Source organism: Companilactobacillus zhongbaensis (assembly GCF_003946515.1).
Classification (GTDB): Bacteria; Bacillota; Bacilli; order Lactobacillales; family Lactobacillaceae; genus Companilactobacillus; species Companilactobacillus zhongbaensis.
The window spans coordinates 57,672-115,342 of record NZ_RHOM01000007.1 but is presented as its reverse complement, the minus strand read 5'-3'; the positions used below and the strand labels follow the sequence as shown (position 1 = coordinate 115,342).

Below are 57,671 nucleotides of genomic sequence, written 5' to 3'. Positions count from 1 at the left end.
TGAACATTTCTTTTAACTTGGATCAGCCAGCAATTAAACCAGTCGAAAAAACTAGTTTCTACGCACGACCAGCTGGGACTTATTATCAATTGTTCGAACTAGCAGGGGACAACCACGTCGCCTTTCACAATATCTTTGCCCAAACGCCACGCGTTTCGGAGGATATTGCTAAGCTCGAAAATTATTGGATCGATTCTACCCAAGGCAACAAGATCGAACACCAAACCTTTGAAACACAAAACTCCGTCCAAATTTGGAAGAGCACAAATAAACAGGCAGAGCTTTCTGCAGCTAGTACTTACATCCGCCAGTTGGTGGCTAATCAAGGATATCGCTACAAAGATTTCTTAATTTTAGCTCGTGATTTGAATCAATACAGTTCATTCACAGAGGCCTTCATGGATGAGAACAAGATCCCTTATTTCATTGACCTTCAAAGAAAAATGTCAGATCATCCCTTCAAGAAATTGATTGACTTGCTATTTGATCTTTATAACAAGGGACTTCAAAGTGAAGATGCAATCGCTTTGTTACGAACTGAGTTACTTTTGCCAGCGGAGTATCAAGATGCTGACATCTCCCAATTTAGAGAAGCAGTCGATCTGATCGAGAATTATGTTTTGGCTAATGGATCAACGAAACGTGATTGGGTCGGTGATGATTTTGAAGCGAATGCAACGTTGGATGAAAAAGTCGACCAAAAGTTGATCCGAGATTATCAGTCGATAAATAAAATCAGAGCTTTTATCAAGCAAATTTATTTAGAACTTGATGGATATTTGAAGAAATCTCACACAGCCATACAAGTAGCTGGCTTTTTATATCAATTTTTAGAGGATCACGGAGTTTTTCAACAACTAGTCAACTGGCAAGAGCTAGCCGTTGAACAGGAAGACTTAACTAGTGCTGACCAACCAGAGCAAGTGGTAGACAAGTTCAATACCATCTTGGATGAATATGTCAGTGTCTTTGGTGAGGCTAAATTTGACGGTCAAGAATTCATCGAGATCATCGATGCGGCCTTTGACACGGCCCAATATTCACAGATTCCATCGACACTAGATGCCGTTAACATTTCTGAAATCGGAATGGTCCAACCAAACAACCGAAAAATCACAATCATCTTGGGAGCTACTGTTAACAATATGCCTGGGACCTCCGTTTCCAACGGGATCATCGCCGATGAGGAACGACAATTGATTTCGGAAAACTTAGAGGATGGCAAATATTTGAATGCTTCCGATGAGGTGATGAATAATTCTGAACCTTATTTGCATGACCTAACATTCACGACACCATCGCAACGGCTGATTTTTACGTATCCGAACTATACTGAAGATAATAAAAAGCAAGATCTCTCTAGCTATGTCGTGCGGATAGCTCAACATTTTGACATTGTTGAACAAGATATTTTATTGAACCCCTCACCGAATGAAGCAAAAGAAAATGAGATCTTACGTTATATTGGATCAGCTGAGTCGAGTTTGAACTACTTGATCCGCGTTTCTCGGGCTGCACTCGACAATAAGAGTGAGTTGTCAAGACAGTGGAAGTACGTCCAAAAGAAGTTATTACAAGATGATCAAACTGATTCCCAGTTTGCTTTGAGTTCCTTGAAGTATCAAAATATTCCGACAGACCTTGATCCTACTACGGTTGAAAAACTGTATGGGGATGACATCAAAGTATCGATCTCACGTTTAGAAACTTTTTATCAAAACGAGTACGAATATTTCTTAAAATACGGCCTACGTTTGCAACCGAGAAAGATCTTCGAGATCACACCCGCTCAGACAGGCTCACTTTATCACGCAGTCCTTGATGGTTTCGTTAAGTTGATCAACGATAATAAGGTCAATATTAGAGACCTCAATGAGCAACAACTAACCGATTTCGTCAAAGATATTTTTGACCAACAAGTGAAGCTTCCTGAAAATAAAGTGTTCACCTCATCGGAAAGAATGGGCTATATCTCGCAAAAAGCTCAAGGTACCTTGTTGCAACTAGCAAAAATGATCCAAAAACAACTTTCGAGAAATAGTTTCAATCCCAAAGCAACTGAAGTCGCCTTTGGAAAGATGAACGACACGAAACAGGATCTCCCAGGCTTAGACTATGAGATCTCCGGCGGACACAAGATCAAAGTTCGTGGAAAGATCGATCGGATCGATGAGATGAAATTAAGCGATGCTGATTACTTAGCTGTGATTGATTATAAGTCTAGTGGTCGCAAGTTTGATTTTGATGCTTTTTATAATGGGATAACTATGCAAATGCCAACATATTTGGAAAACTTGGTCAGCAATAAAAATATGTTTTCATCGGATTCTGACGTTAAAATCGCAGGTGCTTTTTACGAACACATTCAAAATCCAAAGATCCAATTGAAAAAAGGTATCGATGTCGAAAAAGAATTACTTAAGAAGTTTAAACTGGACGGTCTGATTGTTGATGACGACGAACTATTAGACAACTTAGATTTATTGATGGGCAACAATTCCTTGATCTTGCCATTGAAGCAATCTAAGGCTAAGGGGATTTATATTGATCCTAAACACGCCATTTCTGAAGACGACTTGTTCAAGATTCTTAATTACAATCGACACTTGATCAAGCAAGCCGGTGAGAAGATCTATTCTGGAAAACTACAGATCAATCCTTATCGTGATAGCAATAATCAAACTGGTCTGCAGTATAGCGACTATCGTCCGATCCTACAGTTTGATGCCATGCTACCGGAAAATGAATACCACGAGATCATCAACCACGGTAAAGAAGCTAAGAAAGAAGTATTAAAACGAATTCAAATGATTTTAGAGGAAAATGAAGCCAATGCCTAAGTGGACAGAAAACCAACAAAAAGCAATATTTCATCATGGACATGATATTTTAGTTTCTGCTGCAGCAGGATCAGGTAAGACTACTATTTTGATCGAGCGGATCATCGAATTGATCAAAAACGGTGAAAACGTCGATAACTTGTTAGTGGCTACTTTTACGGATACCGCCGCTAAAGAAATGAAAGACCGCTTGATCAGCCGGATCAAAGAATTAGTGGCTAGCGGACAACTTGATGATGAGCAGCAGCAACACATGCAATCACAAATTTTTAAAGTACCAGTCGCAAACATCAGCACCTTGCATGCATTTTGCCTAAGTGTCATCAAAAAATACTATTATGTGATCGACTTGGACCCAAATTTTCGTTTATTGAGTGATGATACCGAACGTACTTTGCTACAAGAACAAGCTTTTGATAATGTCCGCAACAAGTATTACGAAAAAGCTGACATCGATTTTTTCAATTTGACAGAAAACTTTTCCAATGACAAGACTGATGACGGTTTAGCTGATACGATCTATCGCCTGTACAATTTTGCTGTGACTAACGAAAATACTGACCAGTGGTTGAATCAGTTGGCCGCTAACTATCAAATTGAAGATAACCTGGTGGATTCAGATTTTTACCAACAGAAAGTCAAAAAACAGTTATTGAACAATTTGAACAACATGATCAAGGAAATGGAAAGTCTAGCTGAGATCTCGGCAAACGATTTGTTAAGCCAAAATTATGTGGTAGTCTTCAACAGTGCTATTGCTAAAATCAAAGCTATTCAAGATGCGGTCATTAATAACGAGCCTTTCGACGACATTCGTGAAATGGTCGCAAACTTTAAGTTTGACCGCGTCAAATCCGTTTCTAAAGAAGTTAAGGCTATGGCGGACGATGAGACGATCGTTACTTCAGTCAAGGATCAGCGTAAAAAGCTCAAAGAGCAAATGGATGAAAAGATCTATGAAGGATACTTTATCCAAAATGAAGCAGACACCATCAAGACCATCCACAATGCGCAAAAATTAGTCACTAAATTAGTCGAAGTCGAGCAAGCTTTCATCAAAGAATTTGCTCGCTTGAAAGATCAAGGTCATACCTTGGATTTCAACGACTTGGAGCACAAAGCTATTGAGATTTTCAATACGGAAGTCGACGATCAAAAAGTTGCCCTCGACTTTTATCAAAATCGATTCCACGAGATCATGATCGATGAATATCAAGATGTGAATCCGATGCAAGAGCAAATTATTCAAACTTTATCTAATGAGAATAACCACATGTTTATGGTGGGGGATATCAAGCAGTCGATCTATGGCTTTAGACAAGCTGCTCCGTACATCTTTACTGAAAAGTACCAACGTTTCCAACAAGATGACAATCCTGATGAATTGATCCAGTTGTCAAAGAACTTCCGTTCCTCAGTGGCCGTTGATGATTTTGTCAATGCCATCTTTAGACGTATATTAGATCGAAAGATCGGTGATATCGATTACGACAGAAGTGTCCAATTGATACCAGGAACCAATTTCCCAGAAGATGTCGATTCGACTAATGAAGTTTACATCCTCACACCAGAAGAACTCGATAAGTCTGAGAAAGAGGAAGAAAAAGCTAAAATTGAGCTCTTAGAAGATATCCCGGTCGTCGATAAAAGGGTCGACAAGATCGAATTTGCTGCTAAACGGATCAAGAAATTGATGGCGAATAATTTCCAAGTTTACGATGCTAAGAAAGGCGTTTATCGAGATTTGAAATATTCAGACATCGCCATTTTGATGCGGAATAAAAACAGTAATACTGATTTGATCTCGTATTTTGCCAACGAAGAAATTCCCGTCATGGTAACGGATGCTCAAAACTATTTCCAGACGACCGAACTACAAATAATCATGTCAATGCTCAACATCATCGATAATCCTCGGCAAGATGTACCGTTGGTGGCAGTATTGCGTTCACCGATCGTCGGTTTGAACGAGCAAGAATTAGCTTTGATCAGATTGACCAATAAGTCAGTCGATTTTTATTCAGCGATTCAAGAATTCATCCAGCAACCAGACTCTGATCAAGCTTTGGTCAAGAAAATGATTTCTTTCATAGAACGTTTAGAAGGCTATCGGGACTTTTCCAACAAAAATAGCTTAGTCAAACTCATTTGGAAAGTTTATCAAGAGACCGGTATATTAGAATACGTGGCAGGGATGCCTGGTGGTAAGCAAAGAACCGCTAACTTACACGCTTTGTATCAAAGAGCCAATACTTATGAAAAAAACAATTTCATGGGTCTCCACAAATTCATCAGTTTCATCAAGCGGATGCAAGATATGGATCGAGATCTTGCACAACCGAATAGTATCGAAACTACCGATGACAGTGTCAAAGTAATGACCATCCATGCCAGCAAAGGTTTGGAATTTCCTGTCGTCATCTTGTTAAACATTGATGATAAGTTCAACAACAAAGATTATATTGCTGATACTTTGTACGATGTTCATGAGGGTGTGGGAATCAGTGTGCTTGACCAAATAACTCGTGCTAATGCTCGCACGATCCAACGAACTCTGATCAGTAATGATAAGAAAATCTCGACCACTTCAGAAGAAATGCGTCTCCTTTACGTTGCCTTAACACGGGCAAAACAAAAACTCATCTTGATCGGATATGACAAAGATCCCCGTAAATCGATCAACAACTGGGAATATGTCAGAAAAGATGAGCACGGCGTGATCAATGAAGGCTTCAGACTAGGAGCTCAAAATTATCAAAACTTAGTCGGGATGAGCATTATTTCAGATGATCAAACGAAAAATGATTTGGATCTGGAACATTTTACGAATGCTGACAGTCAAATGCAGTTGAGCATTGTAAATACTAATGATCTCAAACAAATTGAAGTCACCAACAAAGCTGTGACTGACAATAAAAATGTCGATATCAGTGACCGATTCAAACAAACGGTCGATAATATTTTGGACTTTCAATATCCTCACGAAGACGCCGTCAAAACTACAGCCTATCAATCAGTATCGGAGATAAAGAGTTTGTTCTCTGATCCTGATGATGAGCAAATGGCACCTGCAGAGATCATTTCACGAGGACGCTACACCCAAAAGCAATTCAAGCGGCCACAATTTTTAGCTCAAGAGAAGAAAGTCTCGGCCACTGATATCGGTTCAGCGACTCACTTAGTCTTGCAAAAAATAGCTTTAGATAAAACTCCAGGTGAAGCGGAATTCACCGAATTACTCGAACAACTGGTCAATACTAAAGTACTCGACGAGCAAGTGGCTAAAAAAATCGATCTAGCAAGCTTAGTCAATTTTTACCAAAGTGACCTCGGACAAGCCATCATCAAAAATGCCGATCACGTCTTACGAGAATATCCATTCTCGATCTTGGCACCCGCCGAAAAACTATTCAAATCTGCAAAAGATGTTGATACTAGTGATGACAAGATCTTAGTTCATGGTATTATTGACGGAGTGATTGAATTAGACGATGAAATAAAAATTTTTGATTATAAAACAGATAATGTTAATTCCAATAATATTGATGAGAAGATCAATGATTATTCTGGACAACTGAACTTGTATGCCAAAGCAATTTCAATTATCAAAAATAAACCAGTGACAGGGAAATATCTTTATTTCCTCAAGATCAATCAAATTGAGAAATTAGATTAGTGGTGATGTAATATTGAAAAACTCATATGCAGTTGTTGATCTCGAGACTACCAATGCCAACTGGCATGATGATGGTCGGATCATTCAATTTGGCTGTGTGTTGATCGAAGATGGTGAGATAACCAAAGTTTTTAACCAAAAGATTAATCCTGATGTTCCGATCCCTAGTCGGATAACGGCGTTAACTGGCCTAAGCGATGAAGATGTCAAAGATGCTCCCAAGTTTAAGGAACTTGCACCAGGTATTTTTAAACTTCTGAAAAATAAGATTTTTATTGCACACAATGTGAATTTTGATCTCCCTTTTTTAAATCGGGAATTGAGCCGTGTTGGTCTCAACGAACTAAACGTTAATGCAATTGACACTGTGGAACTTTCTCAAATCATGTTCCCAACTGTCAGCAGCTACAAACTTCAAGACCTTACTAGTTATTTGAGTATCGAGCATGACAATCCGCACAGCGCCGATAGTGACGCTTTGGTAACCGCCAAATTGTTCTTAGTGATCCAAAGCCAGATCAGAGATCTACCACTGACGACTTTGAAGAGTTTAGTCGATCTAGGAACACAAACCATTCGCGAAACTAACTTAGTCTTCAAAGATATCTACCAACGACGCGTCAACAATAAACGTCTGTTGCCAGATTATTTGTACGAAAAAGATGGCTTAGTTTTACGAAAAAAGCAATTTCACATCAGTGAACAAATCGACCAAAAGACTTCATATCCGAAGTCCAAACAAAAGAAACGTAATATGCTAAAGGGCAAACTTCAATACCGCGAAAATCAAGCTAAATTGATGGATGATATTTACGAAAATGCCAGTGATCGTAGCAAAGATAATAAATGGAACTTGATCGAAGCTCCGACTGGGTCAGGGAAGACCTTAGCTTATTTACTACCACTGTCGTATTTGATCAATGGCAATCGAAAGTTAGTGATTGCCACAACGACAAAAGTTTTGCAGAAGCAAATTGTTGACCAGTCGATCCCGTTGTTAAATCAAGTTTCACAGCACAACTATCATGCCGAAGTCGTTAAGAGTAGTTACAACTTTATCGACATCGATCGTTTTTACGAAGCCATCGAGAATTATCAAGGCCATCGTCATACGGCACTTTTGAAGATGAAAATTTTAGTTTGGCTAACTATCACCGAAACCGGTGATCTTAATGAGTTGCACTTAACTAACTACAACAATCCATTATTTACGATTATTCGCCATCGTGGCGAAGCTAAAGAAAATACTTTATTTGCTGAAGATGACTTTTGGCGCTATCAAGTGAATAAATATCATGAATCCTTGATTTTAGTAACCAATCAAGCTTATTTGGCACGAAATATCGACAGTTCAATTTGGGGTGACAACTCATATTTAGTTATCGATGAAGCTAATCACTTTGCCGACAACTTGCGAAACGTTGCCTCACCAACGATCGATTTTTTGAAATTAAATGAATATGTCAGAAAATTGAGTGATATTTTGTATCAAAACCGGGTGACTTTACGTTACGTCTTCACAGAGGTGACAACTCAGCTGTGGAATTATCAAGACTTGCAAGATATGGAAACACATTTTCAAGCCATTGATGAGTTGATGGAGCGCTTGGAATTTAATCTTTTTGATAACAGCATTCAAGATCACGTTTCGCTTCAAGAACGCGATCAGTTCATAAACTTGATCTTGAATCAAGAAGATTTCAATAAAAATAACAATGATTTAGTTGATTTATTGTCAGATTTAATCGTTGAAGTGACCATGGTCGTTAATCGAATCGATATTTTGTTTGATCAATACAACTTTCAAAAAAACTTTATTTCGGTGGAATTATCACGGATCATTTCCAATTTGATCATTGAAAATTCTAAAATCAGACGAATATTAGGGGCAATGGATGAACTGCTGCAAGTTCTCCAACAAAAAGATTCTGATTTCGGGATCGAGATCGACATGCGTGATTATTATGAACCTAACACGATCAAAATCAGTTGGCGTCAGTATGATATTAAGAGCTTGATCAAGGACACGACTGATTCCTTTAGCCAAATTTTTGCTATTGGAGCTGCCATCACGATCCAAAAAGATTTTTCTCATTTCATTCTCGACCTACAGTTGGAAAGTAATCAAATCAACGAAATGATGATCTTACCAGATGCCAACGATATGGCTAAGAACAGTAAGATCTACATTCCGGAAGATATTTCTGATATCACACATTTGTCGACTGAGGAATATTATTCCATGGTGACTAAATATATCGTTGAAATCTTGAATGATTTAGACCATCAAACAATGATTTTATTTAACTCGTTGACTACTCTTGAGGCAGTTTACAATCAACTGATGGAAACTTCCGTTAAGGAAAAGTGGGAGATATTAGCCCAAGGCGTTACTGGAACTAACGAAAAGATCAAGAAGCGCTTTGCTATTGGTAATCGTTCTGTTTTATTAGGGGCTAACTCATTTTGGGAAGGGGTCGACTTTCCAAATAAGATGCTAGAGATCTTGATTGTGACTAGAATTCCGTTCGAATCTCCTGAAATGCTGGATGTCAAAGTTAGACAAGATGTCATGAGTCAAGAAGGAATTAACGTCTTTCAAGCTGACACTTTGCCTCGGGCAATTTTGCAGTTACGTCAAGGGCTAGGGCGGTTAGTTAGAAATCCCCATGATCGCGGTGTAATTTTGCTTTTAGATAATCGTATCTTGACCAAATCATATGGTAAAAAGATCATTGATTCATTGCCACATGGCATTCCGATCGTACAAGATGATATGTCCGACATAAAAAAAGATATAAATAAGTTTTTGAATTAACCAAAACTTGCTATACTATGAATGTTGACTAACTTTAAGGAAGAACTCATGAATAGAAACACAAAGATTTTACTAGCAATATCATTAGTTACATTAGCTGTGGTCTCATTGATCACTTACATAAATCTCTCGTTTGCACCTTATTCGAGCGCCAAGTCGCAATCTTATGATATTGCCGAAACGAGTGCTAAGATCACTAAGCCTGATTATTTCGGTAATTATTCACGTGACAAGCAATATTATTCTGTTGGTGGTTTAACTAACAAGAAGCAATATCGCTATGTCATAATTAATGCTAAAACAGGTCAAACTACACTCGTGGATAAGGGAGATGCACCTGTTCGCCAAACGGTTATCAATGGCGTAGCACAGCGCTATAATCCTTCTAAGATCATGCATATCAATTTGGGGCTCTACCAAAAGAAACCAACTTGGGAAGTTGCTTTCAAGAACAAAAACGGTTCGATCGGATACAATTTGGTCGACTTTAAATCAGGTAAGAGCGTACAATTAATTAACAATATTTAGTGAGAATTCACTTTTTAATGACAATATTCTAATCAACGAATATTGTCATTTTTAAATGGAAACAGATTTTTAAGATTTTTGGAGTGAAACAAATGGATGAGAAGATGTTTGAGAAATTTCTCAATAGTGGCAGTACTAATCTAAGTAATTTAATTATCGAAAATTACCATAAACTCGGTTTGAGTGAACAAGAATTGATTATTTATTTAAATTTACAAATGTACGCTCAAAAGGGTAACTATTTCCCAATGGTACAAAATATTTCTGAGAATACTGGCTATGAAGAATCACAGATTTATAATGCCATCCAAGAAATGATCAAATTAGGTATTGTCGAATTAAAGACTGTGGTGGAAAATCATCAACAACGGGACGTTTATTCACTGACACCAATTTACGATCGTTTGAAAGCCTTATTTGTCCAACAAGCTACTAACGATAGTGAGAAAAAGTTGATGTCTGACACCGAAGAGCTTTTTAAAAGGATCGAAGTTGAATTTGGTCGGCCGATATCGCCAATCGAACAAGAACAAGTTCATCAGTGGATCGATGACGATCATTATGGCATTCCGCTGATCCAATTGGCCTTACGAGAAGCTGTTTTAAATCAAGCTTATTCATTGAAATACATGGATCGGATCTTAATCAGTTGGGAAAAGAGTAATATTAAAACTGCCGAGCAATTACAAGAAAGACGAAAGAAGTTGGGATATTAATGTTAACGAATGAACAAATAGTTTGGGCCATCCACCAAATGGAAGAAGACATCGGACCAGTAGGTCCATCACTTGATTCAAGAACACCATTTCAATATTTAGTTTCCGTCATCTTGAGTGCACAGGCGACTGACGTCTCTGTCAATAAAGTAACACCAGTATTATTTGCTAAATATCCTGACCCAGTAGATTTGATGAATGCACCCATCGAAGATGTAGAACAAATCATCAAAAGCGTCGGATTATTTCACAACAAAGCGAAAAACATCATTAAGACAGCAGGAGTCATTCATACACAATATAATGACGTCGTACCAGCCGTTCGAAGTGAAATAATGAAATTACCCGGGGCAGGCAGAAAAACAGCCAACGTAGTCTTAAGCGACGTATTTGGCCAACCAACCTTCGCAGTAGACACCCACGTAGCCAAAATATCAAAACGACTACACTTCGTAGAACCAGACGCCTCAGTATTAGACGTAGAAAAGAAAATTGTCTCAGTAATGAAACCAGAAGAACTACACAGAGCACATCACACCATGATCGAATACGGCCGCAAATATTCCATGAAATTGCCTGAAGACCAAGAGACCAATCGGTTAATCATACAGTGTGACGAATTGAATGAGGCAAACAAATAGAGAGCGGAGGCACACGGATAGCTGCTGAGGATTTAAGCACAGAGAGCGCAGCGAGGTTGGTCAGCTGCTGAGGATTAACGCGTGTAGTCGCACAAGGTGCTGCGAAGCAGTGACGCGACTACATGTGTTAACCGGAGGCCGCTACCTCGCGGAGCTCGTTTCAGCATCCTTGAAGATAAAATATAAAAAACACTATTTATGTTGCTGCAATTTTAGCAAACAGGAATTAATAGCACTATTTTATATTCGAAAATCTGTTCCGCGACTACATGTGTTAACCGGAGGCCGCTGTGTGCCGGAGCTCGTTTTCGCATCCTTGAGGATAAAAAATAAAATCTACTATCTAAACTGCAGCAATTTTAGCTAACAAGAATAGCAAAAACTATCTAAGACAAATAAAGCAGTATTGCAAAACATGTGTTAACCATAGGTCGCTGTCGCCTGGAGCTAGTTTCAGCATCCATGAGGATAAAAAATAAAAACCACTATCCAAACGGCAGCCAATTTAGCTCATAAGTGTAGAAACCATTATCCAATTGCAGCAAGTTCAGTGAATAAAAATAGATAATACTATTACATGTATACAAATCAGTACTGCAATAACCTTCACCAGGAGGCAACACTGGGCTCAGGACTAGTTTCAATATAACGGATGCAGATAAAACGTAAAGAATCCGCCATCGCAAGAAGCCAATCTCCACCACAAAAAATCAAAACAACCAAAAAAAGCCGGCCACTCAATCACGAGTGGCTGACTTTTTGTTTATCAATAAACCTATTCCATCCCACTTTGGGTATTAGAACCTTGAGTACCGGCTCCAGAACCACCAGTACCACCGGTATTACCAGTTCCGCCACCAGTAGAACCACCGGTAGACCCTCCAGTGTTTCCACCAGGATTTGTTGATCCGCCAGTATTTCCACCAGTGTTACCGCCAGTATTACCAGTATTTCCACCACCAGATGGTGGGGTAGTACCGGTAGTATTGTTGTTCGAATTATTAGTCTGATTATTATTTCCATCACCAGTATCAGTATTACCGTTACTCTCATTAGTATTGGAATTTTCATCAGTTTCATCATCATCAGAACTAGGACGACGATTTGGAATTACTTCTTCAGTAGTCGAAGAAGAACTTGAACTTGATGAACCTGAATAGTTCTTGTATGGATTTGATGGGGCGTGTCCACGAACGAATAACTCAGTTGTATAACTGCTGCTTGATGATCTTGGATTGGCAACGATCGGAGTCGTTGAGCCGCTCTTTCTGATCTTCAAGGAAACAACTGAACTAGGTTTCTTCCAGTCGGAATTAGTTACTTTACTGCTCAAGTACTGCATTTCGGCTTTGTAAATCTTACCTGCAACACTTTGATAAGTAGAATTAATTCCGTTTTTGTTTGGTGAATCATAACCGGTCCAAACACTCATCGAATAGTTTTTAGTATATCCGTTGTACCATGAGTCTTTTGATTGACCACTTAAACTTGGATTAGCACTAATTGCATCGTCAGAGTAGTTTGTTGTACCAGTCTTACCAGCTTGATGTAAGCCTGAGATAATGGCGTAATCAGCAAAACCGGTGCTAGTTGGAACTTCCTTTAGCACATCGGTGATCATATAAGCCGTTGAAGCTTTCATGACACGTTTAGGTTCAGAATGATAGGAATGAGTGATGCCATCTGCTGTTTCAATTTTTGAAACGTAACTTGGTTTGTAGTAATTACCACCATTTGAAAAAGCAGCATAAGCAGCAGCACCTTGCAAACTAGAAGCATCAGTACCAATACCTTGAGAAGTACCTTTGTCCTCTGAAACCTTCATTCCAAGGTCTTTGGCAAAACCGCTAGCTTTATTGAATCCAACTGCATTCAATGCCTTAATTGCTGGAACGTTTCGTGAGGTTGCTAAAGCTTCACGTAAACTCATTTGACCTTTGTAAGTTTGATCCCAGTCTCTAAGGACGATGTTCGTACCAGGATAAACATATTTCGAATCATCTAATTGATGATAAGTGGACCAGTTCAAGTATTCAATCGCTGGACCATAATCCATCACGGGCTTCATCGTAGAACCATTACTACGTGAAGTTTGCACAGCTCGGTTTAATCCGAATTGAATATTTTTTAAATTACGTCCACCGATCATTGCTACGACTTTACCATTAGTTGGATCAACGACTGAAGCACCAACTTGCATCTTTGAATCAGGGAAAGCTACGTAGTTAGATGAGTTCACAATATTGTATAGACGCTTTTGCGCATCATAGTCCATATTGACGGTGATCTTCAGGTTATCACGATAAGGATCAAATCCCTTAGATCTAACCTCAGAAATAGCTTCTTTAACATATGGATCGGTGATCATCTTATCTTCATCGTCACCAGTTGTATTTTCTTTAAAAGGCTGCAACCCAGAATCGATCTGAGTGTTGATTGCTTCTTGTTCTTGAGCTTGTGTGATCTTTTCATTGTTATACATAGCCCGAAGGACTAAATCACGACGTTCTTTGGCGGCTTCAGGATGAGTATAAGGATCATAGTTACTTGGTGCATTAGGTAATCCAGCTAACATTGCCATTTGAGCCAATGAAAGTTCATCTAAAGACTTACCATAGTAATATTTAGCACCAGTTTCGATACCATAAACACCGTTATTCATATAAACCTTATTAACGTAAAACTCGAGGATCTGTTGCTTAGAAAAATCATGACTGACTTTCATGGCTAACCAAGCCTCTTGCATTTTACGTTTAAAAGTCTGATCTTTAGCATCGGTCGAGAAGACGGTCAGCTTAACTAATTGTTGAGTTAAAGTACTTCCACCTTGCAAAGTATCTTTAGTAACGTTATTGAATGCAGATTTAACGATCCGAACTGGATCGATACCAAAAGTTTCATTGTAGAAGTTCTTATCTTCAATAGAAACAACAGCATCTTGCATTTGTTGGGGAACTTTGTCGATTGTTACGTAATTTCTTTTGTTGGATCCGAGTGAACCAATTTGGTTACCCTTGGAATCAACGATGGTTGAGGAACCACCACTTTGCAATAATTCCTGGCTAATTGCAGGAGCCTTGAAAGCGTAAAAAATGAATATTACTAAAAATACCGTTATTGCGGAACCAAGAAGGATCCCAAGCCATTTCAAAATATTTTTGAAAGGAGAGGACTTCACTGGACGTTCATTATTGGGAGTATTATTCATTGTTTCTCCTTCCTTTTTGCGATTAATTTCTTGATTACATCGACGTAAGGCAATGTAGGGTTGTAGTTAGATTTTATCTCGTAAGAATCTTCAACTACTTGGGACAAATGAATGGACTTAGGTCCGTCATTTCTTTGTCCTTCCCAATATTTAAATAGCTTTTGCGCTGGCATGATAAAATATCTGTTGAGTGTCACGTATTTGATTATTACGAAACAAATGCCAGCTTGTTGTTCGCAAGCACGCAAATGGTCGATTTGATGTTGATGAAAATTCTTCAAAGGAAAGGTATTCTTATTAGTAGTTTCCTTAGCTTCAAAATCAACATAGTAACCTTGGTAAACACCATTATAGTCGGTCGTTGAAGCTTGTCTAAAATAAGCTTCTTTGATCACAGCACGTGATCTTTTGGGATAATCGACTTTCACTATTTGTAAAGGCGTTGGTTTTTTGTAGATTACTGCAATTTGGTGAGCACGATAATACTTATTACTTTCGTTTATCTCATCTTCCAGACGCATACCACGGTCGCCAAAGATAACTTTCTTGGCGGCTGTCGTAGACGTTCTTGATGGTTTAGATTGTTGTTCAAATTTTCTTCCATCAGGGTAGTTAAATTTCAAATTATCAACTCCTACTTGAAGAATTATACCATGATAGCAGAAAATAAAATTAGGAGAGGGATCTATGTGATCAATAATTTATGGATAACCGGGTATAGATCCTATGAATTAGGGATTTTCAAACCCGATGATCCCAAATCAAAAGTTATCAAAAAGTTTCTCGAAGAGCGGATCATAAATTACGCCGAGGACGGATGCGAATGGATCATTACCGGTGCTCAGATGGGGACCGAGCAATTTGTCGGTCCTGCAGTAAAAGAAGTTCAGAAAAAGGGATATGACCTCAAGCATGCTGTTATTTTGCCTTTTGCCAATTTTGGCAATCAGTGGAATGAAAACAATCAGTCATTACTAAATATTTTTTTAAGAAATGCCGACTACGTAAATAAAATCACCAATTTAGGTTATCATTCAAGTATACAACTCAGAACTTGGCAGAATTTTATGCTGCGACATACTGATGGTGCGCTATTATTTTACGATCCTGATAGTGGAGGGAAGCCGAAGTATGATTATTCTGCAATAAAAAATTATCTGGATAAGGGGAATGATTACTCCTTAGAGTTGGTAGATTTTGATGCAATGCAGGATTTTGCTAATAGCTTATCGGAAGAGTAATTAAATTTTTTCGCAATATTCGCAATAAATAAATAATTGGGGTGCAGATTATGAATAACATGAACCAAATGAATGGAAATGGATTTAATCCACAACAACAATCAAGCAATAAATTCTTTTTAAACTTCCAACCAAATGATATTTTACAAAAAGAATTCAAGACTAAGATGCGTGGCTACGACCAAGCTGAAGTTGATCAATTCTTGGATGGTATCATCAAAGACTATGAATCATACTCAAATGAGTTGAACCGTCTGAAAGCTGAGAACAATCGTCTTCAACAACAATTGAACTCGATGCCACAAAATAACCAACCAAACAATCAACAAAACAATGGTAATCAAAATAGCCGTCAAAGAATGAATAGAACTATTCCTGTTCAACCTAAGGCAGCTCCTATGAACAACTTTAATGCTACTAACAAAGCTAAGCCAGACGCATCAACTTATGATATCTTGAGAAGAATCTCAAATCTTGAAAAGCATGTTTTTGGTCATGACTTTGCCAATGGTTTTCCTAACAACAGTGCTTCTGCAAATAAGAGCAATGAACCGATCAAACAATTTGCTTCAGCTGCTGTTCCTAACAATAACAACAATTTGAACAACAATAACCAAGCAAATCCATTTGAATCCGGTCACAATGAGATCAATCCCGATTCAATGCAACAAAATTTGAACAACAATAATAACATGAACAACCCTAGCAACAACAGTAATTTGAGTCCAAATCACTTCGATGCAAATCGTCAAGATATGAACGGATTTGGCCAAAATTTAAATAATAATGGAAATATGAGCCAATTTTAGGTATAATATTAACGTTGTAAATTTTGAGTAATCGCGGTCTAGTTTTCTAGGCTGAGGAAGGTCCACGCCAGCACGAGCTGAGATGCTTGTAGTGTTTGTGCTTAGCCTAATAAGCTAAGGTACCTTTTGGTAACGGCAGCGAAAGCACTAAGGTTTTACTATGTGTTAATAGCTTGAAAGTGCCACAGAGACGTAGTATCAAGGGAAACCTTGATGGTGGAACGAGGTAAACCCCGCAAGCTGGCAACCCAAACTTTGGTAGGGGCGCTTCATAACGAGAAATGAATCTACTGTGAAGGCTTAATTGTAGATAGATGATTACTAATTGTATCGGTTTACCAGACCGGTACTTGAACAGAACGTGGCCTATAGAAATTTACTTGGTAAGGGACGACTTGCTCGTCCTTTTTTTGTACATAATTTTAACAAAAGAGGAAAAATATGAAATTAATTGCGACTATGTCGAGTGGTTTTGAATCAGTAACTAAACACGAATTACAAAACTTAGGCTATGATGTCTCAACCGAAAATGGGAAAGTTTATTTTGAAGGTGATTACGAAGACATCGCTAAGGTAAATTTGTGGTTGCGTAGTGCCGATCGAATCAAAATTGTCATTGATACTTTCGAAGCGAGAAGTTTCGAAGAATTATTTGATAAAGTCAATGCAATCGATTGGGATTATTGGTTGCCGCTAAATGCAGCTTTTCCGATCAAGGCAAGAACTGTCAAATCGAAGCTTCATTCCGAAAGGGATATACAAGCAATTACTAAAAAAGCTATCGTAAACAAAATGTCTGACGTCTACAAACGTCGGGGCAGACTGCCAGAATCTGGTGCAACTTTCCAGATCGAGACGCGGATCCATAAAGACGTGGTTGAAATAACTCTGGATACGACCGGAGACTCACTATACAAACGTGGCTACCGAACAGAGCACGGTGCTGCACCTATGAAAGAAAACTTTGCTGCCGCATTGATCATGTTAACTAACTGGCATGCCGATATGCCTTTTGTTGATCCAACAACTGGTTCAGGTACGATTGCCATCGAAGCAGCTTTATTAGCTAAAAATGTAGCACCCGGAATCTTGCGTCATTTTTCATTTGAAAATTTTGACTGGTTCGATCCAAAGATTTTAGAGCAAGAAAAAGAAGCAGCCAAAGAAGTTCAGACTGCTCCAGAATTAAATATTTTTGCTAGTGATATTGATGGTTCAATGATCGATATTGCCAAATTAAATGCCCATGATGCCGGCGTCCTTCATGACATCACTTTTAAACAAATTGCTGTGAAGGATTTGAAGATCGAAGGAGAAGATGGTGTAATCATCTCAAACCCTCCTTACGGACAAAGAATGAGCGATATGGAAGGGGTCCACTTGCTGTACGAACAAATGGGTGACCTCTTTGAAACTTTGCCAAGTTGGAGCAAATACATTGTTACCAGTGACTTGGAGTTCGAACAATACTACGGCAAAAAAGCTACCAAGAAGCGCAAATTGTATAACGGTTCTTTAAGAACTGATTACTACCAATATTGGGCTGAAAAGAAACATTAAAGACTATTTCGACGATGAAGGTCCCAGAGTACGAAGATTATCAAAGCAATTGTGATGACGATCGAAAATACCCAGGACCATTTTTTGTCTGCAATTGGTAATGCCATGTTCATTCCGTAAAAACCAGAAATGATCGTAGGAACACTTAAAACAATCGTATAAATGGTCAAGATCTTCATGGTATTGTTCATCTGATTATCAAGAATATTATTTGAAGTATTAGAAACACGGTCGATCACATCGGAAGACAAGTCTGACTCATCTTTTAACTGTTCGATTTCAACAGCCGAATCATGGAGACGTTCCTTAGTTTTATCGGTCAGATCCACCGTTTCGGCCTTGCTGTTGGCAATAATATCGATCTGCTTGATCACACTGTAGTCATTATTGATGGCCGTACTGATGTAGATCATTGAGTCTTGCAAATTAGCCAAACTAATAATTTGTTTATAAGAAGTCCGACGCTTTTCAATATGATTTTGGATCCGATTACGGTGATTGTTGATTTCATTAATAGTGTCACTGTAATCATCAGAAATGCGATCGAATGCATAAAAAATCAAGGCCCATAAACGATCTTCGATCTCACCTTGAAAATGAGCATTCGCGTTCATTAAGTAATCTTTGACGTAATGGGTATATTTATTGGTAAATAAAAATAATTGATCATCTTTAATAATAATCGCAACTGGGCGAGTACTTTTAGAAGCAGCCGACTTGATCTCATTTTGGACGTAGTATACTACTAACCAAATTTGATGGTCTTCGTCGAATTCTAAACGTGCTCGCTCGTTTTCGTCATCGGCATAGTCTAAGAATTCGTTGGTTAGGTTATATTGCTCGATCAGCTTTGTTCTGTCTTTGGTTTCTAGACTGGTTTCGGATTGGATGTCTATTAGAGATAGGTTTTGCTTAAGTTGTTCGGTTTTGATCATGTTTTTAATTCCCCTTGTTGGTATTTATTTTATCATATTGATTGCTTTGTATTTTGATAGAGTAAGGGGATAGAGGTGGTAGTTTGAATGTGAGGTTCACTGCCGGTTCCGGGTCGGGGCGCTATATGGGATTGGAACGTAGCCGACATCGATTGAAGCTATCCGAGAAAATCACTCGGACATCTCCAATACGAGTCTTCCTCTAAGCTCCTTCGTCGCAAAGAGGAATTTGGCTACTGAACCCATATAGCGCCCCGACCCTCCACCTAGAGTGGAGCAACCAATATCATTTTTTTTGGGTTTGCTCCACTCAAGGGAGTATAAATTGGCAATTGATGTGCTCCTTATTTCTCACATGTCTATCTCAAATCATTTGAGATCAGCAAGTTCAAAAGAAAAAAATAAATCCATATCCATACCCATTTTCTACCAAAGAACAAAGCGATGATTTTAGAACATAAAATTGACAAGATAAGTCCATAAATCAAAATCCTAGGACTTAATAGGAATAAGTCGATCTGTCTATCCAAAACAGTTTTCAACGATAAAAATAAGTACCGTATCCCACCCCAAAAAATGATTTGTGTACGACCTTAGGTCCTGTGGGGGTGGAGGGAATTCGCCGTCAGCCGCGAAATTTTTGTTTGCACGGCAAAGGCCGTGCTTACGAAAAGATCCAGCTTTGAGATGTCCAAGGCGGTCTTCCTTGGATAGCTCAAAGTGGGTCCGCAGCGTTCCACGGCGCAATTCCCGGAACCCCCACAGGACCGGCAGTGAACCACTAACCAACATACTTCCTCAAAAAACATCAAACACAAAAAAAGCAGAGCAAGCTCTGCTTTTTTCTATTTCGTAAACAAATCTATAACATCATCATGATCAACACCACTGAAATATTGGTCTAAATCGAAACCGTTTAAAATATTCTTGATGCTTTCTGAATCATAATCTTGGTTTAACAGCTTTTCTTTGATCTCGTTGGAATCTTTCTTACCGAAATAATCACCGTAGATCTCGATGTTTTTGATCTTTCCTGCTGAAATTTCATATCTGACATCGATTGTTCCCATTTGGAAGTGTTTGCGATTTTTTACTGAGAAGTCTGGAGATTTGCCGTAGACCCAATCCCAGTTGTAGTAGTAGTCATCGTTTAGCTTTTGGATGGCTGCTTTGTCATTTTCAGTCAATTGATATTCTTTGTTGGCAATTTCTTCCATACTATTTGCGTGGAATAATTCGAGGATCAAGCGGTCGCGGAATTGCTCTGTTGTTAGACTTTGATATTCCGGCTTTAAGTATGGCTTGACGTTAGTTACTCGTGATTTGACGGATTTGATACCCTTGGACTCGATTTTATCTTTTGGAACATTTAGTGCATTTGAAAGGACTGATAAATCTACATCGTAGGCTAGGGTACCATGAGAAAACATTTTGCCGTTTTTGGTATACATGGCATTACCGGAGAATTTCTTGCCATCGACCATTAAGTCATTTCTACCAGATACTTCGGCAGTTGTTGCTCCCATATCTTTTAAGGCATCAATGATCGGTTTCGTTAGCTTTTTGAAGTTTCCAAAATTGTCATTGTCGGAATTGACTACGAAACTGAAGCTGATGTTTCCTAAGTCGTCATAAACGGCACCACCACCGGAAATTCTTCTGGTGACAGTAATATCATTTTCTTTCACGTAATCTAAATTGATCTCTTCGAGCGTATTTTGATGGCGGCCAACGATGATACAAGGCTTTTGAATGTAAAAAAGCACTAATGGTTCGTCAAATTCTACGTTGTTCATTAAATATTGTTCTGTTGCTAAGTTATCGCGAATGTCGGTCGAGCGCATGCGGTAAAAATACATATTTTTTCGCTTCCTTCAAAAAAAGCTCGAGTTATTAAATTAACTCAAGCTTTCGTTTTTATTATGGAGTAAATAATTTAACTAATTCATCTTGTGGGATTCCCTTGAAGTAGTCGTCCAAATTGAATTGGTCTAATACTTTCAAAATCTCATCACGATCAAACTTGATGCCATTTAGTTTTGCTTTAACGTCGTTTGCGTCTTTCATACCGAAGTAGTCACCATAGATCTCAGTGTTTTCGATCTTACCGTCGACAACGTTATATCTAACATCAACAGTACCCATATCAAAGTGCTTACGTTGTTTAGCAGTAAATTCTGGTGATTTTCCGTAGACCCAATCCCAGTTGTAATAATATTGTTCTTTGATCTTATCGATTTCTTTTTGTTCTTCAGGTGAAACGATATATTCTTTATCTTTGATTTCATCGATGCTATTAGCGTGGAATAATTCCAACAATAGGCGATCTCTGAATTCTTCAGTAGATAAATCTTGATATTTCTTATCTAAGTATGGTCTTAAATTAGTTACACGACTTCTGATCGACTTGATGCCCTTTGAGGCAATCTTATCTTCAGGAACGTTTAATGCGTCGGTAAGGACAGTTAAATCAACATCTAATGATAATGTTCCGTGTGAGAAAGTCTTACCGTTTTTGGAATACATAGCATTACCAGAGAATTTCTTGCCATCGACTAATAAGTCATTACGGCCTGAAACTTCGGCAGTTGTAGCACCCATTTGATGTAGAGCATCAATAATAGGTTGGGTGAATGATTTAAAATCACCAAAGTTCTTGTCGTTAGAATCAACAACAAAGCTAAAACAAAGATTTCCAAGGTCTTGGTAGACAGCTCCCCCTCCAGAAATGCGGCGAGTAACAGTAATGTTGTTATCCTTTACAAAATCACTATTAATTTCCTCGAGTGTATTTTGGTTTCTACCAACGATGATACATGGCTTTTCAATGTAGAAAAGAACCAAAGGTTCGTCAAACTCAACATTGTTCATGAGATATTGTTCCGTTGCAAGATTGTCACGAATATCTCGGTCTTTCATTAGAACATAATACATTTGCGAAAATCCTCCTTGCTTAAATTTGTAAGCGATTCAATCGTATCACAAACTTTTAGATTTTGATAATAATGATATTTATGATTTTCTTAAATGAATTAATTCTTGGTGTATTAATGAATGAGCCGCTTTATTTTGTTTATCAGAAATATGTTTAACAAAGTAAGCAGGAAATTTTTCTAGCATGGGAATTATTTCGTCGACCATTGGTTGATAATGCTTCGAATATTTTTTTTCGATACTATCAGTCACAATTTGGCTGTCAGATAATAGTTGTAAAATATCGTTGTTTAAATTTTGTTCGATCAAGGTAGATAAACCTAGTTTAACAGCTTGAAATTCTAACTCGTGATTGTCTGCAGCAGCTACTTGTTGGACGTTACTGTCACGCTTATTTTCGGTTTGGTAAACAAATGCGATTGCAGCTAAGTTTTGATTAGTATTTAAACCGGCGTCGGTGTACAATTTAATCATGTCAATTAAACCTTTCGGGGGTATTTTATGTCGAAAAAGTATTACATTCAGCCCAGCGGGGCATGGGGTATCATCTTATGGTCCATTGCACTGATCATCATTTTTTTAGGTGTCATCTTGCAACTGGAAATATTTAGCTTTAGTGTTATCCCTGTTATTATTTGGATCGTAGGACTGATCTATATTTTTTATATCCTTAGAAGTTCTTGGATCAAAGTTTCGGATTCACAAATTGTTATTAAGGAACCCAATTATTATAAAACAAGATCCTTTGATCGTGCTGATGTGACGATCAAATCATCTAATAAATGGCAATTAGAGTTCGAATTTAAGAATCACGATTACTTTCCAGTTAAAGTTACATCAACTAGAAAGATCTTAACAGACTTAAAGAAAAGAGTAGGTGGATAAGAATGGCATTTCCTAGTGATATTGAAATTGCACAGATCAATGAGCATGACAAGATGAAAGATATCAATGATATCGCAACTAAATTAGGCTTGGATTCTCAAGATATTGAACCTTACGGTCATTATAAGGCTAAAGTCGGTCAAGCTGGGATTTCCAAAGCTATGAAGAACGATGATGGTAAATTGATCCTAGTTACTTCGATCAATCCCACACCAGCTGGTGAAGGTAAGTCGACTGTTGCTATCGGTTTAGCCGACTCACTTCAATCATTAGGCAAAAAAACTGTCTTGGCACTTAGAGAACCATCATTGGGACCTGTCATGGGTATCAAAGGTGGAGCTACTGGTGGAGGCTATGCTCAAGTCGTACCAATGGAAGACATCAACTTGCATTTTACGGGTGATATGCATGCCTTAACTAGTGCGGTTAATACGTTAGCTGCTTTGATCGATAATCATCTTCATCAAGGAAACGAATTAGGAATCGATCCTAGACGGATCATTTGGAAACGTGCATTAGATATCAATGACCGTTCGTTGAGAAGCGCCGTTATTGGTTTAGGTGGACCAATCAACTCGATTCCTCGTGAGGAACATTTTGAAATCACCGTTGCCAGTGAATTAATGGCAATTTTATGTCTGGCACAAGATCTTGATGACCTTAAGGAACGTATCGCCAGCATTTTGATTGCTTACACTTATGATAGAAAACCCGTCTTTGTTAGAGATCTTCACGTTGAAGGAGCAATTACTATGTTGCTCAAAGATGCCTTGAAGCCTAACTTAGTCCAAACTTTGGAAAATACACCAGCAATCATCCACGGTGGACCATTTGCAAATATTGCCCACGGTTGCAACAGTATCTTAGCCACTAAATTAGCCATGAAATTAGGCGACTATACCGTTACTGAAGGTGGTTTTGGAGCTGACCTTGGTGGTGAGAAATTTATGGACATTGTTACACCTAAATTGAATCACGCACCTAACGCCATCGTTATCGTTGCCACGATTCGAGCTCTTAAATATAATGGTGGTCAAAAATTAGCCGACTTGAAGAATGAAGACTTGAAAGCTTTGTCGCTTGGCTTCAAGAACTTAAAACGTCACATCCAAAATATGCGTTATTACAACGTTCCGGTCGTAGTTTCGATCAATAAATTCGAAACAGATACTGCTGACGAAGTTAAGTTATTGACTAGTCTTTGTGATGAAGTCGGTGTAAATGTTGAACTTACTGAGATCCACCACAAAGGTAGTAAAGGTGGGGTTGGACTTGCTAAGGCAGTTATTAAAGCTTGTGAACAAGAAGCTAACTATACACGTTTGTATCAAGACGAACAAACTACTGAAGAAAAAATTGCTACGATCGCTTCAGAAATTTATGGAGCAAACAACGTTGAGTACTCTGATCAAGCTAAGAAACAATTGAAGACATTCAAAGACAATGTTTGGGACGACTTACCAGTATGTATTGCTAAAACACAATACTCATTGAGTGATGATCCTAAGAAACTAGGTAGTCCTAAGGACTTTACGTTACACGTTAAGAGCTTAATACCTAAACTAGGTGCTGGCTTTATCGTTGTGCTAACAGGTAATGTATTAACAATGCCTGGATTACCAAGCAAACCAGCAGCCTTAAATATGGATGTTGATAACACAGGAAAGATAAGTGGACTCTTCTAATGCCTTTTATTTATATACTAGTTTTACTAGGCTTGGTCATATCTGATCAAGCTCTCAAATTTTACGTTTTTTACAACGTACCAGCGATGGGTTTTCGAGAATTCATCCCTGGTGTACTATCTCTGACCAACATTAGAAATACCGGCGCTGCCTGGAGCATGTTGGAAGGGAAGATGTACTTTTTCTACATCGTCACTGCAATTGCCGTGATCGTGTTAGGATATTTATTTTTTAAAGCGGAAAAGAATCAGTATTTGTACCGTTTCTCCTTAATATTTTTATTAGCGGGAACCGTCGGCAATGCCATTGATCGTTTCACCCGTCAATTCGTGATCGATATGTTCAACCTCGAATTCATGAATTTCCCAATTTTTAATTTGGCGGATACTTTTATAACTATTGGCGTAATTTTATTACTGATCTCTTTATTCAAATCGACAGCAGGTGAAAAAAATAGTAAATAATGCAATTGACTTAACTTTTGAAGAAACTTCAAAAGCTCGTTTAGACAAATTTATCGATGAACAAGTTGAAGATCTTACACGATCACAGATTTCTAAATTCATCAAAGATGGTGAAGTTTTCGTCAACGGTAAGATCGTAACTAAAACTGGTTACAAACTAGTTAATGGTGACAAGATCGAATTTACCGTTCCCGAGGAACAACCAATTGAAGCCATCCCACAAGACATCCCCATCGATGTAGTATATGAAGATGAAGATGTCATGGTCGTAAACAAACCACAAGGTATGGTCGTTCATCCAGCCGCAGGGCACCGTGACCATACGTTAGTAAATGCCATCCTTTATCATAGTAAGATCCATGATGATGACATGGTCAGACCCGGTATCGTTCATCGGATCGACAAAGATACTTCGGGTTTGTTGATGATTGCTAAGAACAATCAAGCTAAACAATCATTAATGGAACAATTAAAAGAAAAGACTAATTTGCGCGAATACGTAGCGATTGTTCACGGCAATTTCAAAGAGAAAAAAGGTGTGATCAATGCACCGATCGGACGCTCTAATAGTGATCGAAAGAAACAAGCTATTGTTGACAATGGCCGTCATGCTGTTACTCACTTTGAAGTTTTGGAACAATTTAACGGTTACGCCTTGGTCAAGCTTAACTTAGAAACTGGCCGAACTCACCAAATCAGGGTTCACATGCAATATATCGGTCATCCTGTGGCTGGAGATCCATTGTATGGGCCAAAACATACCTTACCAGGCAACGGCCAATTCTTGCACGCCCAGACTTTAGGCTTCGATCATCCCCGAACTCATCAGTGGATGGAATTCTCAGTGGAACCACCAAAGATCTTTCAAGATACCTTGGAAAAATTGCGCAGTTGACATGTTCCGGTCGCTAATTTATTCTGAAAACATATTAATATTTTTTTGTTCGGATACTATTCGAACAAATGATGACAAAATCTTAAGCTAGGGCACCTGTCCTGGCTTTTATTTAGGAATAAGGAGTTTTTTTATGGCAAAAGAAATCATTGACGGTCAAACGATGACTCGTGCATTGACCAGAATAACTTATGAAATAATTGAACGTAATAAAGGAATCGATGACCTAGTTTTAGTAGGGATCAAAACTAGAGGAGTGTTTGTAGCTCACCGGATCGAATCACGTTTAAAACAATTGGAAAATATTAGCATTCCTGTTGCTGAATTGGATATCACACCTTATCGTGACGATGTGGCGGTTAATGAAAAAGATGCCCAAGATTACAAAGCTGAACCGCTCGACTTTGACATCAGCAATAAACACGTTATTTTGACTGATGATGTTCTCTATACCGGTAGAACAATCCGGGCAGCAATGGATGCCTTGATGTCATCCGGTCGTCCAAAGAAGATCTCGCTAGCAGTTTTAGTCGATCGTGGACATCGTGAATTGCCAATTAGAGCTGATTTTGTCGGTAAAAATATTCCGACATCACAAAAAGAAAAGATCCGCGTATTCATGAAAGAAATCGATGGAGAAGATAAGGTCGAAATCGAATAATTAATTGGAGTTGGAAAAATGAAACGTTATTTAATACTAGAAGACGGGACAGTTTTTCCTGGAGAAGGATTTGGCTCATCTGTCATTACGACTGGTCAACTAGTCATTTCCAACAACCGGACGGGGATCGAGCAATCGGTTACCGATCCTGATGCTGAAGGGCAGATTATTGCTTTCACCATCCCCGGTGTCGGAAGCTCCGGTATCAACCGTGACTTTTACGAGTCTATCAACTACCAATGTAAAGGGGTAGTGATTGGCTCTGCTAGTTCAGAAAGTGTTGACGGTTCAATTTCATTTGAGGATTGGATCACGACATTAAAGATTCCAGGGATCAAAAATGTCGACATTAGAGCTCTTTCTAAATACATTTATGAACATGGTGAGGTGAAGGCTTCGATCATGGATACTCATGATGAGCATGCGATCGACCAAATCAAGGCCTTAGTTTTACCAACTGATTTAGTTAAACAAGTTTCAACTAAGCAATCATATCCAAACCCTAATATTGGTTTGAAAATGGTGATCGTTGACCTCGGATTAAAATATTCGATCTTACGGCAGTTATCGTATCGTGACTGTAATTCCGTCATTGTCAATTACAATTCCACACCAGAAGAAATTGCCAGTTTACATCCAGAAGGAATTATTTTTTCCAATGGACCTGGTGATCCTAAAGATCTACCCAAGACGATCGAGAATATTAAAGTCTTACAAAAACAATTTCCGATCATGGGTATCGGGCTCGGCAGTTTGTTGGTAGCAATGGCAAATGACTGTCAGATCATTAAGTTACCTAATCCACATCATGAATCTTCTTTAGCAGTTAAAGAAGTGGCCAGTGGTAAGATCGACTTCGTTAATCACAATCATTCGTATACGATCGATCAAAAGTCGATTGGCTCATCTGATTTCATCGTGACGAATATTTGTGTTGCGGATGGCAGCATTGAAGGAATCCGCCACGAATTTTTGCCGATCATCAGTGTCTTATTTGAGCCAGAAGCAGCCCCTGGACCAACTGACGGGTATTACGTCTTTGATGAATTCATCGACTTGATCAATTCAACAAAGAATCAAGATTGGAGCATCTAGATTGGTAGTTAATGGAATACATAGTATTTTGATCATTGGTCCGACAAATAGCGATAAAAATGTCGACCTGTCGACCGCACTGTATGACACAGCACAGATATTGCATAAATTAGGCTACAAAACTAGTGTCATGGTGGAAAATCCGACTTCATTATTGTCCGCAAACGTCTTTTTTGACCGGATCATCGTGGAAAAAGTTAATGGAGAAAATATTCTTGATTACGTTGACCAATATCATCCTGATGCGATTTTGCCAACAGTCGGGGACAAGAATGCTTTAGGGATAATTTCCGGATTAAATGGAAAAATATCTTCCACCAAAGTTTTAGGAACGAATTATTTTGCATCACTTGCTACTTTCAAGCGAGAATTATTCATCAATAAACTGAATCAAAATGATTTGCCAGTCATCAATTTCATTTCTTCAGATGACGAAGAGGAATTGTATGACTTTATTCGTTCGATCGGTTTTCCCATCATTGCTCGTCGGCGCTTTTCTAATCGCCATTCGAGTGGTTGGACTAACATTAATAATTTATTTGAACTCGATAATTTCATGGCTTTGGAAGATTCGAAAAATGCTAAGATCGAAATCGAACGTAGTATTCGTGGTTTCAGCGAATATTCTTGCACCATCGTTCGTGACCGCTTTGATAACTCTGCTTTGATTGGAACGATTGAAGACGTTGAGCCAATTGGTATCCATCATTTGGATTCAAACTTGATCTCACCAGCTTTGTCGCTGAATGATTCAAAGCTGCAAAAGTTACGTAATTTAGCCATGAAACTAGCTCGAGTTTTTAACATCGTCGGAGTTTGTACGGTCCACTTTGCGCTTAATCATAAGACGAACGAATGTTACATTACCGAATTTATTCCGCGGCTAAGCGAAGAGACTAAATTTTTGGAATATGCTACCAGTTACCCCTTGGCAACGGTGGCCGTTGAACTTAACTTAGGATTTCAATTAGACAAATTACAGTTAGATTCTGGAAATAGTTTCAATGGAGCATGCGAGCCGTTTATGGATCATATCACATCACGTTTTCCTCAGTGGAATTCTTCTGAGCAAAGATACATTGGACCTAGTAAGACTTCTGATTCGAGTATCATCGTTAGTGGTTATAGTGTTGAGGAAGTATTCAATAAGGGACCACTCAATGATAAATTGAATGATACATTGACTCGCTACGAGAAATTGCATCAGCTCGATGATGATCAACTTTTTGAAAAGATCATTCACCCAACTAATTGGATGCTGGACGTTTTGATCGAAGCCATTCGACGGGATTTTGAATTGCCTGTACTCTCTGAAGTTACTTCGATCAATATTCCGTACTTACTAGCTTTGAAAAATATCAAAGACAATAGTGCGATCATTCGTGATGATGAGATCGATGAAAACAATATCGAACAATTAGTCTCAATGGGTGTTAAAGGCCTTGGATACAGCAAGTTGCTATTAGACCGCGATGACATCGTAACGAAGTCAGTTGTCAAAAGTAAAACATCTATTTCAGTCAATATGGATCAAATCAGTCAAAGAAACTTCTTTGTGACGAGTGGTATTAGTAATGATCTTAAATTTGGCGACCGTAATAAGATCGTCGTTCGTTCACCGATCATTACTTCTAAGAAAAATATCATGGTCCGTCAGTTTGTCTTATTGCAATTAGTTAAGTCGATCCATCAAAATGGTCTTGAAGCTGTCATTTTGGGCAGGGAGCCGTGGAGTTCGCCACTGGAGATCAGAAACATTGCTTATGAAATTGCTGATCCACACATGGAGCTGCAGCATCTCAATTTGGTCGATACTAAATCGATTTTTAAAATAATCGACTTTTCTCAGACGTTAAGTGATGAAGACAAGCAAAGTAATGAAGTCTTCCAGATCAGTGCTAAGCCGATCCGCTCATTGGATTTCAAATCTGATAAGACGATGCGAGTTATTGTCGTTTCTGACGGTCAAGCTTTCACCATTCCATCGGTCATTTATCGTCAAGTTATTGATGATAAGAGTTATGAAGTAAGTAGTTACAACAAGTTCTTATCTGAAACAGAAAAGAATGAATTAGTAACTGACATTAAAGCTGAACTGGAAAAAACAGATCATATCAACACTTACAATTTTGAATTTGCTTACGTCCATGATCACTGGATCATTACTAAAATCTCATCGGGGATGAACCAAGACATCATCCGTCACGAGTTAGCTAGTTCTGTGCACGTTATCGATACGTTGGTCAAATTGATCCTCGGTAATAATCTTGGAAAAGATATGTCGATCGAAGATATTTTTTACAATGACGACAAGAACTTTTTAGTGACCGTTAATGATCAAAAATTCAAAACTTATGATGAAATTGGTTTGAGATTTTTCTTGAACAATACTTTAAAAGAAGAATAAAAAATAGACCAAGTGATGTTTGACATCATTTGGTCTATTTTTATTTAACTCGTAATTTTTCGACTAATTCACGGTCAGGATCAACTAAGATAGTCGTTTGACCTTCAAAAATAACAAATCCCGGTTTGGCACCATTAGGTTTTCTAATATTGCGGACTTGCAAGTAATCAACAGGAACTTTGCTCGATTCCCGAGCCTTCGAATAATAGGCTGCAATCATGGCTGCTTCTAAAATCGATTGTTCGTCAGGATCACTCGTTTCCAAAATAACGTGAGAACCAGGGATGTCTTTGACGTGGAACCAATAGTGATTCTTTTGAGCAAGCTTCATCGTTAACTTATCGTTTTCAATGTTATTTTTACCAACAACAACTGGTACACCAGTAGAAGTTTCAAAACGTTCACCGACTGTCTTCTTTTTCTTACGGCGCTTTTGCTTTTTCTTCTTCTTAATATATCCAGACTCTTCAAGCTCTTCAATAATACCGTCAACGTCTTCGATATCAACATATTCAAGTGAGGCTAAGACTGATTCCAAGTAATTGACCTCACCAGTGGTGATATCAAGCTGTTCTTGGATGTGAGGAATAGAGTTTTGAAGCTTCCGATATTTCTTGTAATAACTCTGGGCATTTTCCGAAGGAGAAAACTCTGGGTTTAATTTAATGGTAACTTCTTCATTATTGTAATAGTTAGTCAAAGTAATCGACTTTGAACCACGTTGTATTTGAGACATGTAGGTCGTCAACAATTCACCATACAAGTTGTACTCATCCATGATCTTTGTCTGTTCCATTTGCTTGTTAAGCTTTTTGATCTTGGATTTATCTTTTTTCAAGATAATATTTAGACGGTGAGTGACGTTTTTCGTTTGTTGTTCGATCCGATCGATCCGAGCTCGGTCTAAGTAATAGTTGTCCAGCAATTGACCGAGGGTAGGGTAGTAACCAACTACATTAGTTGTGTGATTGAATTCAACTGCAAAAAAGCCGAGCTTCTTTTTGCCAGTTTGTTGAGCAGTATTTGGTGAAATGACTTCATCAAACTTGTTCAAGAATTCAGAAACATCCCCATCACTCTCCAAGACTGCTTCTAATTCTTTCGAAGTGTCCAAACCGATACCTTCGAATTTATCGCGAATGTCGCCAGCAGACATTGATGATTCAAAATCACTAGCTGCAGCCTTAAATGGATCGATTTTATCTTGTGAAGGTGGCAATTGATAAGTATCGCCAGGTAACAGTCCACGAAAACTATTATTTTCCGGTGAAACTCGCTTGATAAGATCGATGATCTTCCCGGTCTCGTTGTTGATCAAGAAAATATTACTGTGACGACTCATGATCTCGATCGTCATAGTATAGGAATGAATGTCACCGAGTTCGTTTTTTGCACTGAGATCAATGCTGACGACTCGGTCATTATTCAATTGGCGAAAATCTTGCACGATTGCACTGGTAATGTATTTTCTCAATGACATTACAAAAGTCGATGGTTTGGCAGGATTTTCAAATGGTTGGTCTGTAACTTGGATCCGAGCGTAATTAGGATGGGCGGACAACAAAAGCTGCTGATTCTTCCTATTAGAACGGATAGTCAAGATCAACTCATTAGCAAAAGGTTGTTGGATCTTGGCGATCCGACCACCTTTGAGAGTATTGTTTAGTTCGTTCACCATCGCATGGGTGAACATTCCGTCAAATGACATTTGGTAACCCCTTAATTCTTTTTATATAAAAATATGTGTATTTCGTTGTAGGAAAGTGTAGAATACTACTTTATACTTAATCCAAAAGGAAATTGTTTTTAGATGCGATAAATATAATATGCCTTTAATATGATATAATCAAATGGTTGTACATCCATTATACGTGAGTAAACGAGGAATTGATAAATTTATGAAAATTGCCATTGTAACTGATAGCACATCTTACTTACCTCAAGAAATTGTTGATCGTTACGACATTACTGTTGTTCCGATCGAAGTTGTGTTTGATACTAAATCTTATCGAGAAGATATTGATATTACTACTTCAGAGTTTTATGATCTATTGCAAAAGTCACCAGAATTACCTTCAACTGCTCAACCAGCAATTGGGGAAATGCTTAAATTATACGATAATTTAGCTAAAGAAGGCTACGATGCTGTGATCTCCATTCACTTAGCATCATCCATTTCTGGTTTTGTAAACAACTTGAAGAGTGCCGCAGAAACAGTCGAGAATATCAATGTTGTAGTTTATGATTCTTGGATCACTGTTCGATTGATGGGATACTTAGTACAAGAAGCTGCTGCCATGGCACAAGACGGCAAAGCTTTAAACGAGATCATCAAACGATTGAATATTTTAAGAAACACCATGGGTGAATCTTTCGTAGTTAGCGATTTGAAGAACTTGGTTAAGGGTGGCAGACTTTCCAATGCCTCAGCCGTTATTGGAACGATGCTAAATATCAAGCCACTGTTGGAATTCGATTCTGTCAGTCACTACATTATTGCTTACGACAAAGTTCGTTCACTCAAGAAAGCCAAAGCTAAGGCTGAAGACAAGCTCAAACGAGCTATCAAAGATTCAAAATACCCACTCCGCTTACTAGTCATTGATGGAGATGACAAAGAAGCAGGGGATGAATGGGCAGAACACTTGCAACAAAAATATCCGGATCTAACATTGGATCGTTCATATTTTGGTCCAGTTATCGGTGCCCATCTAGGAAAGGGTGCTTTAGCAATTGCCTGGATCCGTGATTTTGAAAAGTCATAAAAAACTGTGTTTTTATGGGGGATATTATGAAATTTAATAAGAAGAATCTTGCAGTTTTGTTCTCTAGTGCACTTTTATTAGCATCAACATTGGGATCTGCCACGACCTCTTTTGCGGACGTTTCACAAGATAATGACGTCCAAACAACAGAAACTACCAAGACAGATCAAACAAAATCAGCTTCAAGTAATGACCAGACGAATACATCAACTACTGCAGCAAACACACCTAAGGTCCAGGCTAATTCAACCGTTGATGTTGCAGCTATTAAAGTTGCTATGTTAGCTGAATTGAATAACTTGCGTGGTCAAAACAAATTAAACTCACTGACTGAAGTTGGTGTGTTGAATAACTACGCTCAAGAAAGAACGAATATCTTTGCCTCCAACGGAACAGGTATCGACAACCACGTTGGCTGGAATTCTCAAAAGATGGCTCCTTACAACTTAACAGCTGAAGAAAATATTGGTCAACTTCCACTAGGAACATTGCCAAATGATCCTGCTGAGATTGCCAAGACGATCATCGCTGAGTTTTATAACGAAAACAACGATGCCATTCCTAATTACGGTCACCGTAAAAATATGCTTAACCCATATGTCGGATATGTTGGCTTCGGTGTCACTATCGGTACTAATGGTATGATCTACTTTAGTCAAGAGATCGGAAATGATGCTTCATATGCTGCCAAGAGTAGTTATACTGACCGCAACACTTATTACTACACATCTCAAAATGACTACGCCAACGTTTCTCAATATGATGTAGCTGATGCTTCACGTAAGACTTCAAATTCTTCAGCAGATTACGTGCAAAATGGCAACAAGTACATTTATAGTGATATTCGTGGTGGAGCAAGTACACGTGACTCATACGTCAACCTATACGACCGTGAAGGTACGATGTACACTAACTTGCGTTTAGCTCCAGGAACAGACTGGGCTTCTGACATTGTTTCGATCATCAACGGATCATTTTATCTACACGTTTCGAACAACGGTTTCGTCCGTGCGGAAGATGTCCTTCCTTGGGCAACATTCTTAGCTGGTCAAGTTATCACTGCCAAAAACGATAACACAGTGATCTACGATGACTATGGCAAAGCTACTGACCGAAAAGTTATGGCCGGTTCAGCTTGGCAAACAGATCGTCGCTCGATCAACTTTGGTACTAACGTTAAATATTACCGTATTGGAACCAATGCTTGGCTATTAGAATCTGATCTAGTCAGCCCATTGAACTAATAACAAATAAACACAATTCATTAATGACAATATTCCACTGAATATTGTCATTTTTTGATGGAAATGATCAGGAGGACTTTTGTGAAATAAATATTTGATGATTATATAAATAAGAATGTAACTAAATATCGCTTAAATACTAGTATTAAGTCATGGTACATTGCTAACAAGTGGTTAATGATCTTTTTCCTATTATTCCCGTTAGCGATGGACTTATTATTTGGGACTTTTATGCTAAATAGTATCGTTAAGAGTATAATTATATTAATTATTGGATCGATCTGGGTCTACTTAAAGTATTTATTCGTTAAACACGTGTTAGTTGCGCACGATAAACCCTTAAAGCCTTGGAAGTACAATTTGTTTAATGCCATCACTTGGGGATTATTCGTCGCTGTCTTAGCCATTCCTTCATCTGGTAGTGACTATGCTGGAGGAAGTTTCTTGCTCAACTGGTTAATAATCTTTATACTGGGAGCCTTATTCTCGTTATTATTTACTAGTTTAGAAATGGACCGACTTCGTTTATATCTAAAAAAACACGCCTAATTCCCAGACCAGTTCGGGGGATGCTATGAAAAAATTTTTTACAGCTATATTTTTTACGCTAGTAATGGTGTTCAGTTTAATGTCAATCAATTGCGACACGGCTGAAGCAAAAGGTAGCTACGTCGATAATTTTAATACTGATGTCTACATCGATCCTGATGGAAGTGCCAAGATCCAGCAGTCGATTCGATTTTACGTTCATGGTAATCAGAAACAATCTAGCTTTTCACAGCGTTTTTCTGATTCTGTCAAAACTAATGGGGCTAAACCTAAAGTGACATTTTACGATGGCAACAATGAATTACCACTTCATTACGGTTCGGGTAAGGATAATACCTACGACACTGTAGCTGGAAATGGATTAGTTGCCGCTAGTGTTTATCACACGATAAATGATGGCTTTGCGACCGGAAAGTTTGATTATTCCGTCAAAGATCTGGTGGTAAACTACAATGACATTGCCGAAGTAAATTGGCGTTTGATCGGTTCCGATTGGAAAATACCATTTAACAAGGTTCGAATCACTTATCATTTGCCATCTGGATCCAAAAATGATCTTCATGCCTACGAAAAAGGGCCGACAAATTACAACATCAAGATCGATCATAAAAATAACTCAATCAGTTTTTTCGTCAACAAAGTTTCTGCTCAACAACTACTCGATACTAGGATCCTTTTCCCTAATTCCATTACTTATGCCAATAAGAATGTCATCAGCAAAAACGCCAAAGCAAAAATCATTCACCAGGAAGAACAATATGCTCATAAGCAAGTTGTTAAACACAGGATCTTTTACATAATTGGTATTGCGTTGATCTTGATAATCATCGCTTGGTATTTCATTCTCTTACGCAATATTTATCGAAATCCTTATAAGAGAGACTATCCGATTTCTCAATATCTTCACTGGTTCAAAACTCCCGATTTCAGTCCTACACAGACTAAGTTGTTGCTTAAGCAGCTACCATTTGCTGATTTCAGCTGTTTCATTGCTGAATTATTAGTCCAAATAGATCAAGGCCATTTACGGATGGTCACAAAAGGACAGACAGTCGAAATTCAACGGATCGATTCAGTCCGCGACGATTTGATCAATTACTTGTTGAATCGAGTAGGGGACAGTCAAAAAGTCGCCTCATCTGATATTCAGAAATTCAACGACGACCAATTATATTTGGAATATCGTAATTGGATCGTCCAAATATCAAATGGCAAAAATCATTTCATTGAATCAGTATCGATCAATTATCGTCACAGTCTGGCCAATGTCTCTTTGTTCACTAGCTTTTTTGCAGTCATTGAACTGATCTTAGCAGCATTTCTTTACCCAGCAGCAGTCTTTCCCATGGCATTCGTTACCTTAGGGATATTGATCGTCAGTTGGTCAATATTCGGTCTCCTTGATAGATATGGTAAATGCTTGACTAAGTCTGGAAAAGACATAATGGCAGAATTAAATGCATTTGATAATGTTTTATCTGATCCTGAAAAAGTGCAGAATTCTATTACTAATAGTAATATTATTATTATAGAGCATATTTTACCTTATGTAATAGCTCTCCAAAAACAATCCATTATTGACTTAGATGATTTTGCAGATGATAGAAAACAATTAGCTCTTTTAGTTACAGCATTTCAAAAAAATCCTGTCTTTAAAAAACACCATATAAGCATTTAAAATAACAGATCATTAAACACAAAAATGGATGAATACCTAAACGGTTTTCATCCATTTTTTAACGATTATTTTTCGAGGTAGTTCAAGGTAACAGTTCCCATTGCCTTAGCAGCAATCAATAAACAGTCTTCATTCATCATGAAATCAGGACTGTGATGTGGATGATTTGCTCCATCGGGAGTTTGGCAACCCACATAAAAGAAACAACTAGGACGATCATTGGCGAAGTAGGCAAAATCCTCAGATGGGTCTTGCGGACCACAGTCAAACACTTCTGTGATCTCGGGGATGTCGGCGTGACTAACAGCAGACATAGCTTTTTCAGTGATCTTTGGGTCATTGTACAAGACTGGATAATTGTCGTCATAGTCGATATCAGCTTTAACATCGAACATGTCACAAATGCCATTGACGATTTTTTCGATCCGCGTACGAACTACTTTTCTCGTTGATTCTTTCATGATCCGAACGTCACCCTTTAAGACGACACTTTCTTTAATAGCATTGTATGAACCAGCACCATCAAAGGAACCAATCGTCACACTAGCTGTGTCGAAGGGGTCGATGTTTCTGGATACGACAGTTTGTAAGGCAGTAACGAAATAACTTCCAGCAACGATGGCATCTTTAGAAAGATGAGGCATTGATGCGTGGCCACCTTTTCCAGTAAACGTGATCGTAAAATTAGCACGTCCAGTTTGCGTTTCTTCAGTGTGATAACCAATGGATCCGGTTGGCATAGAAGTCATTACGTGGACTCCAATAACGTTATCGACGCCTTCTAACACACCTGACTCGATCATTGATTTTGCTCCACCAGGGGAAACTTCTTCGGCAGGTTGGTGGATAATACGGATCTTACCACGAAGCTTGTTTTTCATTTCAAAGAGATTCTTAGCCAAGATCATCATGTATGCCGTATGTCCATCATGACCACAGGCATGCATCACACCAGGGTTCTTAGACTTGAATGGTAGGTCATTATCTTCTTGGATCGCCAAAGCATCAAAGTCGGCACGTAAAGCCAAGGTTTTGCCAGGATGCCCAGAGTCGATATCTACCACTAGTCCATAGCCATTACCAAAGTTCTTAGTTTCGATACCATTTTGATGATAAAAATCTTTGATATATCTAGCAGTTTCTTTCTCCTGAAAAGATACTTCTGGATGTTCATGTAAGTGGCGACGAATGTTGATAATATCAGCTACTGAGTCGTTTAATCTTTGCATTAATTCACTTTGAACTGTCAATTAATCAACTCCTTAATTGTATTTGATACTTTTAGGGTAACACTCCAGGCGGAAAAAATAAGCGTCAATATTGTTAGTTTTTTACACTTACAGCTTCTTAAGACCCTTCTTTTGTTCCTCATCGATCATGTGGGTGTATAGACTAGTTGCTCCAGTTGAATTTTGCCCAAGCTGTGTGGCGACTAGCTGTTCATTTTTCGTTGCTAGATAGAGTTTTGAAGCCAAGGTATGTCGTAATTTATGAGGCGTGATCCGCACCTTAAAGGCAGCCGAATATTTCGCCACCATTTTCTCGATAGTTGACGACTTGATCCGTGAAGGTTTTCCTCTATAAAGGGTTAAAAACAAGGCTCGGTCAGATTTCTTGGCATGGTATAGTTCTTTTCTTTGCTCAACGTAGTCGTTGATATATGGCAAAGTCCAAGGTGCGATGTGGACGATATCTTTTTGACCACCTTTACGAACGACACCGATGGTACCTGTCTTTAAATTGAGATGTTGGATGTCAGAATTGGCTGCTTCGGAAACTCTGAGGCCGCTACCCAATAAAAGCGCATTGATCGCCAAATCCCGTTTCTTATCCCGTAAAAAATACCGCTTTTGATTGTCCGTCAGTTTAGTTTCATACTTCTCATCGATGAAAGTTAAATACTCGTGGTCGGTATTGCCCAGCATCAGTTTGGTCTTTAAATTGGAAGCTCTAGTGGCAAAGGTCTCATTAGTTCTAACAAGAGCAATTTTATGCATTACATTACGGTCAAAATAAGACTCTCCATTGTCATCTTCCGTGTCTTCGGTCAAATACTTGAATAATGAAGATAATGCGTGCAGAGAGCGATTTACAGTCGAATGAGCCTTGCTTTCGTGGGAACCGGTGGTCTTTGCTTGATTCAACAAAGCAGACTTATAAAATTCGACTGTTTCTTTCTTGAGATGTTCCAACTCTTCCAGGTGTATATCAGACTGTTTTTTAGCAGGAGTATGCCCTTCACTGATCAGCCAGTTAAAAAAGCGGCGGAACTCAGTCAAATATTGGTAAAGAGTGGCAGGGGAGAGCGGTATGGTAGATTTTGCTTGATAGTATTCTTTGACGAACCAAGGGGATGTCGACAATTCTTCATCAATCAGTTTCAAATATTGTTGTTTTTCCATAATGGCTTTCTCCAAACGTATGTTCTATATGTAAATATGATACCTGTTTTACTCAAATAGGAAAACCATTACTGAAACATTTGGAAATTAATTTGAAAGCAAAAATCATAAATAGCTAAAAAGAGTCGTCACTTGAACGGCTCTTTTTTAAAAAATTAAATTGGCAGCAAATTTGTTTCAATCATCATCTAAAAATTAATTAATTTGCTTGTTTGGAACACATTAATATCTTTTGGCCAAAAGTACGTTTATCGTTTACGCTATCTAACATCACTTTAGCGACATCTTCACGATATGTTCGTGGCGCTCTTGGCATTTTGATACTATTAGTAGCAATCTTGACTGTTGGATTTTCAGTTGCGTTTCCATTGAATAATGGACCAGGGTGAATCGTTGTCCAAATTAATTTAGACGTCCTAAGTTTTGCTTCACCAGCTTCGTGATCGGCAAAATTCCCCTTTAAAAAAGTCGTAGCACCTAGTCGATATGGATAACGAGTATTTTGGTAAGTACTACCAACTCCGAGTGCCGAAAGAGAAATAATCCGTTTTACCTTGCTAATTGACATCGCCTCAATGATATTAGGAATTGCAAATGAAAATAAACTGGCACTACTATTCGAGATTGAATTTCCGAGTGTTACTAAGACAGCATCACATCCGACCAAAGACTCTGACAATAATGATGTGTTGGTCAATTCACCTTGTACTACAGTTAAATTCTCCGCAGGTGATATTTTTTGAGGGTGTCGAACAAATGCTACAACTTCGTTTCCTTGATTCAAAGCCAATGATACTAGTTCTTTTCCAGTTCTACCAGTAGCCCCAATAATCATAATTTTCATAGTTTCCAACTCCTAGATATTATCTTCAAGCCAATCCATGATATATTCTGTAGCCGTTAAGTATCCACCCATTTGCGTGTGCTGTTCAGCAGTGGTTTGTTCGTCAAACAACAAATAGTCCTTAGGGCAGGTCAAAGCTTCGAAAAACTGTTCAGCCGTTCCCGAAGATACATCAGCAGAACCATCTAGTACTAGCGTTTTTGTCTTCACTTGATCAATAATGTCTCTGTTATCATATTTTTTCAGTTCATGGATGATTGTCTGATCAGTAGCATCGTGTTTCCACTCATAATCCTTCAGCATAAAATCCATCATTTGTGGGCGAACTTTTTCTGGTATTTGCAACAATTTTTCCAGACGCTCAGAAATCATACCACCCCAATTTAAATTGCCGGGGTCAGTGATTGAAACACTGAGTCGATCATCGAACGCTGTCGCTCTTGGGAGCATGAATCCACCAAAACTCAATCCAATTGCACCGATATGATCCACATCAACACCTTCGATCTGTTCAGCAAAATCAATAACAGGTGTCATTACGTTCTCAGAATCCGGTCTAAACTTCAAATTTTGTAACCTTAATGCCATTCCTTGACCAGGACCATCAAAGGTCAGAGCATGGAAACCTCTTTGTAACGCACCTCTGATTACCCACATTGTATCGTCCGCCCAAGTATCACGTCCAGGGACGACAATCAATAACGGGGCTTTATTACCAGCTTTTGGTGATCGATAGAAATGTCCAGGAAGAAAAGTTTTTTCGTAGGGTATTTGAATTGCTTCACCAGGATATTCGCCGTAAACCAGTGCTTTATCAAAGCAATCCTGACTCTTTTTCGAGTAATCGACCATGCGTTTGTCATCTGTTTTACTGAAATACATCAATGACACACGCCAATAAGTTGAGGCTCTAAGATAACTGCTAGCAGCACTAACCAATTTTCCTTTACGCTCAAAATTCTCTGCTCTCGTTTGTAATCTAGCTGCCAATGAACTCCAAGTATCTATCCATGATTCTTCATCATTTTCTTGAATATTCATCATCGCTTCTAACACTTCACCTTCGTCACTCATGCGATAAGGCATTAAATCGATTACGTGCTTAAAAAGTGCATCTTGTAAGATATTATCGTTAAATTTATATTCTGACCAAGTTTTATTTAAATTTTGTTTTTCCATATTTATCGCTCCTTTGTTGTTTTGATATAAAGCATTCTATATTGAAAGGAGTTATACTTGAACTACAAAATTATACGGAGTGTTGCATTTTGAATAAATATCAAGATAAAAATAGTAAAACAGAAAGAATCATTAAAGAAAGTTTATTAGAACTACTGCATACACATGAGCTTAAGGACATTACACTTGAACAAATTGCCCAACAATCTAAGATGAACCGAGTTACGATTTACCGCCATTTTGAAGATAAATGGGATATCTTAGAAAGAATCGAGCAAGATTTTTTTCAAGACTTACTGCAACCACATCAAGAAATGATCAAACAGCTGCGTAAACCTCGCGAACAAAGAGATGATGGGGTAAAGATCCTGATGAATTTCTTAAATGTATTCAAGAGCAATCTGACTCTCATGCGGATCCTATTGGACAGGAAAGGGGACCCTAATTTTACTAATAAACTGATGGATTACTTACTGAATCGTGAAAAAATATCTCACCCCATGTTAGGGATAAATTCTGATAATTTTGAGTCAGAATTACTGTCGTATTATGAGATCTCCGGATTGATTGGGATCATCAAATTCTGGAGCATTCATCCTGAATATAATACAAAACAAATTGCCGTGTTCTTTTTTAATATTCGAAATAGTGAAATCAAAGCAGTTAATTCAAAGCAATAAAAAACCAAGTGTTTAAGTTATATAACTATTGAATTTTCTTCTAATCGAAAACTCAACCTCGTAAGTTTGATTATCTCAGACTTACGAGGTTTCTTTCGGTGGTTGCAAAAACAATAACTGAAATATTTGGAACTTATCTCGAGGGCAATAATTATGAACAGCAAAAAAAGCTGTTCAACGGTTCAACAGCTCTTCTTTTAAAAAATTACAGTCGATACAATAATTTAGTGAATTATTCAAAAATAGTTAGTTCAGATAATCCGTTATGGAGATTAATATCATCCCAAGGCATGTGTTCAGCCATGGACATACCAACTACATCGGTATTATTATCGATATCTTTGAGTAAACGAAGCAGTTCTGCAAGCTTTAGTGATCCGATAGCATAAGGAAATTTACTACGATCAATGCCAACTTCTGACGGAATGGTTTCTCTAAAGTCATCGGGATCAAGAACATCCAAATCAAGATGAATGGCGATATGTTTCATATTGTTTTTGTTGATCCAATCTAAAATTGGTTGGCTATCTTTCTTAAGTTCTTCAGGTACGATGTACGACATATCTAATTCTTTGATCAACTGGTCCATTGGACGTAATTCTTCATATTTTAGTCCTGCAAACAAGAAATTCTTTGGTTCGATAGGGTTCTTGACTTGTTTGTTGAACTTTTCAGCGCCCTTATGCATCAAATTTGCTGCAACTATCTCGTGTATATGACGAGAGGTTGATGGATCAGAAACATCTGGATGAGCATCTAACCAAATTACACCAAAATTATTAGGGTACTTGCCATGCAAGTAATCAAATGGTGCTTCAGAAATCGAACAATCACCACCAAGAGTGATCACCTTATCTGGATCTTTTAAGGATAGGGTATCAAAGGTAGTCTCCATCTGGTTTAGTAAACTTTCTTCTTCATCAACAACAGTGTCAGCAGAGTGCCTCTTATCAGAAACTGGTATCTCTAATGTTTCAGTTTTCTGACTTTCTGGAACCAATGCATTTAGCAATTTAGCTCCTAAACGATAATTGGGGTTCATACCACCTTGCCATTGTGGTAAAACTATTCTTAAATTATTAGACATAAAAATCTCCTTAGTATTATATATCTAGATTTGTCGATATGAATGCTTAAATAAAAAAACCTTAATCAGCAACTAAGTCTTCTTAAAGTTCTTTTGCAATATATTTGGATAACTCTTGAATATTTTCTTCATTTCGACGATAGTAAGTCCATTTACCATGTCGTTCAGAAATCAGAAGACCGCAATTGTGAAGATCACTCAAATACTTGGATATAGTTGATTGCGCCAAACCAGCGTTTTCAGCAATATCAGCAACACATATTCCTCCTTTTTCTTTCATCATGTATCGTACTTCCTCACTAGATACGGATGTAATTTCTTTTTCTGGGTCTTTTAACCACTGTAAAATATTTAACCTAGTTTGATTGGACAAAGCCATAAATAATTTTGCATTAACATTCATGAGTTCATCGTATCGCGAATCATCGAAATGTCAAATGCTGCTGTTTTATGTTTTTCAAAAAATAAAATTGCAAATTTTCACCTTTTAATAATCATTCTATTTTAGTTAAATTTGCTTAGACTAGGCTATTGCAAAATTAAGTTAAAAAAGCCAACCAACTCTTATGAGCTGATTGGCTTTTAATTTTCATGCTTCCAAATACATTAATAATGATAGCGACATTGAATAATTATCACGGAATCTTTTGTAATAGTATAGACAATCCGATCACTCTTATTAATTCTTCTAGACCAATAATTTTCTAGCTTGTACTTCAAAGGCTCAGGTTTACCAATACCTGTGAAAGGGTGGCGAATAATATCATTAATTATTCGATTCAAAACATTTAAAGTCTTTCTATCTTGTTTTTGCCAATATTGGTAATCAGCTAAAGCATTGACGGTAAAGCACACTTGATTAATCTTCATCAGAAAGCTTGTCCCATTCTTCTTTGGATAAAGTCTTAATCTTACTATTGTTTAACTGACCTATGGACTCATCCAAATTTTTACGATTAGCTTCTGTCCCTAGTAAATACATTGTTTCTTTCCAAGATTGGTACTCTTTTTCGGACATAATCACTACATTACGGTTTTTAGGTTTAGTAATAATAACTTGATCGTCATAGTCCACAACATCATCAGTTAACTTTTTTAAATTTTTTCTTGCCTCAGAAATGTTTGTAGCAGTAGTAGCCATCATCAAGACTCCTTTTTGGTACAAGTATTATTCCTAAAGTGAATTGTACAACATTTCGTACAAATATACCATTGATTATACTTAATGGAATCAATTGGGATAAAATTTAACAAACTCAAATAATTGGTAATGATTGACAATGACAATAATTATCAAATCAAAAGAACTCCACCAGTAATTGGTAAAGTTCTTTTTTACTAGTCTTGTTCAGCAAAAAAATTATCTAATGCAAATTTCAAGTTACCTGATAAAAATTTAAATGCAGATTTAGTTAATTGAGACTCCGGAGCAGAAATATCAAAGCAGTGAAAGGCTCCTTGAATTTCTAACAAGTTAGTCCAAATGCCAGCTTTTTTTAGTTTTTCAAAGTATTGGACTGTTTCATCATAGAAAGGATCAATCGTACCAACAAATGACAAGGCCGGCGGCATATTGGACAAGTCTTCAGCTCGATTCGGTGCAGCATAAATCGGTACATTTGAACTGTTGAATTGATGGTCTAAATAAATATCCCAAGCATTTTTATTCGAACGCTCGCCCCAAACGGGAGCATCATTGTCTTTCATCGACTCCGTGACCATTCTATCGTCTAACATTGAATAAATCGGCATCTGTAAAGCAATATTAACTTCACCTTTATCACGAGCATACAGCGACAATGCTGCGGCAAGTCCACCTCCAGAACTACAACCACCAACGATAATTTGATTAGAGCGGAGATTGTAATTACTAATATCGTCCTTGAGCCACAATAAACTCAAGTAAGCATCATTTAGGGAGGCAGGATAGGGAGCTTGAAGCGACAGAGTATAGTCTGGTGCAAAAATTATTCCCCGGCTAGCTAGTACTAATTGTTCGATCATCGCAATTTCGTCTTCTGGTTGTCCCATAGCGTAACCCCCACCGTGAAACCACAAAATACCTGGAACAGGTGAAGTAGGGGTATCACCGTCAGAATAGATCAAAACTCTTAATTTTGAGCCATCACTTCGCGTTAAGTAAACAGTTTTAACTTGAAGCCCACGAGAGTCTGGGACGACATCATTCCTAGCTGCATACATTTGCTTAATAATATCCAGAGAGAAATAGGGTAATCCTTGGCGAAATTGTTCACCTTGTTCGCGAATTTCTGGGTGGATCTGTTCAGTTGAAATTTTCATTTGTGGGAACATCCAATTCTTTTTTATTTTGATCTGTACCGTGAGAATACTCGACAAATTTCGAAGTACTATCTGTCAAAAAAATAATAGGCACCCACTTTCATTAAAATGTTAGTTTTAATGAAAGTACTCAATTTACTACCTTAATTTTAAAGTAATCGGTCAAAACGTCTATTTCAAAGAAATATCGATTGAAATGTAAATAAACGTAATTTTACTCGTTGATCGTTGATATTCAGCAAATATCATCTTTATGATCAATTGTCTAAATACAAAGTAATCTAGGAACAATTTATGACATATCTTTATATTACATGGCTTTACGGGGTTTTTGTACATTAACTAGTCAGCCTTTGAAAATTTCTAATTAGTCAAACTAAACCATATCAATCAACATCACGTGAATTCGTAGATTGGAACAATCAAATAAAATGACAGCAATCAATACCGGGATTGGACGCGTTTTAAGGACACGTTCAAATATTAAGCGAGTAGTTCTCAGTTAAAATCGATTACAGCTCACGCTAATTTTTAAAATGACTGCTGTAAATCCAAAACTTTAATTAAACCTTCGAGAACCTTTGATAACCGAAATATTTTTGCTGCATATTGTTATTTGAAATCAAATTTCAAAGTAAAATTCTAAATTACTAGATAAACGTCGATCAATGAAATAAGATCCAAAAAGGGGGTCTATTTGAAGATTAACTGCTCATTACTTATCTAAGGTTACATAATATATATTATACGAAGTAACGTTATTTAAAGAAAAAGACTACTCTTTTCCAAGTAGTCTCTTAAAAATGCTTTTTACGTAATCTGTTAAAGAACTTAACGACATCGCTTCGATAATCGTATTGCTGATTGTATTTCGTTAATGATTTAATATCGTGTGTGCTAGCTTTACCAGTTCGGAGCAAATAATCATAAAGTTCTAGATATGGCAGCTTAGCTTGCTTGGCGATTTCTAATTCATCATTGATATCATACGACGCGCGTTTAAACGACACGTTCGCCAATCCAGTTGAATCGATCTCCATGATCGCATACTCAGCACGCAAGTTATCGGCGAACTTTTGCCATCTCGTGTATGGTTCGCCGATCGAGCCTGGATTGACGATCAACTGGTCGTTTGAAGATGTTCGCATTACTTGATGATGTGTGTGGCCATAAAAAGCCATATCGATCGATTGATCATCCGTCAATTCGTCAAAGTTACCTTGGATCTCGTATGGCAGCAATTCATGGCCAGAATTCTTCAGTTTAAAGTTGTGTGATACTTGTAAATTTAAACCGTTAATTGATAGATTTTGATATGTAGGTGCATTCTTTAGCTGCTCAAAATTTGCTGCAGTTATCGTATCGGAGACGTATTCAATCATGCGAGCAACGTGAACGTATCCGTCGTTGTCAAAATCCAAATACTGTTCATTATCGGCTAAGACATGCACGACAATATCATCCCAGTTACCACGAATGAAGACGGTCGTATTGAGGTCATTTAGCCGATCGAATACCTCGTTAACACCTGGACCAGGGGTCAGCAAATCGCCTAAGTACCAATAATCTGTGATATTTTCGCTTTGCAACTGGTTGAGAACTGTTCTCAAAGCCGTCACGTTGCCATGGATATCAGATAAAATTGCGATTTTGTGCTTCACGTAAATTCCCCCTTAAGTAAAGGATTGTTTTTGATTAGATGTTTTCGTAAAACATTTATTATAACAACTGTTCCCGTAAAAAAATTATGCTTCTGCTTGATATTCTTTGATCTCATGGATGAATTTGTCGCCATATCTTTCCAATTTGGCGTGTCCAACACCGGAAACCGTTAAGAATTCATCACTATTTTGTGGCAAGATCTGTGCCATGTCCTTTAAAGTCTTGTCAGAGAAAATCACAAATGGTGGCACGTCAGCTGCGTGGGCCAGATCAAGTCGTAGCTTACGCAACTTTTCGAATAGCTTTTGATCGTAATTACCATCATCAATGATCGGACTTTGTTGCTTCGTAATCCGTGTTTCTCGACGCTTGACTTTCAACTCACTCTTAAGTACTTTCAAGCCCTTTTGCGTCAATTGCAACACCGGATAGCGACCTTGTGACATTTGTAAAAAGTCATTCGCTGTCAAAAAGTCGATAAACTCTTCGATATATTTCAAAGTCTCATCATGCATCAAACCAAAGGTCGACAATTCGCCGAAATTTCGCCAATCATTAGCAATGTCTGGCTTACCTGCCAGTACTCGTGCGACCGTCTTTTTGCCATATCTTTGATCCATTCTGACTACGCAGCTCAATGCTTGTTGCGTCTTTGAGGTCACGTCATTGGCTGGTCGTTGATCTAAACAGTTTGAACAGCGACCACAAGGTTCGGTCTTATTCTCACCAAAGTATTTCAGGATATAATTCATCAAACACAATTCTGTCTTGGCATATTGATTCATTTCCCGCAACTTGTCATTTAAGCTTTGCTTGTATGCTTCATCTGCTTCTGACTGTTCAATGAAAAATAAATGCAACCGCAGATCCGCCGGTGAATAGAGCAAGATAGCTTCAGCTTCCAAGCCATCACGCCCTGCCCTACCTACTTCCTGATAGTAGCTTTCGATAGTCCCTGGCATCGTATAGTGGATGACATAACGCACATTAGTTTTGTTGATTCCCATACCAAAAGCGTTAGTTGCAACCATGACGTCGATCTCATCAAAAAGGAACTGTTCTTGCATCTCATGGCGAACCGAATCGCTTAGCCCAGCATGATATTTACCGACCTTGACGCCTTTTTCTTTCAGTAAGTCATAGATCTTCTCAACGTCTTTTCGACGACCAGCATAAATGATTCCTGATTCGTTTGGATGTGACTGAACATATTCAGTCACATACCTCGGTTTATTGACTCCACGCTCGATCTTCAAAGCTAAATTAGTCCGCTCGAAACCGGTTTTAACCACATCATCTTCCGAGATGTTCAAAATCTTCATCAAATCTTGTTGAACCCGCTTAGTAGCAGTTGCCGTCAAAGCTAATAACGACGGTCCACTTGGTAGTGCGTTCAAAGGGTCGATAACATTTAAATAACTAGGTCGAAAATCGTGACCCCAAGAAGATAAAACGTGAGCTTCATCGATGGCAATCAATTCGATCGGTAAAGTCGTTAACCAATTGTAAAATTCTTCGTTTTCGATTTTCTCAGGTGCAACGTAAAGTAATTTAACGGCTCCTGATTCGATATAACGCATTCGTTCATTTGCATCAAAATAACTCAAGGTACTGTTGATATAAGTAGCCGGAATATTCATTTCATTCAAGCTATCGACTTGATCTTTCATTAGTGAGATCAAAGGCGAAACGACCAAGGTCAATCCTGAAGACATCAATGCTGGTATCTGGTAGCAAACTGACTTTCCACCACCGGTTGGCATAATGCCTAAAGTTCTTTTTCCAGCAAGAACCTTTTGAATGATCGATAACTGGCCTGGTCGAAAATCATCGTATCCAAAAGTGCTTTTTAATATTTCGTTTGGACTAGTAATCATGAAAACTCCTTAAAAATAAGTTCATTACTAGGATATCATTAACTGAAAAATCCGCCTAATCGTTAAGCCTTTTCAATTGATTTCCCTAATAATAAATTACGCAAAAAATCTTTTTTTAAATTAACTTGAAGTGATGTAACCCCTGATAAATGCCATCATCTTCGATCGATGTTGTTACAAAGTCGGCTCGTTTTTTCACGACCTCGGCGGCGTTTCCCATAGCAACAGCGAAATGCACTTGGTCAAACATTTCCAAATCATTTTCTTCATCACCAAAAGCCATCGTCTTTGATTTATCAGTAAAGGATTCCTTCATAAATGCTTGGATACCGACCGCCTTATTCGAAAAATCTTGGGTCACATCATAGACCGTTTTGGCGACCTTCACGAGTTTTACACCAGGAACTTCCATTGACAAAGGTTTTTCCTGGTCATTTCTCACGATCAATTGAATCACTTGCTCAGGGATCGCATCGTCATCGATCTCTCTTAGTTCCATTGAACTATCGGGCTCAAAGCCTGAGTTTCGATTTTTATACAAATGATCCGCAGTTTCAAAACAAAATGGGATTCCTTGCTCATTAAAACTTTGGACGATCAATCGCAATTGTTGATCAGTAAAAGTATCGTGTTTGACTACTTTTCCGTTGATCTCAACAAAACGACCGTTGTTGGCTATCAAATTATCGATCTGCAATTTTTCCAGAACATCTTGGATCATGCCGCGATTACGACCAGTGGCGATCACAGGCAATACATCAGTCTGGTGTAATTGCTCGATTGCTTCGATGGTCGAATTCGGGATCCGCTCTAAGATCGAAGAATTATCACCACTATTGTGACGAGCTAAAGTCCCATCAACGTCAAAAAATACTACTTTCAAATCATTCAAATTTATAACTCCTCAAACGTAATCTTCTAACAATTATATACGTAATTAATATATATTTATAAAATATTAGATTAGTTTTCCCTTAATCTAGTTGACTTTTTCTCTAATTAAGACCACTATATTTTTAATGTTTAAATTAAGAGGTGTATTTTATGAGTAAAGTTGCGATTATTGGATTAGGACATGTTGGGAGCACGACAGCTTATACTTTAGTCAGTCGAGATTTAATCGACCAACTAGTTTTATTTGATAAACATGAGAAAATCGTTACCGCACAATTTAAAGATTTAAATGATGGTCAAGTAGGTTTGAATTCACACGTTGAAGTCTTGCGTCCTGACCTCAAGGAACTAAAGGATACGGATATTATTATTTTCTCTGCTGGTAAAATTTCGGTCCAAGCTAATAGTGGTAACCGTTTCGATGAATTGAATTATACCAAGAAGGTTGCTCAAGAATGGGGTCCTAAGATCAAAGAATCCGGCTTCAACGGTATCTTGATCAACATTACTAACCCTTGTGACGTGATCACTCGGATGCTTCAAGAAGAAACTGGCCTCCCCCACGATCAAGTCTTCGGAACTGGAACTTGTTTGGACACTGCTAGAATGAAACAAGCAGTCAGCGAGAAATTTAATATCCACCCTAACAATATCCAAGGATCAGTCGTTGGTGAACACGGAATGACACAATTCGTCCCTTGGACAAAAGTTACTATTGGTAATGACACACTCAGCGAAGTCCTCAGCCAAGACGAACAAGATGATTTCGAAAACCAAGCTAAACAAAATGGGATCGATATTTTCTTCGGTAAAGGCTTTACTTGCTACGGCATCGCTAACCAAGCAGCTTTGATCACACAAACAGTTCTCAGCAACAGCAAAAAGATCATGCCTGTGTCGGTCTACAATGAAGACGAAGGCATCTACATTGGTCAACCAGCATTAGTTGGATCAGGAATCGAAAAAGTTTATCCACTCGATTTCACCGATGCTGAACAATCAAAATGGGACAAATCCGTTGCTAGCATCAAAGAAATGTATGCGGCCATTTAATTTTTAAACTTACACTCATCAACTAGATGGGTGTTTTTTCTTGTTTAAGAATGTATAAACCAACTTGAACAAACGTTCGTAGTCTTATACGATTAAACTAATGAAAAACTAAGAGGTCACTTATGACAAAAATTCCTTATATCACCGGTTTTAATGCCTACTTAAAAACGCGTCACATCTCAAAACGCGCTCACGATGAATACTTGAACTCACTTCACGATTTTATGGATTACTTGATCGAACACGATCCAGAATTCAAGGTTGCTCAAGATACGCAAACAATCAGCGATGTTGATGTTTTAGAATACAAAACATTTATGCAAAAAGACTTACAGCATAGTCCTAGTACAATCAATAAAGTTTTGAGCAATTTGAACATTTACTTTAAGTATTTGTTCGCTAATAAATTGATCGACGATATCCCTACACTAAATATCGTCAGCTTGAAAGTGCCAACTCAAGACAACTTCCCAACAAATATTTTTTTACAGCTAGATGATTACTTGCTCGATCCCGAGTTGAATATTTATACGCGTTTATTGATCTTGATCATCTCCAAGGGTTATCACTACCAAGATGCTTTGGCCGATGGCTTTTACCAAACTTTTGGTAAGCTGAAATTTTCTAAGAATGAGCAACGATTTATCGCAGAATACCGCAATTTCATCTCACCTTGGCAACTACATTGGCACTCAAAGAATCTCTTTCTCAGTCGCAATAAAGGAGCCAAATCACCACTATTAAGTACCGCAGCCTTACATCGTGATCTCAAAAAAGACAGCGACAAACTGCAACTCGAATTAACACCTAAAAAACTTTACACCACCTATATCTTGATCCTACTTTCCAAAAAAGAACTCACTGTGGACGAGAGAAAGACTATCGATCAATTAAGCACAAGTTCATTCCTATATTATCGAAGACTGTTACGTGAGACTGACTTTGAAATTTAATATTAAGTTTATCTATAGTCAAAGAATTTTTATTACTTTTGAATTATAATGTTGATATTGATTATAAAAGGGGAACAATAAAATATGTTCAAACACAAATTTTTTAAAGCAACTATTTTAACACTAGGCCTAGCCCTAGTTTCATTCGGAACAACTACTACTACTTCAAATGCTCAAGAAACAGACTCAGACATGACTTATGAACTATTCCCAATCGATTACTTAAATTCATTCCTAGACGGCTTAAACGCCAATTTAACGATCCCTAGCTATGAATTAGCCGACAACGTCGATGGAAACTATCGTACATTCGATCAATTCATCAGTGGAGATATGCCATTATGGCTAGGTTCAGCCAACACCAATTTTGCCAAATCAAGCAGAAACCAAGCTTTAGCCAATCACTACATGTATCGACTAAGCCCTGGTGACGGTGACTACTGGACATTCAAAAACAAAACCGTCCCTAATCTAAAAAAAGATGGCGGTTCGATCGAATTAAAACTACAAATCTTGAACAACTATAACTACAGTCAAATCTTGACCGAAAAATCCATCATCATCAACGTACCAGCACTAGACAATTTAAACGTCGACTTCAATGACACCATCACAACAAAAAATGCCACACCAAACATCTTCACCAACACTCACCAAATCTCAGCCTTCACCATCACAGACGCCAGCGGCAAAACATATCAAGCAACCAACATAGCCCCAGTAAGCAGCGTCTACCAAGACGGCAAAAAAGTCGCCATCAAAGACCTACCAAGCACCCTAAAAGCAGGAACATACACACAAAGCATCTTCTTCAACGTAAACAACATGGATCAAGAACAACTAAAACAACTATCAGCAAACGGTTTGATCACAGGAAACAACGGCAGCTCAAACATCAGATACTCAAACGGACAACTAATAGCAGCCAGAACAGTAATAGTCAAATAAATAAACCATTTATTTAACAAACCGCAACAATGGACCTATGATAAAGATGTTAGATAGGTATTGGTGATTTCCCTATTTGACACTCCTTAGATTTCGGCAGAATTAGACTCATCACTAACGAAACCGAAATCCCCCACATTATTGGATAGAAGTATTCTGAGATCTTAAACAGTCTCAAAATCAAAGCGCCTCGAAAAGCAAAAACTTTCCGAGACGTTTTTTTATTACCAAAAAAAGAAAGAACCCAGAAACCACCGCGATTTTTGCGCGAAGCAGCAAAAGAGCAAGAAAGATAAAGAGATAACATACCAACCGTTGAAGAAAACAAGAATAAATCCAATAGATAGAAATCGAGCAAAAGATCCTAGGACTCAAAAAGAATAGATGCCACAAAACAAATCACAGCATGTTTGTACAAAAAAAATACAATGGCCAAACCAGCCATTGTATAAAGCAATTACTTAATAAATGCCGTAATAATACCAGCGATAACAACCAATGCCAAACCACTAAGCACAGCAACCATTTCTTTTGAAGTCTTTCTTTCATGAAGAATATAAATACCACCAAGAGTAGCAAGAATAACGTTCATTTGAGAAAGAGTGAAACCAGTTGCAAGTCCGTTAACTGATGGACGTGCTGAGATCAAGTATGACAAGGCAGCTAGAGCAAAGAACAAACCAGAAATAATGTTAGTATATGAGCTCTTTGTCCTGTATGGTTTTGATGCTCTGTTTGACTTAGTTGCAAATGCGAAGATGGTAGCAACAACAGCCATACCTAAACCTTGTGGTAAGAAAGCTTCAAACCCTGAAACTTCAACAGCTTGTGGGAAAGCTGAGTAAGCTAAGTATCCAACCTCGGCGATCAATACCAAGCCGACACCTTTCAATGCTTTACTACCAGTAGTACCGGTAGCACCAGTAGTTGGTTGGTCTTTCTTTTCGGTATAAGTAGTTAAGTAAACACCGATGATGATCAAGAAGATAGCGAAGAAGCCGACTGCTTTTGCCATGCCTGTTGACCATTCACCTAGGACGAAGACGCCCCAAAGTGATGCTCCGATCAATTGGAAACCAGTTGAAACTGGCATTGTTCTTGAAACACCCATTTCTGTAAAGGCGTAGAAGACAAAAATTTGACCAAATGACCATGCTGCACCAGATAGAAAAGTAAATAAGAATTCTTTTCCAGATATTAGAGGTGTTTGCGTAAATAATGCTACAACGATGGCACCTAACAACGTACCGTATGTTGCACCAATAATTTGGTTAACTGGCTTACCACCAAAGTAACCTGTCAAGACTGGGAAAACACCCCAGCCGATCATTGGTAGAAGTCCAATTAGTAAGTTCGTAACGCTCATTATAAATCCCCTTTATTTAAGAAAGTATCTAAAACACCAAAACTGCTGGCAGTCAAAAAACCACCAGCAGTTTTAATGATATATAGATTATACAAGAGGAAGCGAACGTTTTCAATGAAAACGATTAACAAAAAGTAAATTCTTTTAATTGAAATTTACTCATATTTTACTAAAAGTTTTCGTTAAGTGGAGGAACGATTTGCTTCTTACGTGATACAACGCCTGGTAAATCAGCTTTGTTATCAGTTACTTTTGTATTTAATGCTTTTTCAAAGGTTGCAACATCAGCATCGTCACCGATGATAACACCTGTTGTATCACTAGTCATGATGTTAGTGATCAACAAGACAAACAAGTTGTAGCCGTTATCTTGGTTTTCAGCTTTGATGTCTTTAACAAAGTCAGCTTCTCTTTCAAGAGTATGGTCAACATCAACAGTGTTAACTTGAGCAACACGAACACTGTGACCATTCATGTCAAAGCTCTTAGCATCCATATCAAGAAGTTCTTTAGTTGACTTGTCGTCAAGGTCAGTTCCGGCCTTGAGCATGTCCATACCGTATGATTCGTAGTCGATTCCTGCTGTAGTAGCAAGACTCTTAACAGCGGCAACATCTTGATCAGTAGTTGTAGGTGATTTTAGTAAAAGAGTATCTGAAATAATAGCAGAAGCCATCATACCAGCTAAGTTAGCAGGAATTTCAACATCAGCTTCGTTGAACATCTTCCAAAGAATTGTACTTGTACACCCTAGTGGTTCTGCACGGTAGTAAAGTGGTTGGTCAGTTTGGAAGTTAGCAATACGGTGGTGGTCAACTACGTGTGTTACTTGAACATCATCGATATCATCAAAACTTTGTTGTGATTCATTGTGGTCAACGAGCATAACTTTAGAAACTTTGTCACTAGCTTTAGTAGTGATTCTTGGGTATTTGTAATCAAACTTGTCAAAAACAAATTTTGTTTCTTTGTTAGGTTCACCTTGAGCAACTGCCTCAGTATTAAAACCTGTTTGATTCTTGTAATATGAGAATGCAATTGCTGCTACGACAGCATCTGTGTCAGGACTCTTATGTCCAACTACTAATTCTTTTTCTTTTGCCATTAATACGTTTACTCCTTTGTTTTATAAAGATTTCAAACGATCGGTGTAGCTCTTATTACTCAAAAATTCATCCCACTCATTGAAAAATTCTTTAATACGAGGGATCTTGTCTTTATCTTCACGATAAACATACGTCAAATCAGCTGAAATTGCTGGTTCTAATGGTGTTTGGTAATACTTGAACATTTTCTCATTAGCTAAGCAAAAGCTTAGTGGAAGTCCCGCATAAACACCTTCGGAGTCTTGAACAAATTTCAACAATTGATAAGGTGAAGAAAATCTGGCAACGACTTTCGGAACGTCGACCAAGGAATTCTTGAATTTCTCGATCATCAGATCTGTAAAGTAATAGCCACGTAAGTACGATACCCAAGGAGTTGTGATAGCTTCTTTGTAAGTAGCTTTACCTCGTTTGGCGATCTTTTCATTATTGTGTACCAACATTATCGTATCATTAATAATCTTCTTTGACTTATAAGATTTCCAATTTTTGATAGTATTGTCTGGCAAATACATGACAGCAATATCGATCTTATTATTTTGGATCTGATCCCAAATCTCGTTTCTAGTCAGCAAGACTAAATCGATTTCGATATTAGGGTTGATCCGATTGAATTCAACAATAAAATCTTCAATTACTTTTGATTCGACAGAATTCAAAATTCCAATACTGATCGTACCAGAACTCTCGGAAGATTTTTGTTGAATTTGGTCTGTAACGGTATTAATGACATCAAATATTTCGTGGGTCGCATTCAACAAGACGGAACCAGCATCGGTCAAATAAATCTTCTTACCAACGCTGTAAAATAACGGGGCACCCACTACCCTTTCTATTTTTTTGATCTGTTGAGTTAATGCTGGTTGAGTAATACCTAAAGATTGAGCTGTTTTGGTGTAGCTCATATTCTTAGATAACTCATCGAAATAATTTAATGCTTTGGAACTAAATACACGTCTAGCATCTTCATCTAACAAAAAATTCACTTCCTTTCACTATCTAAATCAAACATTTATACAAGTCAATCATACTATATATAATAATTTAATTATAGCATTGCTAATTAATTAATATAATTTATTTCAAATCTGATTGGATTACCATCTGATTCCGGATCCAAGATAAATGATCCATTAGAATAACGATCGGCATCACTGTGTGAATTGAAATCAATTGCAAAATGTTGATTAGTATCAGTGATCACTTCAAGTTGCGTATTTGCGTTGGTCTTAGCAACTAAACAAATCCGGTGAAGTGAACGCTTCAGTTCTCGTAAGGTTAACACACCTCGGCGGGCACGACTAGTAATAGGAATTTCTGATAATTTCATTTGCTTGTATGACCCACGTTGTGTCAAGACAGCAATCTTATCTGTCGTATCATCCTTGTCGGCAATAAAGTAACCAGCTACTTGATCATCCGGCTTCAAACTAACAAATTTAACTCCGACAGCTTTACTACCGACGACAGGAACTTCCTCTAGTGGGAAGGCCGAAGCATAAGAATGTTTCGTAAAGACATAGATCAACTTATTATTAGCTTGATCTTGAGGAATGTAATCAACATCATAAACACTTTGATTGTCGTCTTTTAATTTAATATAGCGGCTGGCCCGAGACTTGTAAGTTCTTCCCGGCAGCAAGTCCGAAAACGCGATCTGCTTGATATAATTGCCATTCGTTCCCGTGACAAAGGTACCAGTTTGTTTTAGATTCTTGAAGACGAAAGCTTTTAAGACTGATTCATTATTGGCCAAGCCAACTTCTTGTGACAAGTGAGATCCTGTCTCTTTCCACTTAGTATCTTCAAGTTCAAAAATCTGTCGATAGATCAAGTTACCCTTATCAGTAAAGATGAACAAGTGATCTAAAGTGTTAGCTTCGGTGTTTAAGACTGGATAGTCTTCATATTTTAAGCCATTCTCACCTTCATCAGATGCCATAAAGGAACGTTGGCTGCTTCGTTTAACGTAACCGTCGTGACTAACTAAGACACGAACATCTTCACTAGCAACTAAAACAGTTGTATCAACTTTGATCTCATCAACCTTAGCTTCGATCTTCGTACGACGAGCATCACCATAGTTTTCTTTGACTTTAGTTAACTCATCTTTGATCACTCTCATCAATTCTTGATGATCATTAATGATCTTGTCCAATTCTTTGATCAAGGCATTTAAATCTTTATCTTCTTTTTGGAGTTCGGTCACATCAGTATTAGTCAAACGATAAAGTTGTAAGGAAACGATAGCTTCAGCTTGTGCTTCAGTAAATTGATATTCCTTAACTAAGTTATTCTTGGCATCCGATTTATTCTTACTAGCACGGATAGTCTTAATAACTTGGTCTAAGATAGATAAAGCTTTGATCAAACCTTCAACGATGTGAAGACGTTTCTTAGCTTTATCGCGATCAAACTTAGAACGACGTAAGACAACGTCTTCTTGATGCTTGATATATTCTTTCAGCATCTTGATCAAACCAACTTGTTGTGGTGTCATCTCAGCGATAGCCACCATATTAAAGTTGTACGAGATCTGCAAGTCAGTATTTTTCAAGAGGTAGTTTAAAATACCTTGAGCATCAACATCACGTTTCAATTCAACTACGATCGATAATCCTTGACGGTCACTTTCATCACGGACTTCAGCGATACCATCAACTTTTTTCATCACGCGCACTTCGTCCATTTTCTTGACTAGTTGTGCTTTGTTAACTTCATAAGGGATCTCTGTGATAACGATCTGTGACTTGTGGCCCCGTAGTTCTTGGATCGAGGTCTTTGATCTTAAATAAACTTTGCCTCGACCAGTTTCATAAGCCTCTTTGATACCGCTGGCACCTTGTAAGATACCACCAGTTGGGAAATCAGGTCCTTTAACGATCTTCATTAATTCTTCTAAAGAAGTATCCGGATCATCGATCAACTTGATAGTAGCTTCGATCACTTCACCTAAGTTATGTGGTGGGATCTCCGTAGCATAACCAGCTGAAATACCAGTTGCTCCATTGACTAATAAATTAGGAAAACGAGCTGGTAAGACCTTTGGTTCTTTTTCAGTATCGTCAAAGTTCCATTCTTCATC

46 protein-coding genes, 1 other RNA gene and 1 pseudogene (2 of these 48 cut by a window edge) are annotated in these 57,671 nt (G+C 38.0%); 25 read left to right on the top strand and 23 right to left on the bottom strand.

The window, feature by feature from the left end; translation table 11 throughout:
* The 6 genes from EKM69_RS05015 to EKM69_RS04990 form a co-directional block, all read left to right on the top strand.
* A protein-coding gene (locus tag EKM69_RS05015; protein ID WP_125708751.1) for a PD-(D/E)XK nuclease family protein crosses the window boundary here: on the top strand, positions 1-2,840 show its 3' portion. Its footprint begins 688 nt before the window's first position; the window shows 2,840 of its 3,528 coding nt (coding positions 689-3,528); its start codon lies off the left edge, out of view; it ends in the stop codon at positions 2,838-2,840.
* Positions 2,824-6,516 carry a helicase-exonuclease AddAB subunit AddA gene (addA, locus tag EKM69_RS05010; RefSeq protein WP_225423839.1) on the top strand — a complete coding sequence of 1,231 codons (3,693 nt, stop codon included), beginning with the start codon at positions 2,824-2,826 and terminating at the stop codon, positions 6,514-6,516. The genes EKM69_RS05015 and addA overlap by 17 nt, the downstream gene beginning before the upstream one ends.
* A gap of 13 nt (positions 6,517-6,529) precedes the next feature.
* On the top strand, positions 6,530-9,334 hold the full coding sequence (locus tag EKM69_RS05005; protein WP_125708747.1) for a helicase C-terminal domain-containing protein: 2,805 nt from the start codon (positions 6,530-6,532) through the stop codon (positions 9,332-9,334).
* A gap of 48 nt (positions 9,335-9,382) precedes the next feature.
* A complete protein-coding gene (locus EKM69_RS05000) occupies positions 9,383-9,862 on the top strand; it encodes a cell wall elongation regulator TseB-like domain-containing protein (RefSeq protein ID WP_125708745.1) in 480 nt (159 codons plus the stop codon).
* A 92-nt stretch (positions 9,863-9,954) separates the two neighbouring features.
* The gene (locus EKM69_RS04995) at positions 9,955-10,578 is read left to right on the top strand and encodes a DnaD domain protein (RefSeq protein WP_125708743.1); all 624 of its coding nucleotides are present in this window, start codon (positions 9,955-9,957) and stop codon (positions 10,576-10,578) included.
* Positions 10,578-11,219, top strand: a complete 642-nt coding sequence (locus EKM69_RS04990; RefSeq protein WP_125708741.1) for an endonuclease III domain-containing protein — start codon at positions 10,578-10,580, stop codon at positions 11,217-11,219. The genes EKM69_RS04995 and EKM69_RS04990 overlap by 1 nt, the downstream gene beginning before the upstream one ends.
* Before the next feature lie 775 nt (positions 11,220-11,994).
* On the opposite strand, the gene EKM69_RS04985 is transcribed toward EKM69_RS04990, so the two are convergent.
* On the bottom strand, positions 11,995-14,427 hold the full coding sequence (locus EKM69_RS04985; protein WP_125708739.1) for a transglycosylase domain-containing protein: 2,433 nt from the start codon (positions 14,425-14,427) through the stop codon (positions 11,995-11,997).
* Positions 14,424-15,050: a Holliday junction resolvase RecU gene (recU, locus tag EKM69_RS04980; RefSeq protein ID WP_125708737.1), complete on the bottom strand. Its 627-nt coding sequence runs from the start codon at positions 15,048-15,050 to the stop codon at positions 14,424-14,426. Before recU ends, EKM69_RS04985 begins: the two co-directional genes overlap by 4 nt.
* Before the next feature lie 66 nt (positions 15,051-15,116).
* Here recU and EKM69_RS04975 point away from each other — a divergent pair, with 66 nt between their 5' ends.
* The 4 genes and pseudogenes from EKM69_RS04975 (at position 15,117) to EKM69_RS04960 (ending at position 18,037) form a co-directional block, all read left to right on the top strand.
* Positions 15,117-15,668, top strand: a complete 552-nt coding sequence (locus tag EKM69_RS04975; RefSeq protein WP_125708735.1) for a DUF1273 domain-containing protein — start codon at positions 15,117-15,119, stop codon at positions 15,666-15,668.
* A 167-nt stretch (positions 15,669-15,835) separates the two neighbouring features.
* Positions 15,836-16,147 (top strand): annotated as a pseudogene (locus EKM69_RS12680) (DivIVA domain-containing protein); the annotation flags it as partial.
* 349 nt (positions 16,148-16,496) lie between these two features.
* An RNA gene (gene rnpB / locus EKM69_RS04965) (RNase P RNA component class B) lies at positions 16,497-16,851 on the top strand.
* Between the two features lie 67 nt (positions 16,852-16,918).
* The gene (locus EKM69_RS04960) at positions 16,919-18,037 is read left to right on the top strand and encodes a THUMP domain-containing class I SAM-dependent RNA methyltransferase (protein WP_125708733.1); all 1,119 of its coding nucleotides are present in this window, start codon (positions 16,919-16,921) and stop codon (positions 18,035-18,037) included.
* On the opposite strand, the gene EKM69_RS04955 is transcribed toward EKM69_RS04960, so the two are convergent.
* From EKM69_RS04955 to EKM69_RS04940, 4 genes are all read right to left on the bottom strand, one after another.
* On the bottom strand, positions 18,034-18,972 hold the full coding sequence (locus EKM69_RS04955) for a magnesium transporter CorA family protein (RefSeq protein WP_125708731.1): 939 nt from the start codon (positions 18,970-18,972) through the stop codon (positions 18,034-18,036). The two genes, EKM69_RS04960 and EKM69_RS04955, sit on opposite strands and share 4 nt — an antisense overlap.
* A gap of 845 nt (positions 18,973-19,817) precedes the next feature.
* Complete coding sequence (locus EKM69_RS04950; protein WP_125708729.1) at positions 19,818-20,831, bottom strand: lipoate--protein ligase; 1,014 nt, start codon at positions 20,829-20,831, stop codon at positions 19,818-19,820.
* Between the two features lie 61 nt (positions 20,832-20,892).
* Positions 20,893-21,906 carry a lipoate--protein ligase gene (locus tag EKM69_RS04945; protein ID WP_125708727.1) on the bottom strand — a complete coding sequence of 338 codons (1,014 nt, stop codon included), beginning with the start codon at positions 21,904-21,906 and terminating at the stop codon, positions 20,893-20,895.
* A 78-nt stretch (positions 21,907-21,984) separates the two neighbouring features.
* On the bottom strand, positions 21,985-22,380 hold the full coding sequence (locus tag EKM69_RS04940; protein WP_125708725.1) for a reverse transcriptase-like protein: 396 nt from the start codon (positions 22,378-22,380) through the stop codon (positions 21,985-21,987).
* 27 nt (positions 22,381-22,407) lie between these two features.
* Here EKM69_RS04940 and EKM69_RS04935 point away from each other — a divergent pair, with 27 nt between their 5' ends.
* The 7 genes from EKM69_RS04935 to EKM69_RS04905 all read left to right on the top strand — a co-directional run bounded on the left by EKM69_RS04935 (position 22,408) and on the right by EKM69_RS04905 (position 29,998).
* Positions 22,408-22,791, top strand: coding sequence for an EbsA family protein (locus EKM69_RS04935; protein WP_125708723.1), 384 nt, complete (start codon positions 22,408-22,410; stop codon positions 22,789-22,791).
* A gap of 2 nt (positions 22,792-22,793) precedes the next feature.
* Positions 22,794-24,476, top strand: a complete 1,683-nt coding sequence (locus EKM69_RS04930) for a formate--tetrahydrofolate ligase (protein ID WP_125708721.1) — start codon at positions 22,794-22,796, stop codon at positions 24,474-24,476.
* Positions 24,476-24,940 (top strand): signal peptidase II, encoded by a 465-nt coding sequence (gene lspA, locus EKM69_RS04925; RefSeq protein WP_125708719.1) that lies wholly within the window; start codon positions 24,476-24,478, stop codon positions 24,938-24,940. Before EKM69_RS04930 ends, lspA begins: the two co-directional genes overlap by 1 nt.
* A complete protein-coding gene (locus EKM69_RS04920) occupies positions 24,921-25,835 on the top strand; it encodes an RluA family pseudouridine synthase (RefSeq protein WP_125708717.1) in 915 nt (304 codons plus the stop codon). The genes lspA and EKM69_RS04920 overlap by 20 nt, the downstream gene beginning before the upstream one ends.
* Positions 25,836-25,968: 133 nt before the next feature.
* The gene (gene pyrR, locus EKM69_RS04915) at positions 25,969-26,496 is read left to right on the top strand and encodes a bifunctional pyr operon transcriptional regulator/uracil phosphoribosyltransferase PyrR (RefSeq protein WP_125708715.1); all 528 of its coding nucleotides are present in this window, start codon (positions 25,969-25,971) and stop codon (positions 26,494-26,496) included.
* An 18-nt stretch (positions 26,497-26,514) separates the two neighbouring features.
* Positions 26,515-27,591 (top strand): carbamoyl phosphate synthase small subunit, encoded by a 1,077-nt coding sequence (locus tag EKM69_RS04910; RefSeq protein ID WP_125708713.1) that lies wholly within the window; start codon positions 26,515-26,517, stop codon positions 27,589-27,591.
* A gap of 1 nt (position 27,592) precedes the next feature.
* On the top strand, positions 27,593-29,998 hold the full coding sequence (locus EKM69_RS04905; protein WP_125708711.1) for an ATP-binding protein: 2,406 nt from the start codon (positions 27,593-27,595) through the stop codon (positions 29,996-29,998).
* A 40-nt stretch (positions 29,999-30,038) separates the two neighbouring features.
* Here EKM69_RS04905 and EKM69_RS04900 read toward each other — a convergent pair whose 3' ends face one another.
* Entirely contained in the window at positions 30,039-31,706 is a 1,668-nt protein-coding gene (locus tag EKM69_RS04900; protein WP_125708709.1) for an Rqc2 family fibronectin-binding protein, read from the bottom strand.
* Between the two features lie 190 nt (positions 31,707-31,896).
* Here EKM69_RS04900 and EKM69_RS04895 point away from each other — a divergent pair, with 190 nt between their 5' ends.
* The 4 genes from EKM69_RS04895 to EKM69_RS04880 all read left to right on the top strand — a co-directional run bounded on the left by EKM69_RS04895 (position 31,897) and on the right by EKM69_RS04880 (position 36,234).
* Positions 31,897-32,763, top strand: a complete 867-nt coding sequence (locus EKM69_RS04895) for a DegV family protein (RefSeq protein ID WP_125708707.1) — start codon at positions 31,897-31,899, stop codon at positions 32,761-32,763.
* Positions 32,764-32,789: 26 nt separating this feature from the next.
* Entirely contained in the window at positions 32,790-34,007 is a 1,218-nt protein-coding gene (locus tag EKM69_RS04890) for a CAP domain-containing protein (RefSeq protein ID WP_164505852.1), read from the top strand.
* A 207-nt stretch (positions 34,008-34,214) separates the two neighbouring features.
* Positions 34,215-34,556 carry a hypothetical protein gene (locus tag EKM69_RS04885; RefSeq protein WP_164505851.1) on the top strand — a complete coding sequence of 114 codons (342 nt, stop codon included), beginning with the start codon at positions 34,215-34,217 and terminating at the stop codon, positions 34,554-34,556.
* A gap of 25 nt (positions 34,557-34,581) precedes the next feature.
* A complete protein-coding gene (locus EKM69_RS04880; RefSeq protein WP_125708701.1) occupies positions 34,582-36,234 on the top strand; it encodes a DUF2207 domain-containing protein in 1,653 nt (550 codons plus the stop codon).
* Between the two features lie 65 nt (positions 36,235-36,299).
* On the opposite strand, the gene EKM69_RS04875 is transcribed toward EKM69_RS04880, so the two are convergent.
* The 4 genes from EKM69_RS04875 to EKM69_RS04860 form a co-directional block, all read right to left on the bottom strand.
* Positions 36,300-37,484 carry an amidohydrolase gene (locus EKM69_RS04875; protein WP_125708699.1) on the bottom strand — a complete coding sequence of 395 codons (1,185 nt, stop codon included), beginning with the start codon at positions 37,482-37,484 and terminating at the stop codon, positions 36,300-36,302.
* Between the two features lie 87 nt (positions 37,485-37,571).
* Positions 37,572-38,636, bottom strand: a complete 1,065-nt coding sequence (gene xerS, locus EKM69_RS04870) for a tyrosine recombinase XerS (RefSeq protein WP_125708697.1) — start codon at positions 38,634-38,636, stop codon at positions 37,572-37,574.
* A gap of 199 nt (positions 38,637-38,835) precedes the next feature.
* Positions 38,836-39,480, bottom strand: a complete 645-nt coding sequence (locus EKM69_RS04865) for an NAD(P)-dependent oxidoreductase (RefSeq protein WP_125708695.1) — start codon at positions 39,478-39,480, stop codon at positions 38,836-38,838.
* Positions 39,481-39,492: 12 nt separating this feature from the next.
* A complete protein-coding gene (locus tag EKM69_RS04860) occupies positions 39,493-40,659 on the bottom strand; it encodes an alpha/beta hydrolase family protein (RefSeq protein WP_125708693.1) in 1,167 nt (388 codons plus the stop codon).
* 89 nt (positions 40,660-40,748) lie between these two features.
* On the opposite strand from EKM69_RS04860, the gene EKM69_RS04855 reads away from it, so the two are divergent.
* Positions 40,749-41,339, top strand: coding sequence for a TetR/AcrR family transcriptional regulator (locus tag EKM69_RS04855; RefSeq protein WP_125708691.1), 591 nt, complete (start codon positions 40,749-40,751; stop codon positions 41,337-41,339).
* Between the two features lie 232 nt (positions 41,340-41,571).
* Here the strand turns inward: EKM69_RS04855 and EKM69_RS04850 are convergent, their stop codons facing one another.
* From EKM69_RS04850 to EKM69_RS04815, 8 genes are all read right to left on the bottom strand, one after another.
* The gene (locus tag EKM69_RS04850) at positions 41,572-42,426 is read right to left on the bottom strand and encodes an arginase family protein (protein ID WP_125708689.1); all 855 of its coding nucleotides are present in this window, start codon (positions 42,424-42,426) and stop codon (positions 41,572-41,574) included.
* An 82-nt stretch (positions 42,427-42,508) separates the two neighbouring features.
* Positions 42,509-42,829 carry an ArsR/SmtB family transcription factor gene (locus EKM69_RS04845; protein ID WP_125708687.1) on the bottom strand — a complete coding sequence of 107 codons (321 nt, stop codon included), beginning with the start codon at positions 42,827-42,829 and terminating at the stop codon, positions 42,509-42,511.
* A gap of 203 nt (positions 42,830-43,032) precedes the next feature.
* On the bottom strand, positions 43,033-43,296 hold the full coding sequence (locus tag EKM69_RS04840; RefSeq protein WP_125708685.1) for a Txe/YoeB family addiction module toxin: 264 nt from the start codon (positions 43,294-43,296) through the stop codon (positions 43,033-43,035).
* Entirely contained in the window at positions 43,286-43,567 is a 282-nt protein-coding gene (locus EKM69_RS04835) for a type II toxin-antitoxin system Phd/YefM family antitoxin (RefSeq protein ID WP_125708777.1), read from the bottom strand. Before EKM69_RS04835 ends, EKM69_RS04840 begins: the two co-directional genes overlap by 11 nt.
* 197 nt (positions 43,568-43,764) lie before the next feature.
* Positions 43,765-44,727 carry an alpha/beta hydrolase gene (locus EKM69_RS04830; protein WP_225423837.1) on the bottom strand — a complete coding sequence of 321 codons (963 nt, stop codon included), beginning with the start codon at positions 44,725-44,727 and terminating at the stop codon, positions 43,765-43,767.
* Positions 44,728-45,524: 797 nt separating this feature from the next.
* On the bottom strand, positions 45,525-46,388 hold the full coding sequence (locus EKM69_RS04825) for a metallophosphoesterase family protein (protein ID WP_164505849.1): 864 nt from the start codon (positions 46,386-46,388) through the stop codon (positions 45,525-45,527).
* 84 nt (positions 46,389-46,472) lie between these two features.
* Entirely contained in the window at positions 46,473-48,266 is a 1,794-nt protein-coding gene (gene recQ / locus EKM69_RS04820) for a DNA helicase RecQ (RefSeq protein WP_125708681.1), read from the bottom strand.
* Between the two features lie 115 nt (positions 48,267-48,381).
* The gene (locus EKM69_RS04815) at positions 48,382-49,158 is read right to left on the bottom strand and encodes an HAD-IIB family hydrolase (protein ID WP_164505848.1); all 777 of its coding nucleotides are present in this window, start codon (positions 49,156-49,158) and stop codon (positions 48,382-48,384) included.
* A gap of 152 nt (positions 49,159-49,310) precedes the next feature.
* Here EKM69_RS04815 and EKM69_RS04810 point away from each other — a divergent pair, with 152 nt between their 5' ends.
* The 3 genes from EKM69_RS04810 (at position 49,311) to EKM69_RS04800 (ending at position 52,114) form a co-directional block, all read left to right on the top strand.
* A complete protein-coding gene (locus EKM69_RS04810; RefSeq protein ID WP_125708677.1) occupies positions 49,311-50,213 on the top strand; it encodes a lactate/malate family dehydrogenase in 903 nt (300 codons plus the stop codon).
* 122 nt (positions 50,214-50,335) lie between these two features.
* Positions 50,336-51,166, top strand: a complete 831-nt coding sequence (locus EKM69_RS04805) for a phage integrase N-terminal SAM-like domain-containing protein (protein WP_125708675.1) — start codon at positions 50,336-50,338, stop codon at positions 51,164-51,166.
* A gap of 84 nt (positions 51,167-51,250) precedes the next feature.
* On the top strand, positions 51,251-52,114 hold the full coding sequence (locus tag EKM69_RS04800; protein ID WP_125708673.1) for a hypothetical protein: 864 nt from the start codon (positions 51,251-51,253) through the stop codon (positions 52,112-52,114).
* Between the two features lie 457 nt (positions 52,115-52,571).
* Here EKM69_RS04800 and rbsU read toward each other — a convergent pair whose 3' ends face one another.
* The 4 genes from rbsU to parC form a co-directional block, all read right to left on the bottom strand.
* A complete protein-coding gene (rbsU, locus tag EKM69_RS04795; protein WP_125708671.1) occupies positions 52,572-53,480 on the bottom strand; it encodes a ribose/proton symporter RbsU in 909 nt (302 codons plus the stop codon).
* A gap of 169 nt (positions 53,481-53,649) precedes the next feature.
* The gene (locus EKM69_RS04790) at positions 53,650-54,585 is read right to left on the bottom strand and encodes a manganese-dependent inorganic pyrophosphatase (protein WP_125708669.1); all 936 of its coding nucleotides are present in this window, start codon (positions 54,583-54,585) and stop codon (positions 53,650-53,652) included.
* Between the two features lie 21 nt (positions 54,586-54,606).
* Positions 54,607-55,563 carry a LysR family transcriptional regulator gene (locus EKM69_RS04785; protein ID WP_125708667.1) on the bottom strand — a complete coding sequence of 319 codons (957 nt, stop codon included), beginning with the start codon at positions 55,561-55,563 and terminating at the stop codon, positions 54,607-54,609.
* A gap of 86 nt (positions 55,564-55,649) precedes the next feature.
* Positions 55,650-57,671 carry the 3' portion of a DNA topoisomerase IV subunit A gene (gene parC, locus EKM69_RS04780; protein ID WP_125708665.1) on the bottom strand. 429 nt of this gene lie beyond the right edge of the window, so 2,022 of the gene's 2,451 nt are visible here — the last part of the coding sequence; its start codon lies beyond the right edge, outside the window; its stop codon occupies positions 55,650-55,652.

Bases quoted from the DNA above. Each gene is read 5' to 3' on its own strand.
- EKM69_RS05000 (WP_125708745.1), top strand. From the start codon at position 9,383: ATGAATAGAAACACAAAGATTTTACTAGCAATATCATTAGTTACATTA.
- EKM69_RS04865 (WP_125708695.1), bottom strand. From the start codon at position 39,480: ATGAAAATTATGATTATTGGGGCTACTGGTAGAACTGGAAAAGAACTA.
- lspA (WP_125708719.1), top strand. From the start codon at position 24,476: ATGCCTTTTATTTATATACTAGTTTTACTAGGCTTGGTCATATCTGAT.
- EKM69_RS04830 (WP_225423837.1), bottom strand. From the start codon at position 44,727: ATGAAAATTTCAACTGAACAGATCCACCCAGAAATTCGCGAACAAGGT.
- EKM69_RS04845 (WP_125708687.1), bottom strand. From the start codon at position 42,829: ATGAATGTTAATGCAAAATTATTTATGGCTTTGTCCAATCAAACTAGG.
- EKM69_RS04960 (WP_125708733.1), top strand. From the start codon at position 16,919: ATGAAATTAATTGCGACTATGTCGAGTGGTTTTGAATCAGTAACTAAA.
- EKM69_RS04790 (WP_125708669.1), bottom strand. From the start codon at position 54,585: ATGGCAAAAGAAAAAGAATTAGTAGTTGGACATAAGAGTCCTGACACA.
- EKM69_RS04995 (WP_125708743.1), top strand. From the start codon at position 9,955: ATGGATGAGAAGATGTTTGAGAAATTTCTCAATAGTGGCAGTACTAAT.
- EKM69_RS04835 (WP_125708777.1), bottom strand. From the start codon at position 43,567: ATGGCTACTACTGCTACAAACATTTCTGAGGCAAGAAAAAATTTAAAA.
- EKM69_RS04895 (WP_125708707.1), top strand. From the start codon at position 31,897: ATGAAAATTGCCATTGTAACTGATAGCACATCTTACTTACCTCAAGAA.
- pyrR (WP_125708715.1), top strand. From the start codon at position 25,969: ATGGCAAAAGAAATCATTGACGGTCAAACGATGACTCGTGCATTGACC.
- EKM69_RS04910 (WP_125708713.1), top strand. From the start codon at position 26,515: ATGAAACGTTATTTAATACTAGAAGACGGGACAGTTTTTCCTGGAGAA.
- EKM69_RS04930 (WP_125708721.1), top strand. From the start codon at position 22,794: ATGGCATTTCCTAGTGATATTGAAATTGCACAGATCAATGAGCATGAC.
- EKM69_RS04935 (WP_125708723.1), top strand. From the start codon at position 22,408: ATGTCGAAAAAGTATTACATTCAGCCCAGCGGGGCATGGGGTATCATC.
- rbsU (WP_125708671.1), bottom strand. From the start codon at position 53,480: ATGAGCGTTACGAACTTACTAATTGGACTTCTACCAATGATCGGCTGG.
- EKM69_RS04850 (WP_125708689.1), bottom strand. From the start codon at position 42,426: ATGTCTAATAATTTAAGAATAGTTTTACCACAATGGCAAGGTGGTATG.
- EKM69_RS04990 (WP_125708741.1), top strand. From the start codon at position 10,578: ATGTTAACGAATGAACAAATAGTTTGGGCCATCCACCAAATGGAAGAA.
- EKM69_RS04950 (WP_125708729.1), bottom strand. From the start codon at position 20,831: ATGTATTTTTACCGCATGCGCTCGACCGACATTCGCGATAACTTAGCA.
- EKM69_RS04800 (WP_125708673.1), top strand. From the start codon at position 51,251: ATGTTCAAACACAAATTTTTTAAAGCAACTATTTTAACACTAGGCCTA.
- EKM69_RS04890 (WP_164505852.1), top strand. From the start codon at position 32,790: ATGAAATTTAATAAGAAGAATCTTGCAGTTTTGTTCTCTAGTGCACTT.
- EKM69_RS04805 (WP_125708675.1), top strand. From the start codon at position 50,336: ATGACAAAAATTCCTTATATCACCGGTTTTAATGCCTACTTAAAAACG.
- EKM69_RS04985 (WP_125708739.1), bottom strand. From the start codon at position 14,427: ATGAATAATACTCCCAATAATGAACGTCCAGTGAAGTCCTCTCCTTTC.
- EKM69_RS04945 (WP_125708727.1), bottom strand. From the start codon at position 21,906: ATGTATTATGTTCTAATGAAAGACCGAGATATTCGTGACAATCTTGCA.
- EKM69_RS04900 (WP_125708709.1), bottom strand. From the start codon at position 31,706: ATGTCATTTGACGGAATGTTCACCCATGCGATGGTGAACGAACTAAAC.
- EKM69_RS04885 (WP_164505851.1), top strand. From the start codon at position 34,215: ATGGACTTATTATTTGGGACTTTTATGCTAAATAGTATCGTTAAGAGT.
- EKM69_RS04810 (WP_125708677.1), top strand. From the start codon at position 49,311: ATGAGTAAAGTTGCGATTATTGGATTAGGACATGTTGGGAGCACGACA.
- recQ (WP_125708681.1), bottom strand. From the start codon at position 48,266: ATGATTACTAGTCCAAACGAAATATTAAAAAGCACTTTTGGATACGAT.
- EKM69_RS04880 (WP_125708701.1), top strand. From the start codon at position 34,582: ATGAAAAAATTTTTTACAGCTATATTTTTTACGCTAGTAATGGTGTTC.
- EKM69_RS04955 (WP_125708731.1), bottom strand. From the start codon at position 18,972: ATGATCAAAACCGAACAACTTAAGCAAAACCTATCTCTAATAGACATC.
- EKM69_RS04840 (WP_125708685.1), bottom strand. From the start codon at position 43,296: ATGAAGATTAATCAAGTGTGCTTTACCGTCAATGCTTTAGCTGATTAC.
- xerS (WP_125708697.1), bottom strand. From the start codon at position 38,636: ATGGAAAAACAACAATATTTGAAACTGATTGATGAAGAATTGTCGACA.
- EKM69_RS04940 (WP_125708725.1), bottom strand. From the start codon at position 22,380: ATGATTAAATTGTACACCGACGCCGGTTTAAATACTAATCAAAACTTA.
- EKM69_RS04860 (WP_125708693.1), bottom strand. From the start codon at position 40,659: ATGGAAAAACAAAATTTAAATAAAACTTGGTCAGAATATAAATTTAAC.
- addA (WP_225423839.1), top strand. From the start codon at position 2,824: ATGAAGCCAATGCCTAAGTGGACAGAAAACCAACAAAAAGCAATATTT.